Here is a 57,671-nt window from a genome sequence, read left to right as displayed (position 1 = left end):
TGATCGTTGGTAAAAATGATCCTGGTTTTATTCACAATGGCCCATTAGCTGGTTTAGTTGCTGTATGTGCAGGCTCCGATATCATGCATCCTCTTGGCGCATTAATTACAGGAATTGTGGCTGCTGCCATGTTTGTTTGGCTATTTACCTTTATGCAAAACCGAACCAAAATTGATGATGTATTAGGCGTTTGGCCATTACATGGTATCTGTGGTGCATGGGGAGGTATTGCTGCGGGGATCTTTGGTCAAGAAGCTCTTGGTGGTATGGGCGGAGTTAGCTTTATAGTCCAAATTCTAGGTACTTTAACGGGCATAGGAATTGCCGTGATTGGATCGTTTATTGTTTATGGAACTCTTCATAAAATAACAGGTTTACGCTTAACACAAGAGCAAGAGTACAACGGTGCGGATTTATCTATTCATAAAATCAGTTCAACCAATGAAGATTAACCGTATTTAAATAGAAAACTTAGCCCAATCCCATCCAAGTGGGTTAAGTTTATAATTGCTTATAAATGGAGCGACTTTATTTAAATAATTTATCCCCCATTACAAAGCATCTATACCCAAAATAATTAAAACTATAATTTCAAGCAAGGCAGGTTTCAGGGACGACAGTATTGCAATAACGAGACTGTCGACTATCTTTAATAATTAACTCTTTTTCTTTAAACGCAGAAACGCCATCAATTGCGGCCAAATAATCACCCATAACAATAAAAAGAAACAAAGAATTAACAATAGAATATTGAGGTACCAAGTTTTCATCAGTATAATTAATATCTTAACTCTATTTAATCCTTCACTCTAAATCACTTTATCCTTCATTAACTACGAAATATCAACTTTAATGGTGTCATTATGAATACTAAACGGACTTTACTCGCTGCATCAATTTCCTCTCTTTTTTCACTTTCTTTATTGATGTCTACCCAAGCTAACGCCGCTGCAGAAAATGCTGGTGAATTTTACTTAGGTGCAAAAACTGGTTGGGCAAATTATGACTTTGCTTGTACTGGATCAGGCTTAGATACTGATTGTGATAATGACGCTTGGGCCGGCAGTATTTTAGGTGGTTATCAATTTAATAATTGGTTAGCGCTAGAAGCTGGTTATAACTACTTTGGCCATTCCAATGCTGATTATTCAGGTGCTGGCAATAATAAAACTCGCGTTCAAAATGGTGAACTTTCGGTTAAAGGCGATTGGAACCTAACAGACAAATGGAGTTTATTCGGTAAAGTCGGTACCGCGTACAATGGCGTCGATAGTGACTTTTCTGGCGCTTATGATTCTGATGTTTCCGACAATAACTTTTCTGCAATGTTAGGTGCTGGTGTGGAATACCAAATCAACCACAACTTACGTTTCCGTACTGAATATCAGTGGTTTAATAATGTAGGTGAAAAAGATACTACTGGTTCAAGTGATTTGAATTACTTAAGTATTGGTTTGGTGTATTTCTTTGATAGTAACGCAGCGGCGGCCCCAGTAGCGGCGGCAGCAACTAATGACGAACCTATGGCTGAAGAACAACCGGTACAACAAGCACCAGTAGAAAAGCCAGTACAAGATGCCTTACCAGCGATTACTCTTTCAACAGGGGCATTTGCTCATGATTCAACTAAACTGACTCCTGATGCTAAAAAGTCATTAGATCCAGTTGCTGATGCACTTCTGGCTGATGAAAGTATCAGTGTGAAAGTTATTGGTTATACTGATTCTTCTGGTAGCGCCGCATACAACCAAAAACTGTCCGAGAAACGTGCACAAAGTGGTGCGGATTATATCGAGTCAAAAGGCGTCGCTAAAGATCGTGTTACCGTAGAAGGTAAAGGTGAAGACAGCCCAATAGCCGATAATTCAACTTCTGAAGGTCGTGAAAAAAATCGTCGCGTTGAAGTTTTTTACGAAAGATAATAAATAACCGTGATTTAAACACTCAACCGCATCTTCATAAGGTGCGGTTTTTTATTCTCGGTTATTTATATTCAAAATAGTGCTAAAAATGCTTTTGCCGCATGAGAGAGATAACGTTGCGATGACCAGCAAATTCCAAGCTCCCATTTGATCTCTTGTTTTAATTCAATAAAATCATAATGATCAGAATTCAAACGCGCGCAGATCGGCGCAGGTAAAAATGTTACTCCTAGCCCGCTTTTTACCATAGCAGCAAGAAAGTCCCATTGAGTACTCCTGACCCCCACTCTTGGTTGAAAACCATTGTCTTGACATAGCTGTTCAATAACCGCCGTCAATGCAAATTCTTCACGGTAAAGATAAAACGTATGCTGTTGTAGATCTGCAATATCAATAGTTTGATCGACTGAATAACCACTATTTTTTGCCAAAACCACATAGACAGGGTGAGTAACAATAACTTTTGTTTTCAACTGTTCTTGATTTAAAGGCAGCATCGTAATACCAAGATCAATTTCTCCAGCATGAATGGCACTTTCAATTTTACGACTACCAAACTCCACAATAGATACCTCTACTTTTGGATATTTAACCTGAAACCGATGCAAGGTATCAGCGTATAAGTGCCCAACCATGGGCGGAATACCAATCGATAATGTCCCCGACTCCAACTGCTGTAAATCATGTAGTTTTGCCTGCATATCATTGAACTGTTGTAAGATCTCTTCTCCATAACGATAAACGATACTGCCCGCCTCCGTTAACCTAATATCTCGATTATTGCGATGAATCAAAGGCTCACCAACCGATGACTCTAAAGATTTCAAAGCTTTGCTAATAGTAGGTTGTGTGACAAAAAGTTGCTCAGAAGCACGGGTGAAATTTTTAGCTCGAATCAAGGTGACAAAATAATTGAGCTCTTTGTTATTCATAATTCACAACCTTAATATGGGTAGTTACACAGCCAATATCATTCCGATATAGAATACATTCTAGTCATATTATTCATTACTGGAAAGTAATCTGTATCACTTATAATAGCCATATCCTATTAAACCGAATCAGTTAAGACGATGATCCTTTCAAAAATCAAAACCATTTCTCTTATTTTTATCCAAGTAATTAGCCTTTGTATATTGTGGTTTTTCGCAGACCAAACGGTACAGGCATTTCATATTCCAATGCCATCCAATGTATTTGGTTTATTAGTTCTTCTTGGATTGATGTTCACTGGGATTATCAATATTAAGTGGTTAAAAATAGGTTCAATGTGGTTACTCGCAGAAATGCTGTTGTTTTTTATTCCTGCGGTTATCGCCATCATTAATTACCAAGATTTATTCATACACGATGGCATTAAAATTATGGCTGTGATTTTATTGAGTACCTGCTTTGTATTAGGTGTAACCGCATACGTCGTAGAGAAAATCTATCGCTATGAAGTCAAAAAAATGCAGAGGAAATATTGATGGAAATTCAATCTATTCAACACCATGCTGCTATGTTGATGTACTTATCCTTTACAGTTAGTTGCTATTATTTTAGTAAGTGGCTTCACTCACGATTTCCTGTGTTTATTTTCATTCCCCTTGTCTTTGTTCCTGTCGTCATTGTGGCTTTAGTCACCGTTTTACATATTCCATACCAAGACTATATGTGGGATTCTCATTGGTTAGTTTGGATGCTCGGCCCTGCCACATTAGCCTTTGCGGTTCCTGTATATGAATACCGCGCTTTAATTGTCAAACATTGGCTTTCTTTAGCCACTGGCGTTTTTATTGCCGTGAGCGCTGGCATTGGTAGCACCTTATTACTAAGTCGCTGGTTTCATTTATCCGAGATGTTACAACGTAGCCTTGCAATGCGTTCTATTACGACGCCTTTTGCAATGGCTGCAACAGAATCAATTGGTGGAAAACCGGACCTAACTGCTGTTTTTGTCGTGATCACCGGGGTTATTGGGATTGTTGTAGGAGAGTTAGTACTAGGTGGATTAACCATTACATCACACCACGGTAAAGGTGCTGGTTTGGGCGCTTGTGCTCATGGCGCAGGTACAGCAACCGCTTATAAAATAGATAATCAAGCGGGTGTCATAGCCAGCTTAATGATGATGTTATCTGGTGTGGTTACCGTACTTCTTGCACCATGGCTTGGGCATATTTTATGGGCTTAATTGGCTCCAAGCTTATAAATTTACGGCTTATGTACTGTTTACAGCTGAGAAACTCCACCTTGAGTAAGAGCCATCGGATCTAATAACTCTTTAAGTTCTTCTCGGCTTAATGTGGTTTCCTCTTCTGCTACCTCTAAAATAGCCCGCTGTTGCTGATACGCTTTTTTGGCAATTTTTGCGGCGTTTTCATAACCAATAACAGGATTAAGCGCCGTCACCAGGATTGGATTTTTTGCTAACGCTTTATCTAGATTATCTTGTCTAATTGTAAAACCTTGGATGGCTTTATCTGCCAATAAAAGAGAGCTATTTGTTAATAATTCAATGCTTTGTAACAGGTTATACGCAATAACCGGTAGCATCACATTTAATTGAAAGCTTCCAGATTGCCCTGCTACCGTAATCGTTGTGTCATTGCCCATCACTTGTGCAGCCGCCATCGCAACGGCTTCAGGAATAACAGGATTCACTTTACCCGGCATGATCGATGAGCCCGGTTGCAAAGCTGGCAATTCAATTTCACCAATTCCAGCGAGTGGGCCAGAGTTCATCCAACGTAAATCATTGGCTATTTTCATTAAAGCAACCGCATAACTTTTTAACTCACCTGAAAGAGCGACACTGCTGTCTTGGCAACTCAAGTTATAAAATGGATTATCACTAGCATGCAGATTTAGCCCAGTCATTTCACTTAATTGCTCAGCTATGTTGTGCGCAAATTTCTCAGGCGCATTTATACCCGTTCCTACCGCTGTGCCTCCTTGCGCTAAACTTTTCAGCTCAGGCAGTGAATCTTCAATACGTTGTTGCGCTCGTTGAATTTGAGCTTTCCAACCTCGTAATTCCTGCCCAAATGTCACTGGCATGGCATCCATTAAATGCGTCCGGCCAGTTTTTACAATGCTGTCAGTTTGTAAGGCTTTTTTCTCTAACGTATCAATCAGATGGGACATACTCGGAAGCAGTTGGTGATGGATAGCGACTAAACAACTTAATTGAATTGCAGTTGGGATCACATCATTGCTACTTTGACTCATATTAACGTGATCATTGGGATGAACTCGTTGCTTATCATTTAAATCTTCACCCAAATGGTTATTCGCCAAAGTTGCTATGACTTCATTCACATTCATATTGGTGCTGGTGCCGGAGCCCGTTTGGAACACATCAATGGGAAACTGATCAGAGTGTTCACCTTCGATAAGTATGGCACAGGCAACCTCTATCGCTTGAGCTTGCTCTGAGTCTAATAATTTTAGGCCTAGGTTTACGACCGAAGCCGCTTGCTTAATTAATACAATAGATTGAATAAAACGAAAAGGTAGCCTTAAATCACTCATTGGGAAGTTATTGATCGCGCGTTGAGTTTGCGCTTGGAACAAGGCATTTTTAGGGACACTCACCTCACCCATGCTGTCGTGCTCGAGCCGGAAATTAGTGTCAATTGAATTATTTGGAATTGAAGAAGCCATCGTATTTTCCTTTTTGCTATTCTCGCAATAAGAATAAAAATTAAAAGTCGATGGCTTCAGTGTTGAGCTAAATAAGCGGTTATGCAAGTGTCTCAATCATTAAGATTTTTATTTGTATCATTTAACGCTGTTTTTCGAACTGCTGTACATCATCAGGAATGGTGATCCAAGCTTGCTTCTCACTGGTCCAAACATGCATATTCGGCACAATCATACTGGTGTCAGCTAAACTGCTTATTGCTTTAAATTTGATCATTTCAGGCGCGGCAGGGTTAATGTGGTAAATACGATTGCCACATCCTGGGCAAAATTTACCTACATTCAGATTACCACTGGCGGCAACACGTGAGTTTTCGTGTAGATCTCCAGTAATATCAATATCATGCTCATCCACTATCGCCGTGATGCTAAATGCACTTGTTGATAATTTTTGGCAGTCTTTACAATGACATGCAATGATCAACTTTGGGGCGGCATTCAATGAGAACTTAACTTGTCCACACTGACATTGTCCTTTTACTGGGTACACTGATTTTATCAATTCATTCGTCATAATATTTCCTATTCAATTGGAAGCGTATGATCTGCGCCCCACTCACTCCACGATCCATCGTAGACCGCCATATTGGTATAACCAGCGCAATAAGCTGCCAACAACACTATACAAGCAGTTAAACCTGAACCACAGCTAAAGACCAACTTTTCGGCTTGATCAAACTGATATTGCTTCAATAACGCCACAAGTTCTTCATTTGGCAGATATTGATGTCCAGCTAAGACTTTACTGAAAGGTAAATTAATCGACGATGGAATATGTCCTGAACGCATGCCTTCACGTGGTTCTTGCACCGTGCCGTTAAATCGTCCTTCTCCGCGTACATCCACAATCATAGTATTGGGTATATCAATTGCGGCTAAAACATCTTGAGCGCTGTAGACTTTATCCGCTTGATAGCGAGCAACAAAGTTACCTTGAGCATAAAGATCAATACCAAGAGTATCGCTTAACGGATATCCCATCGCTTGCCAAGCTTTAACGCCACCATTAAGAACATACACATGCTCATGGCCCATGCATTTAAACATCCACCATGCTCGAGGTGCAGAATATAAGCCTCGTTCATCGTACATGACAATAATACTGTCATCGTTTATTCCCAAGTTTTTGGCTTCTTGAGAAAACTTATCAGTGCTAGGCATGGTGTTAGGCAGTGACGATGTAAGATCCACAAACACTTTTTCAATATCAAAAGCTTGCGAATTAGGAAGGTAATTACGAGGCCCGTTTAGTTGTTCACCAACAACAGAGTGTTCAACCGTGGCATCTAGAAGAATAAGATTGTCATCAGAAAAGTGATCAAACAACCAAGTGGGAGAAATCATTGGGTAAGTAGAATTCATAGTACCTCTTTCCTTTCTCTACATTAGAAAATGAAAATGATACTCATAATATATTCAACAATTACCCAACTGACTTGAAAGTAGGTATTAAAGTTGGTTAACCATTAATTGAGCATCATCGCCATAGCTATCAGTACAGTCTGACTTTACTGATTTAAAACCATATTTCGCCCAAAAGCTAGCCATACCTTGTACTGCGACTAAAGAAATTCTATTAATATTCAAAGCATCGGCATGCATTAGTAGATTCTCAATTAATGCTTGAGCAATCCCTGCGCCTCGAGCATCAGGATTAATGGCTAAATCATGAATATACAAAGTTGATGCATCTTCTACAGACACTACTTCTTTGCGATCAGAAATATCTTGGTTAATGTGCGGAGGCTCTTCACTTTCCCAAGGATGCGCTAATACATAACCTAATACTTGTTCATCATCATCCATACACACAAAACACGTTTCAGGTGATACATCAGATTTAATTTTAAGAATATCAATATCTTCGGCTAGATCATCTCGATAAGCGACTTCTTGGATTTGTTCGATTTGAGGCCAAACTTCATCGGGGATTTCTAAGATTTGTGTATCGCTAATATTGGTGTTCGATTGAAGAGTCACATTTTGAGTAGTGTTGATACTTTGATTTGATTGCGTCATGTTCATGAGATGGAGACACCTTGTTTTGTGTTCCGTCATCCTTAACTGGAAACCCATTTAGTGGGTATATATGAATGGCACCGAAAGTGGTGTTGATATATTGAGGGGGATTATAACAAAATATCGCTTATGAAGGAATAGTCGATAAAATAGTCAATAACAACAATCTATATTGACTATTTTATTCCTGCACTCATGTTTTGAATATTTATCCTCTTCAGCCTTTGCATTCATGAGACTTGTATTAACGGAAAAAATTAGGGTTCTGGATCCAAATACTTCCGATGCAATTTAGCACGACCATCAACCAAAAAATCACTTGAAAACTAAACTTGCGAGTTTTATGTCGTAATAGTTTTTGTGCGATTAATGCTCCTGGCCAACCGCCCGCTAAAGCTAAAAGTTGCAACGTTTTTTCAGGTGTACGCCATTGATCATTTTTTGCTGCACGCTTATCTTTCCAGTAAAGAACAAAGGTTACAAAGCTCATCACAAAACAATATAACAAACCCATTTTTAAGGTGATCATAATGCTATTTCTTAATCCAATTGTTTAAGGTCTGATAAGATCCACGCACTATCGTGTCTTTCTAAACCAATATGAGGATAATAATCAACTGCTTGAGGTGCAGCTAATAAATTCAATTTACAGCCTGAGTTTAACTGTAAAAATGTCCGCTTAATTAGCTCTTTGCCAATGCCTTTCGCTTGAATATTTTCAGAAACGGCTAAATCCGATAAATAACAACAAAAATAAAAATCCGTTACAGAACGAGATATTCCGACCAGCTCATCGCCTTGCCATGCGGTCACGGTTAAATTGGCATGATCAAGCATAGCCTGAATAGCAACAATATTTTCAATTGGCCTGCGTACACCCAAAGTGGTTTGTTTTAATAAATCAATAAACTCTCTCGCAGTAATAGGGTGATTTACCTTGTATTCAATCGTCATAAGCTCTCCATATTATTTACGTTAAATAAGTCTCGATAAGTCGTGCTGATCAGGCGCATCACAGGCTTGAGCTTTTACTCGTATGGCAAGAGTTGAACTCTCTGGTGGGAAGTACACAATAAAGTCACAGTGTAACCCACTGAGTGACTCATGGCGATAATAAGCAACGAAAGGTTCACCTAAGGATTGGCACTCCTCTTTTAATAAGGCAATGTTAGGTTCTACCATTAAGGCGTCACCTAAATTTTTACGATACCAATTCGCTACCATTCTCCTCTCCTAAATTATCAGTTCATTACCAGACAAAGCATGTTTTGAAAATTCGCTCACGTTATTCAACGTTGTTTCTGCAATATTAGATAACGCTTCTTGGGTTAAGAATGCCTGATGTCCCGTGAACAACACATTATGACAGGCCGATAAACGGCGGAAAATATCATCGGTAATAATGTCATTAGATTTATCTTGGAAGAATAATTCTTTCTCATTGTCATAAACATCTAAACCAAGCGAGCCTATCTTACCGCTCTTCAGCGCTTCAATTGCATCACCAGAATCCAATAAGCCACCACGACTAGTGTTAATAATCATTACATGATCTTTCATTTTACTGAATGACTCTGCGTTCAATAATCGCTGATTGTCTTTCGTTAAAGGACAATGAAGCGTAATCACATCGGACTGGCGATAAATTTCATCTAAGTCCGTATAGGTCGCCCCTAATTCAATCGCGGCATCACTTGGATATGGATCGGAACAAAGAATATTCATGCCCAAACCTTTTAGGATACGCATTGTCGCAAGCCCTATTTTCCCAGAACCAATAACACCAACGGTTTTACCGTGAAAATTAAAACCCGTTAATCCTTCTAATGAGAAATTGGCATCACGAGTTCGTTGGTAGGCTTTATGAAAGCGGCGATTTAAGCACATCATCATACCAACGGCATGCTCAGCGATGGCTTCTGGTGAATAAGAAGGAACGCGAACCACTTGGATCCCAAGCTCTTTTGCTGCATCTAAATCTACTCGGTCAAACCCCGCACATCGCATTGCGATCAACTGAGTACCTTGCGATGCTAATTTCTCCAATACCGACCGGCTTAAATCATCATTCACAAAGGCACAAATTACTTGAGAATCTTCAGCAATAGACGCGGTTTTTACATCCAGCTGAAAATTATAAAAATGGCATTCAAATCCATACTTTTGGTTCACTTTAAGAAACGAGGCTTCATCATAAGATTTGGTACTGAACATTGAGATTTTCATAGTGGTCCCTTTGGGCTTGATTTTAAATCGCACCTAATTTTAAATAGCAATGGTATACATTATTATTATCCTTCAACACATCTCAAGTAATAATTAAATAAATCGCTTATGCGTATGAAAAACATTCAATCTGTTTATCTAAATTAAAAAAGCCTGACTCCGATGAAGTACCGAAATCAGGCTAAAGTCAACGACATAAGAGAGTACAAGATAAAAACATCATCCAGCACCGTTAACGTTGAGCTAATCTATAAATCAACTACGGGTCTTAATCCATATAGAAGGGAAATCTTGGTTAGAATTTAATAATTCAATACTATAGAGTTCATTATTCTCGATATATAGTCTTGCATAAGCTCTAAGCGATTGCATACCACAGTTATCTTCTGTGATATCAAAATCGATAAGATGCTCGACATCATTAGACTGGCTAAATAAACCAAAACTAGTACAGCTAGCTCCTTGGATCTCTACCTTCCCTTCATTAGTAACCATCATCGTGTATAAATTGTTGTTCCATAAAGCTTGATACTGCCCTTGATAATCACTTAATTTTTGTATCTCTAAAGTTTTCTGCTTTAGTAATATTTCCCCTACTGGCGTACCACACTGCAAATTTAAACCACTAGGCGTACATGAATACTGAATAGCAGAAAATTCAATCTCGCCAGAATTTTTCCGATTACCTGCATAAGTCACTTGATGATTTCTATCATCCCAAGACGTCAGCACCGGATTTTGTGTCGCCTCTGAAGTAACTTGAACTTCAATCGGATTACCGTTGTCATCTTTGCTAACCGCCATATAAACGGCGCTATTCACTTTAGTTTGATCTGTCTCATTGGAGCTATTACATCCAATAAGAAGAAATAGCGAACCTAATCCAATCAGGCTAATAATAGAAGAATTCTTCATAATCCCTCCTATTTTAAGCCAACGAGGCGTTGCTCAGTTAAGGCTACTTTCGCTCTTGATGCTTGTATATTCCCATCAATAGTACTGATAGTAATATAACCTTGTTGAACGGCTACACCCTCAGAATTATCATCACTATCCCCTGCATCTCCCATTGAGGCAGAAAGCCCTATTTTTCCATCAAAACCTGCATGAAAAGCCGATTCTGCTTGCTCTTGGGTCATACCCGCAGACACCATTGAACCAATCGCATAACCAGAAAAGAGAGAGTCAGCGCCGAGATCACTTGAAAATGTTAATTCTGTGCCACCACTATTCCAGCCAACATCAGTATATTTATAACCTAAGTTTGTTTTCATATCTTCTGGTGTGTTTACGTTTAAACCAGTATAAGCAGGCAATAAAGGTTGATCTGGTTTTTGCGTATTCACTAACTGGGTAACGATATCAACAACCACTTGAGCCGATAATTTTGATTGTTCATCATCGCTAGCGGTACTCATACCACCACTAACAGCAATGGCAGGCACCCCACGAGAAAGAGAAATCATCGCTGCGCCTAATGTCCCTGAATTATTGTTCATATAACCAAGGTTATTTCCTTCATTTGGCCCTGAAATAACAAGATCCGGCTTCGTACCCCATTTTTTCTGAGCCGCGACATCAATACCATATAGAGCCGCCATGACAGGCGTGCCTTCTACATAATCTTCATATATTTTTGTTGTATCCGTATCACCGACACAAAACTCATCCGTACCTCTTTCGTTCACAGTAACGGCTTTCATCATCACCATTGAACCGCCTTTACCACTTTGAGGGCCGCAAGGTGCAGACATAATCACATCATGTCCTGCAGCTTCTAAGGCTGATTTCATATTTTTAATATTCTGTGTATCCCAGCTGTCATCATTGGTTAATACAATATTTAAGGCTAATGCAGATGGGGCTAGTGTTAAGCCTGATAAAAATATAACAGTAGTAAAGCTCGTCCTTATAAATTTCATCTTTTTCCCTATGTTTAATAGTATTAAATATGGCTTCCATCATGGAAGGTGATGAATACTATGAAGAAAAAATATGAATTTATTGCTACATAAAAATGACAAATTTATTATGACGATCAAAAAAGCCTAACTTATATAAATATAGAAATTAGGCTTTGAGGAGAAAGTGGCTTAAAGCGCAGATTGTTATTCAGAGAAACATGGATCAACGTGCCATGCATTCATTCTTTTCATCGACATAATAGCGAGCAAAATGATTGCCCCACCACCCATGACTGTGATCACGGCAAATGGCGCTGTCAATGAGGTTTGCTGAATTAAACCTGCAAGTAACGAAGCGCCACTCATCTGAATAAATCCAAGCATTGCTGCTGCGGTGCCTGCGCGTTCACCAAATGCAGAAAGCGCCATACTAGTAGCAGGGCCAAGCAATAAAGCAAAACCGATACAAAGTAATGCCATTGGCAACATAAAGCCAACAGCGGCAGCCATTCCCATTTGAGGGCCAATTTCTTGGGCTAAAAATTGCATTGCCGCCGATCCAATTAGCAACGATAAAGCAAGAATAACGGTTGGGCGATTACCTAATTTTTTGATCACCCAAGGTGCGCCAAAACATGCTGCAATATTGATAATGGCGTTAATGCCAAACAAACCACTAAAAGCCAACTCGGACACACCTAATTGACCAATTAACCACACTGGCGCATAAGAAACATAGGTTAAAATCGCGCCCATACCTGTCATGCAACAAACCGCATAAAATAAGAAATGACGCTCTGTTAATACCGGCTTATATCTAGCCCAACGATATAGAGCCCCTTCACTAACTGTATTAGCCGGACGTGTTTCAGGAAATTTCCACAATACAATAACGAGCATGATCAAGCCGTATAACATCATAAAGGCAAAGGTTGAACGCCAACCAAAATGCAATGCCAATACGCCGCCTAAGGTTGGAGCTAAAGCAGGAACCACACAGATCACACCATTCAAATAGCTATAAATTTTTGCGCCATCTTTAACCGAGTAACAATCTCGCACCGCGCTAAAGACCACAATAGAGGTTGAACACGCCGCTAAACCTTGTAGCACTCGCGCCACTTGTAATAATTCAAACTCTTTTGATAGCACCGCCAATAAACTGCTTAAGATATACAAAACCAGACCAAATAAAGCAATCGGGCGACGACCAAATCGATCCGCCAATGGCCCAATAATGATTTGCCCTAATCCCATCGCAAATAAGAACAAAATCAAAGTGGATTGCACTTGGCTATTAGAAACCGAGAAATCTTGCGCCATGGTAGGTAAAGACGGTAAATAGATATCAATTGCCAATGGACTCAGCAGCACCATCGACATCAAAATAAATAACAAATTACGTTGCATATAATTCTCAAAGTGGGAATAAAAAGACAAAAATAAGTGCGATATTTTAACGCTTAGATGATATGAACAGAAATGGTATAATTTCGGAAATCAATTTCCAATAAGGAATATCAGGTGAATTTAGATAAACTGGCTCGCATCGATCTCAATTTGCTGGTGATCTTACAAGTATTGCTCGAAGAACAAAGCGTCACGCGTGCAGCTTATCGCTTAAATCTAAGCCAATCAGCATTAAGTAAGAGCTTAAATCGCTTACGTGAAACACTTGATGACCCGCTGTTTCAACGAACCTCTCATGGTCTAAAGCCTACAGCACATGCAATGGCGTTATCAAAAATACTGCCAAATACACTGCAAGATTTATATCAATTAACTTTACCGCCCATTTTTGATCCTGCGACCAGCAGCCGAAAATTTACCTTTTCAATGGTAGAAAGTGCTTACGAAACTTTGATCCCTTCTTTTATTGGTTCGCTTTTACAACAAGCTCCCAGTATTAAGCTCGATTCTTACTTATGGACGGGGCAATCTTTTCACGATCTTCAGCAAGGACAAATTGACTTTGGAATTGCCGGGCGAGATTTACACCCCCAAACGGGTTTAGATAACAACAAACCACCAGAAGGACTAGTTCAACATACTTTATATGAAGACAAACAAGTGTGCTTAGTGCGAAACGATCACCCTATTTTACAAGCGGTGAAACAAAAAGATTGGACGCTAGAACGTTATTTAAGCATGGCGCACGTACAAGTTCGATGCGAAGGAAAAGAATGGTGGGCACTGGATTATCATTTAGCAGATCGTGGTCATCATCGTAATATCAGCGCCACTGTCCCCGATTTTTATGGCGCGGCGAGCGTATGTGCCCATACCGATTTAATTTTCACCTTGCCATCAAGTTTTGCCAGCCATGCCCTCAATCTTTACCCTTTAACTCAACTCATTTTACCTTTCGAGTTTTTACCAATGGCGTATGTCTTGTTATGGCACGAACGTAATAATCAAGACAAAGGCCATCAATGGATGAGAGAAACTATAAGTTTGAGTGTGAAAAAAGCCATCACTTAAACAAATATTATACGTGCATTTTACCTTCAATGGTCGTCACAGCGCGGCCAATCAATTTAACTCGACCATTAGATACGATTTCACACCCAACATAACCACCTCGAACAGAAGCTTGGTAGCCCTTTAATATCGATTTATTGAGTTTTTCAGCCCAATACACCGCTAATGCACAATGAGCCGATCCTGTAACCGGATCCTCATTCACTCCAACCCAAGGGGCAAAATAACGAGAAATAAAATCAATATCGTCTGAGTTAGACTGCGCAGTAATCAATACACCACGGCCAGATAATTGATTAAGGGCATCAAAGTTAGGAGTAAGAGAATGTAAGATTTCCTCGTTAACCACTTCGATGAAATTTTTAGAATCAAACAAGCCATAAGACAAGACATGCTCAGATTTAAGGCCTAAATATTCCAACAGCACTTCATTTGTAGGTTGATCAAATAAAAGCGTCGGCGATGGAAAATCCAACTCAACCGTAGATTCATTTAACTTTGCTGATAAAGCGCCTGATTTTGTATTGAAGACAATAGAATCGCCAACCATCGCTCTTTTAGTTTGTTTTAAAATATGAGCGACCGCCAATGTTCCATGCCCACACAAAGCCACTTCCACTTTCGGCGTAAACCACCGTAACCGCATATTATTCAAAGATAAGAATGCCGTTTCTGAAACCGCCATTTCTTCAGCAATAGAATACATAAGCGCTTCATCGAGCTCGCTATCACTAATGCAAACCCCCGCTGGATTCCCTGTGAAGGCTTGATCCGTAAAAGAATCCACTTGGTATATTTCTAATTTCATAACAAACCTGCTCTAAGACTTCCTGAATTCAAGTATTAAGTACAATGGGCTAACACTCACTAATCTCTGCTTATCTTAATACAAAAAGAGCTATGCGGATCTATCGGCATAGCTCTTTTGGATACAATACTGAAGCTTCAAAACGAAAGCTGATTTATGGCACGCCGTGGCCTTTAGATGCACACCAAACTCGGAACCATTGCTCACGGGTCAGTTCAATACTCAATGCATCGATTGCCGCTTCTACACGTTCAATCTTGCCTGAACCTATGATCGGTAAAGGTTTTGATGGCAAACGACGCACCCAAGCATAAATGACTTGATCAATACTTTGTGCGCCCACTTCTTTGGCAATGGCTTCTAATTCATCACGAACGCGAACATGCTGATCTTCTAAGCCATTAAAAATATCACCACCAGCAAGGCAAGACCACGCCATTGGTTTCACACGTAATTGCTGCAGCAGATCTAACGTGCCATCATGTGCTACTTCAAAATTTAGTGGATTAATTTCAACTTGATTAGTGACTAATGGCGCATCTAGACGAGATTGCAATAATTCAAACTGACGAGGAGAAAAATTAGACACACCAAAGTGTTTCACTTTACCCGCTTGTTTTAACTCTGAGAATGCTTCTGCTACTTCATCAGCATCCATCAAGGCATCTGGGCGATGGATTAAAAGCACATCCAAATCTTCTACTTGCAAACGTTTAAGCGAATTATTAACCGATTCAACAATGTGAGATTTACTAGTGTTGTAATGGTTAACTTTCCAATCTGGGTTTTTATCACCGCACAATTTTATATCGCATTTACTCACGATCTCAATTTGATCTCGCATGCTCTTATCAATCGCTAAGCCTTCACCAAACAGCTGTTCACATTCGTAATATCCGTAAATATCTGCGTGATCTACGGTTGTAACACCCAGTTCAACATGCTGCTTTAAAAAGGTGAGTCGCTCTTGTCGGCTCATTCCCCAATCACCTAAACGCCAGTAACCTTGAACCAATTCCGAAAATTCAGGCCCTTGCGGTGCAATTTGTACTTTTTTAATTGTCGTCATATTTCATTTCAGTCCAAAGACTGACTCCATAATGAATATTGAAAATCGATTACGTTAATCCTAGGGAGTTTTCTGGCTTGGCACAATCTATAAACCCCGAAAGATTACATTGCAAAAAAGAGGCTCACTAAAAATGGCTCGATATGACTTTATTTTGCAGTGTGGTGAAACCCATGAAAGCCAATATGTATACCGTGTTCCCAACGAGCATATCAAAACAATCGTGATAACAGTGTAAACTCATAACACTTTAATGAAATACCATTTCGATTCATTGCTAAAATAGCCTTCAACATGTTAGGCTAATTGGTATAACAACTTGACGTGGCATCTCCATTTCATCAGAACCTTTATACCCAAAGTAATTGAAGTTTCAGCTTCGAGTAAGACAGGCATACAAACCACTGATACAAGTTGTTATTTCCCTAACATTTCACTTTAAGGCTCATACATGCAGTATTTAATTGATTTACCGTTTGCTCAGTGGCTTGGTTTTCTTAGCTTTGCACTTGGTATTTCAACTTTTTATCAAAAAGACGATCGCAAACTGAAACTCGTTATGCTGATTTTCCAATTCAATAATGTGCTGCACTTTTATCTATTAGGATCGGATATTTCCGCCATCAGCACCCTACTTTCTTTTCTGCGTACCGCAACCGCAATTAAGACCTCTTCAAAGTTAGTCGCTGCCGCCTTTGTTATCGTGAGCATTGCTCTTGGCTTATGGATTGCAGATGGACCTTTAGACCTATTACCCATTCTAGGATCTGTCTTGGGGACGATTGCTGTTTTCCTATTAAAAGGAATTCAAATGCGGATCGCCTTTATTATTGGGGCAATATGCTGGCTGGCGAATAACATTATTGTGGGATCAATTGGCGGTTCATTACTAGAAGCGACATTATTAACCGTGAATTTATTTACTATAATGCGCCTTTATCGTAATAATCAAAAAGTTGGTTTGAAGGCTGAGTAAATAAATCACATATGATCGCTAAACATAAATTGTGCCTTTCATGTAAAGCGAACCAAAACCAGAAACAAGAACGCGGTCATTATCGATATTACAAAATAAAATTCCACCTCGCTTTGAAGCTTGATACGCAACTAAATTCGATTTAGATAATAACTCAGCCCAATATGGAGCAAGTCCTGCATGAATTGAGCCTGTCACTGGATCTTCATCTCCGCCATTTGCGGGCCAAAAGTACCGAGAGATGAAATCATATTGCTCAGATTCAGCGGTCACAACGACATCAAATGGTGCTAATAATTTAAGATGCTCTGATTGGTATGTGATGGTTTTAACTTCATCTTCTGACGACATGACAGCAAAATAAGCTTGTCGATTTTTTAACACTTGTATTGGCTTATACGACAAGCCCTTTAATAGTGATGGCGGAATATTTTCAATCACTTCGGGCCGCTGATTAGGAAAACTCATTTCAATTCTCCCATCATTAAGCTGATTCACGAATAATGAACCTACTTCTAAGGTGGAGAATTCGATCTCACCACTATTATTCAGAGAATTAAATATGACGAAAGATGCTGCTAATGTCGCATGACCACAAAAATCGATTTCGGTTAAAGGCGAAAACCAACGAATCTCATATTTATTGGGCGCTAATTCTTTAATAAAAGCAGTTTCTGAGAGATTATTTTCCATTGCAATACTCTGCATTAATACCGGTTCTAACCAATCATCTAATGGTATAACCGCAGCAGAGTTACCTTCAAACTGATGCTCGGTAAAAGCATCAACAACGAATATATCTAATTCCACTAGGCCAACTCCTTTTAATTTATAACTACGTGATGATTTCCATTTACTCTATCAAATTGATTTTGTTGCTTTTACTTTCTTGCTGTATTGTTTTGGCGTAATTTTAGCAATAGTTTGAAACTCTCGTGTCATATGTGCCTGATCGGTAAATCCATATTGAAACGCTAAATCGACCAGTTCTGCGTCAGGGTTTAATTTTAAGGCTTGTAAGGTTTTATTTACCCTAATGATCCTTTGATAATATTTCGGCGTTATATTCATCCACTTTTGAAAGTGACGTTCAAGCTGCCGCTGACTAAGAGATAGCGTTGTTGGCTTTACTGAATCCTCACTCTTTTGTTTAATGTTTGCTAACGCTTGCTTTAGATCTATGGGCAAAGAGAATGGTTCTCTCACCTCATCATCAAAGAGCAACTGGCTGATCCAGCGATAAAGCAACACCGTTCTGGCGTATTTGCCTTTTATTGTCAATAAATGCTGATAAACCAAAGATAATGAAAGAGTATCGTCGTCTGACGTGGCAATCTGTATAGCTTGATGCTCGGTTTGATGATTATCTCCCAAAAATTGACGACCAATTGCAGGATGAAAACGAACACCAACCAATAAAGATCCAGGTGGAAAATAGACAGGTTGAGCATGTTTGGTAACAGGTAGGAAAATCACACCGCGTTTAAAGGTAATATCACCAATTTGAATCTCTCCACCCAAATTGAATAAAATACCACTACCACCATCACAGTGAAGCCATTGTTTCAACCTTGATGTATTAGTTTGAGGTGTGCAAGCCGACCAAATACCTTGTACATGATCAGCAAGCATCTTTTGAGGTTTAAAAATATAGAAATCAAACTGAGCAGTCACTCTTATTCCTTTTTACTCTCAACTCAAAGTCACTGACGTTGCAGTGAAGCGGTAAGTAAAAGATATACTGAGTTTGACTCCTCGTCATCTTTATACCGCTTTGTAGCTTCCGACTTCAGGCTTAAAGGTTTTAGCAATACGATTCCAACTATTAATCGCATTAACTGCAATCGTTAAATTAACTAAACTTGCATCACCAAAAATACTTAATCCTTGTTGATAATCAAAATCACTGATTGGTTTACCTTCAGTAATCAATTCCGCCCATGCTAGCGCCGCTCGTTCATTGTCGGTATAAAACGGCATATCACGCCAAGCAGTCAGCCCATAAATACGCTCAATGGTTTCACCTTGTTTCAACGCATCTTTACAATGCATATCAATACAAAAAGCGCAGTGATTAATTTGAGACACGCGTAATTTCACCAGTTCCCAAATTGCAATACTTAATGAATCTGATTCACTGAACTGCTGCTGTAAATTTTTCTCTTGTTCAAATAAAAGTGCAATAGCTTTTGGCGCAGCGGCCATATAGTTTAATCGAGTTGTCATCATCTTTCTCCAATAATTCATTGATGTGCCCTTAAGATAAACGGTTACAGCAATCATTTATTGAATATTTTCGACATCAACATAAAAGGTGATAACAATCGCCTAGGATACAAACCATTCGTACTTTTCTTCCAATATTCATTAGCCACTTTGAGTCTTACAAATAAAACAAAAAGGCTATGCCAAGCGACATAACCTTTTGAGTAAAACAACGTACTTTGGGACAAACAATAAACACATAAAGTTTAGCTATTTATGATTCAACAAATCCCATAAACCATTGATGTACATAATGCCAAGGGCGCGGTCATATAAGCCATAACCCGGTCTTGCCCACTTTTCTTCACCCCAAATATGACGACCGTGGTCAGGTCGTACATAGCCTTGGTAATCGTATTTATGCAATGATTTTACGATTTGAACAATATCCACCGAACCATCACAAGCGCGGTGTGAACTTTCAATAAAATCACCATTTTCAAAACGTTTCACATTACGGATGTGCATAAAATGAATACGATCATGGTATGCGTCAATAATTGCTGGAATATCATTATCAATGGAGCCGAGCGAGCCAGTACAAACGGTTAAACCATTATGCGGCCTATCGACTAATTTTAAGAAACGACCAATATTTTCTTTATTGATGATTATCCGTGGCAAGCCAAAGATTGGGAAGGCAGGATCGTCTGGATGGATCGCCATTTTAATGTTGCACTCTTCCGCCACAGGAATAATTTGTTCAAGGAAGTATTGTAAGTTCTTCCATAAATCCTCGGCAGTAAAACCTTCATATTGCTTAAAGGTATTTTTTAAATTAGCAAGGCGTTCAGGCTCCCAACCTGGCATGGTGACATCGGTATTTTTTGAAATGGTTTCAATTAATTCAATCGGATCAATCTCATTGATTTTACTTTTTTCAAAGAACAGCGCGTTCGAGCCGTCTGGGAGCTTTTTATACAAATTAGTTCGTGTCCAATCAAACACTGGCATAAAGTTGTAACACACCACTTTTACACCAAACTTAGCGAGTACACGCAATGTTTGTTTGTAGTTTTCAATGTATTGATCACGAGTATCTAAACCCAATTTAATATCTTCATGCACATTCACACTTTCAACAACATCAATATTAAAACCAAACTCTTTGGCTTGTTTTTCAACTTCAGCAATACGTTCAGGCGACCATAATGCCCCTGCTGGCATATCATGCAATGACCAAACAACCCCTTCTACACCCGGAATTTGTTTGATCTGATCAAGAGTGATCTTATCGTTTCCTTCACCGTACCATCGAAAGGTCATCTTCATTGTTATCTTCCTCTACTGCTTATACAGCTTGAATAAATTGTTGGACGCTTTGCTTAGCACCATGTTGAATAAGACGATTTAGGGCATCTATTAACTGCGCTTTAAAGACACTGTTGTTGGCTAATTTCGCTGAAAATATTGAGTCTAATGCCAAAAACTCTTTAACTAAGCCAGAAATAGACTCACTGTGTTGCTGCCAAATTTGCGTAAATTTTTCACTTAATGGATCTTTTACATCGATAGCATGACCTTGCTCATCGACACCACTGACGTATTTCATCCACGCTGCCACTGCAAGCACCAACCCTGAAATATCAATGTTATGCTCTAAACCATAAGCGATGGTTTGTAAGAATCGTTGCGGCAGTTTTTGTGAGCCGTCCATCGCGATTTGCCATGTACGATGTTGTAGCGCTGTATTTTGATAGCGCTCAATAAGCTGATCTTTATAGGCCTCTAGATCGATTCCTTCCACACTAACTGATGGGCTAATTTCTTTATCCATTAAATAACGAATAAAAGTCTTAAAATTCGGATCGCTCATGGTTTCAGATACCGTTTGATAACCGAATAAATAACCTAAATAAGCAATAGATGAGTGTGTTCCATTGAGTAATCTCAGTTTCATGTTTTCAAATGGGATCACATCATCGGTCAACATAACATTGGCGATAGAAGTGCTCTCCCACGCTGGACGCTCGTTATTAAATTTATCTTCAATCACCCATTGCAAGAAAGGTTCTGTGCTCACGCAGCAATTGTCTTGAACCCCTAATTGAGTGGTGATTTTATCAATATCAGCCGCCGTCGTTTGTGGAACAATACGGTCTACCATGCTGCATGGGAAATAGATATTAGTATCAATCCATTGGCTCAATTCAGGGTCGAGTTGCTCGGCAAAATCCAATACCACGCGTTTTAGCACATGACCATTTTCAGGCAAGTTATCGCATGTTAACGGCGTAAACGGCGCAATACCCTTCTCTTTACGAGTTTTAATCGCAGAGACTAAAAAACCAATCGCACTGTACGGTTGATTAATATTTTTTAAATCATGTTGAATAAGCGGATTATTCAAATCAAGATGCCCAGTTGATGGATGATGACAATAACCTTTTTCAGTAATGGTTAAAGACACCACCTTTACTTGCTCGCTGGTCATATAAGCCAATATTTTTTCAACTTGATTACTAAATAGTACTTCTTCAATCGCGCCAATCACTTCAAGTTCAACGCGATCATCTTGCCCTACGGCCACAGTGTACAAATTATCTTGCGAAGCAAATTCACTTTCGACACCAGTTTCTGACTCAAGTTTTCCCGCCGCGCGCCAGTTATTCACGCCAACAATCTTCCAATTACCACCCAGCTCTTTCATCACGCGATTAGTAATTAACGCTTGGTGGGCACGGTGAAATGCACCAAAACCAAGATGAACAATCCCCACATCTGCGGTATTAATTTGAGTATTAGGCTTAATTTGTGCGTTTGCTTGATCAATTGTTTGTGTCGAAAGTACATTCATTTCTAGACTCTTAAAAAAGGTATACCAATAAAAATAGAGGCACATACAGAAAGTCGTATATGCCTCTGTTCATTTATTATTGTTGTGCTTGTTGGATTTCTTCTAACAAGTCGGCTAAGTCTGGGTTTTCTTTTTTGAATTTTTCGTAAACAGGTTTCACCGCTTCTTGGAACGCTGGGATATCACTGTCGGTGAAAGTTACGTTTTGTTTTTTCAAATCAATTAATGATTTATCTACGTAAGCCTTCCAATTCGTTTTTTGTTGCTCAACAGTCTCTTTTGCAATTTTACGAATCGTTGCTTTTTGCTCGTCCGTAAAGCCATTCCAAGTACTAGTTGAAACCACTAACACATCAGGAACCATAGTGTGCATATCGTATGAGAAGAATTTTTTCACTTCATAATGACGAGATGAATAATATGAAGGGATATTGTTTTCCGCTCCATCAACCACCCCTTGTTGAAGTGCTGAGTACAACTCACCATATGGTAGTGGTACCGCCGTTGCACCTAATGCTTTCATGGTATCAATTGAAATTGGCGAGTTTTGAACGCGAATTTTCATGCCTTTTAGATCAGAGGGCTCTTTAATTGGTTTGTCGGTATAAAAACTACGTGCGCCTGCATCAAGAAATGCAAGACCGATAAATCCTGACTTTTCAGACGATGCTAAAATTTTATCGCCGATTGGTCCTTCTAATACTTTGTCGTAGCTTGCTTTATCTTTAAATAAATAAGGTAAGGAAAGAACGTTGTAGTCTGGCGCAAAGGTACTCAGCGGCGCAGCACTCACTTTTGTGAAAGCAATTGTGCCATTTTGAACCATTTGTAACAGGTTGGTTTCATCACCTAACGTGCCATTTGGGTATACTTTTACGCGGGTTTTGGTTTCTTTTGTTACTTCCTTAGCGAACCAAGTCAGTGATTTATGTACTGGATGTTCCGTTGGTAATGCATGCGCCAACTTCAGTGTAGCTGCGTGCGCCTGAAATGCCATTGCTGACGTCAGTACGACAGAAGCTAATAACGTTTTCATATTTTTCATGTAAATCGTCCTTTTTATTGTTAGTAACTTACAAGTACCTGCAAGTTATTGTTGATAGCCTGCGAGACGAGGCAACCAAAGTGATATCTCAGGGAAAACAGTCACTATGGCAAGCGTAATGACCATGATCCCAAATAACGGTAATAATTTAGGGACAACAGAACCCAGTTTAGTTTTAGAAACACTACAACCAACAAATAATGCGGTGCCGACTGGTGGTGTACAAATTCCGATACATAAGTTAAACACCAAAATAATACCGAAATGAACAGGATCAATGCCTAGTTGAACCGCAATAGGTAAGAAGATAGGCGTAAAGATTAGAACCGCTGGCGTCATGTCCATAAAAGTACCGACGACCAATAAAATGACATTCATTAGCAGCATAACCATGATTGGGTTTTCTGATGCAGCTAATACAAAGTCAGCAATGAAGCCCGGAATATCGGCATTGGCCATCGACCAGGACATCACAGATGAGGTTGCGACCATGAGCAAAACAATCGACGTTGTCACCACACTTTCAATCAGCAATGGCATCATGTCTTTCATTTTTAATTCGCGGTAAACAATCCCAAGAATTAAGCTGTAAACCACCGCAATCGCCGACGCTTCTGTTGCGGTAAACACACCGCCTAAAATGCCGCCCATGATGATGACAACAAGACTTAAACTCGGTAGTGCATCTAACACCACTTTGCGCTTTCTTTCTGTAAATTCGATTCTCTCAGCCGGAATACCATAACGCTTACCGAACAAGAAAATGCCAACCATGATTCCTAGTCCCATCAATAAACCCGGCAGATAACCCGCGATAAATAAATACTGAACCGATGTGGTGCTCACTAAAGCATAAAGAATTAGGATATTTGATGGTGGAATTAATAACCCTGTTGGGCAAGAGGCCACGTTTACGGCGGCGGAAAACTCTGGTGGATAATCATGCTTGTCTTGTAGAGGCTTCATGATCCCACCTACCGCAGCAGCAGATGCCGCAGCCGAACCAGACAGAGAACCAAACATCATATTCGCGATAACATTTACATGAGACAGTGAACCGGGTAGTTTGCCACCAAAAATCATCGCGAAGTTAATCAATCGAGAAGCAAGTCCACCTCGGTTCATTAAGTTACCAGCCACAATAAAAAATGGCAGCGCCAACAAACCAAAGTTATCCAAGCCATTTGCAAATTTTTGCGAGCTTAACACCATCGCTTGATCAAGTGGAAAGTCGAGGAAAATCGTCAATATCGCCGCAATACCAATAGAGAAAGCAATCGGTACACCAATCACTAATAGGACACCTAGCACACCAAATAAAACCGCGACTGGTATAAAATCAAAGAAAAAGTCTGGCGCATTGGCAAGAAAATCGGCTGAAAACAATAAATCTAATAGAGTCATGATTATTAACCTTGCGCTTGATGGTTAGGAGACATAAGCGAAATAGCCGATTCATAAGTATCGAACAGCCCATAATATAAAATCAGTACGCCAGAAATAGGCACAACTAAATAGACATAGCCCATTTTTAAACTATCTCCAAAAAATGTAATTCCTGGCGATATTTGTCCGTGCTGTAATGTTGTGCTTACCATTTCGCCACCACCATAAATCAACACAACCGCAGCAAAAGCACAGATAATAAGATTAATAATGATAGTTAAAATATGCTGCCCTCTAATGCCGAGCTTGGAAGAAAGCATTTCTAATGCAAGATGGCGTTTAACCGAATAGGTATAAGCTCCACCTAAAATACCTATCCACATAAGTAAGTAGCGAGACAATTCATCGGTATAACTTGCAGGGTCTTGAAGCACAAAACGGGTAAATACCTGCCAAACTACAGCGAGAATCATAATCATCATAAAAAACGCTAGCAGGATCTCCAGCGCTTTTTTGAGATAGATATTAAATTGGTTTACAAACATGCTGCCCTCTTTAGATTTTCTTATATTTTTTATATTTAGCTGATATCTATACAATATCGGTAAGTAAAATCGAAAAACCAACTGAACTAATAGCAACCTATCAGACATCTTAGTGATAACACTATGCATTGGTATGACATCTAAAAAAGAGTTAGAGATCAATGAAATTAAAATTGGTCCAATATATGTTAGGTTTTTTGAACTAAGTCACGGAAATACAGGGGTTAGATAGGATGAACCATCAATATCCAAGCGAGTCAAAAGGTAATAATGGCGTAACAATTGACTTTATTCCATTAAACATTGGTATAACACCATTGGCGTATGAACAATTGAAAAGTATGGAATGCAGATAATCGAAGAAATATTAACAATACGAATTAAGCAGAGATATACGTTTATAAAACAACAGGATCGCTCTATAGGGGGAAGTAAGTTAAAGCGACCAGATTAGTCGCCCTTGCATTAAAATGGGAGTGGTTCAGAGGGGGGTGATATACAACACAGATAAACTATGTACGACATTAGCAATCTATATTAGGGCATTAACAATGTTATATCAGACATTATGAAACTATATAATCGACTGATAAACATGTGAATAATTGATAAATCTTATGATTTAAGCAAGGTGCTTTCCGAATACAAGAACCTATCATAGTCTTCAGTACTTGCATCAAACAACATTTGTTTAGTTTGCTCTATATGATGCCAAGCTTGATGTTTAGCATCTTCCGCATCTCCTTTCATCAAAGCTTTTAAAATCGCATCGTGGTCATCACACCAACTCTTGATTTTAACTTCCTCAATATGCTCATGCAGTTTTTTCCAGTAAGGATTATTTTCTCGATGATTACATAACTGCTCAGCAATATGCACAATGGCTGAATTTTGAGTACAACGGGCAAGCTGAACATGAAACTCACGATCCCAATGAGAATCACGTGAGTGGTCATCGCTGCGGGCTTGATCTTGAATTTTCATTAATGCAACAAGATCTTGTTTTGTTGCTTGAGTCGCGGCGAATTCAGCAATACTACTTTCAAATAATTGACGAGCTTGAAGCAGCTCAAATGGTCCCCAACTGTCCATTGGTGATTCTTCTTTTGGCAGCGAGACTAAAGGTTCAGCACTAACAACCCGAATGCCCGAGCCTTTACGAACTTCAACATAACCTTCCACTTCAAGCATGATCATCGCTTCTCGAACAACAGTCCGACTTACTTCCAATTTTTCAGAAATAACCCTTTCAGGTGGCAACATCGCCCCTACAGGATATTGGTTATTTTTAATGTCACGTTTAAATTGAGCAGCAATTTTTTGATACAGTTTTGTATTGATTTCCATGACCTATAGCCTATAGCTTTTCATTTGTTATACCAATAAATAGTAACATAGCGACATAATGATGTGTTAGATGAGAATTATATGAAAACGGGATTCGAACCATCATCGGTAATATAAATAAGGTTCTAAAATTAGAAGATACCCATCTCACCTGCGCAATTACACTATTATACTTGAAGCCTTTAGATTACACGATTTTTTACTTTTCGCTTGTTTAAAAAACAGAAAATTTGGTTAACACCCGCAAAACAAGTCACTCCAATATTCAAAAGTGTGATCGAACATGTTGTTATACCAATTAACCGCTCGTATTATACCAGCACTTAATGATGCAATTAGAGGCTACCATGTCAAAATTTCTCACTGAAGATTTCTTATTATCCACTGAAATAGCCAAAGAGCTTTATCATTCCGTGGCGGTTCACCAACCTATCATTGACTATCATTGCCATTTACCACCAACTCAAGTATCAGAAGATTATCGCTTTAAAAATTTAACCGATATCTGGTTACGAGGTGATCACTACAAATGGCGAGGAATGCGTACTAACGGTGTCGATGAGCGTTTTTGTACTGGTGATGCATCGGATAAAGAAAAATTCATGGCGTGGGCAAAAACCGTTCCTCAAACTATTGGTAACCCTCTTTTTCATTGGACGCATCTAGAACTACGTCGCCCTTTTGGTATTACCGACACCATTTTGAATGAATCGACTGCGGAAGGAATTTGGCATCAGTGTAATGAAATGCTCGCCACTCCTGAATTTTCAGCCCGTAATATTATGAAAACCATGAATGTTCGTATGGTTGGAACAACCGACGACCCAATCGATGATCTTGCGCCACATAAAACAGTGATGGAGGATGCGAATTTTGATGTGCAAATGCGCCCAAGCTGGCGACCAGATAAAGCCTTTAACGCCAACGCAGCCGATTATCCTGAATACCTAACCAAACTGGGTGCTCTAACCAATATAAATATCACTCGCTTCCATCAACTTTGTGATGCCTTAAACATTCGCTTAGATCATTTTGAAGCACACGGCTGCTGCATTTCTGATCATGCTTTAGATACCGTGGTATTTGAAACCGCAACGGAACAAGAATTAGATTCTATTTTAACCAAACGCTTATCAGGACAATCGTTATCAGAGCTTGAAGCCGCGCAAATAAAAACGGCGACCTTGATTTATTTAGGTAAGCAATATGCACAACGTGGTTGGGTTCAGCAGTATCACATTGGTGCACTGCGTAATAACAACCAACGCATGTTTAATATTATTGGTGCCGATGTGGGATTTGATTCCATTAATGATGCTTTAGTCGCCGCGCCATTATCCAAATTACTCAATGCTCTCGATGTCGAAGATGCCCTACCAAAAACCATTTTGTATTGCTTAAACCCACGCGATAACGAAGTGATTGCCACCATGTGCGGTAACTTCCAAGGCGGTGGCATTGCAGGCAAAATTCAATTTGGATCAGGTTGGTGGTTTAACGATCAAAAAGACGGCATGGTTCGCCAGTTAGAACAGCTTTCTCAGCTTGGTTTACTTAGCCGTTTTGTTGGCATGCTGACCGACAGCCGTAGCTTTTTATCCTACACCCGCCATGAATATTTCCGCCGTTTGCTTTGTCGCTTAATTGGACAATGGGTAGTGGATGGTGAAGCGCCGCACGATATGCCTCTGCTCTCTAAAATGGTGGAAGATATCTGCTTTAACAACGCCAACCAATATTTCAACTTAGCGATTACTAAATAGCTAAGTGACGGCTTGGCTACATAGTTAAATCACTAAATAGACAAACCGCTAAATAATTCAATATTCGCCAGTAAGCGGCCTAATGAAAGACGGTAAGCACTGCCGTCTTGATACTCGATTCGATTGCCGATCTTCATTATGAGTTAACACTATGAAGATCTTTGGAGAAACAATGAAAACATGGATCCAAATTCATCCCAAAGATAATGTCATTATTGCCTTAATCGATTTGCCATCGGGAACCTCAATTACGCTTGAAAATGGTCATGCTTTCTCTCTTCAAGACAATATAACCAAAGGTCACAAGGTATCGACGCAAGATTTAAAAACCAATGACCTTTTATGGAAATACGGTGAATCGTTTGGCCATGCGACTGCCGACATTAAGATGGGTTCATGGATACACAGTCATAACAGTAAAACTAACTTGAATGACAAATTAGAGTACCAATATCATCCAGTTGACATTCCCCATACCGCTTCATCAGTAAAAGATATTGACGTTAATATTTACCGCCGTAGTAATGGTGAAATTGGCATACGCAATGAATTATGGGTGATCCCTACGGTCGGTTGTGTAAACGGTATTGCTCAAACCATGGTTAATCAATTTTTGGCAGACAACCCAGAACTCGATATCGATGGCGTATATGTATTTCCTCATCAATTTGGTTGTTCACAACTGGGTGATGACCACATCACAACGCGTAACTTATTACAAAGCATGGCAAAGCATCCAAATGCAGGTGGCGTACTGATCTTAGGGCTTGGGTGTGAAAACAATCAAGTGCCTGTTTTTATGCAAGGCTTAGGCGACATTGACACCAATAGAATCAAATGTTTAATTTCTCAAAGAGTTGATGATGAGATTGAGGCAGGAAAAGCCATTATTCAAGAAATCTATAGCACTATTCGCCATGATAAACGCTCCATAGGCAAACTTTCTGAAATCAATTTTGGCCTTGAATGTGGCGGCAGTGATGGATTATCTGGTATTACCGCTAACCCATTGTTAGGACAACTTTCTGATTATGTGATTGCTCAAGGCGGAACGACGGTTTTAACAGAAGTGCCTGAAATGTTTGGCGCAGAAACACTGTTAATGAAACGTGCAAAAGATGAGCTAGTTTTCGATAAAATCGTCGCCATGATTAACGACTTCAAAGACTATTACAAACAACACAATCAACCTATTTACGAAAATCCATCCCCAGGCAATAAAGATGGTGGTATTACCACACTTGAAGATAAATCCCTCGGATGCACCCAAAAATCAGGCACGAGCGCTGTGGTGGATGTACTCAATTACACTCAAAAACTGTCGGTCTCAGGTTTGAATCTACTGAATGCCCCCGGAAATGATGCCATTGCCACCAGCGCCCTTGCCGCATCGGGTTGTCATATGGTGTTGTTTTCTACTGGTCGCGGAACACCTTATGGTGGATTTGTCCCAACCGTAAAAATTGCCACCAATACCGAATTAGCCGAGAAGAAAAAGCATTGGATTGATTTTAATGCCGGGCAATTAGTATCCGATGATGTACCAATGGAATCATTATTGACCCAATTTGTTCAAACCTTAGTGGGTATCATTAATGGCGAAAAAGCAAAAAATGAAGTCAATGGAATACGAGAACTCGCGATCTGGAAAAGTGGCGTAACCTTATAAATCCATAGTCTTATAAATCTCTGATCTTATAAATCTATGCTCTTATAAATTAAAAGTCAGCCACCTCGATATACCAAGCTAAAAGCCACTAGAAATGAACACATCATCATTTTAGTGGCTTTCTTATTTATCGCATTTGATTACAGGTTTCATTATCACCTTGAATATAGCTGCCTAAATGCGTGCTATAACGTTGTTCTATGGCTAATTTTGTCAATGCAGTTAAATCGGTAGGAAAGGTTCGTCTATGATTAAGTTCAGAAAGAGAAACCCATTCAACCCCCTTAATAAAGGCCTCATCATTTAAGCCCGTTAAGTTATTGATATGAGGTTCACCTTGATAATGCTTAATATGGTAGAAAAACTCCGAGTGATAAATATTGCGCGTTGTTTCAAGAAACTCACGGACACAAATCAGCTCACCGATATCCACTTGAACACCTGCTTCTTCTAAATATTCACGCTGTAAACAGGCTTTGGTATGACTATCGTCATCTTCTAACCCACCACCCGGCGGGATCCAATATTCACCACTGCTATCATTTACTCTAAGCAATAACACCTTATCGTTTTGAATTAAAATTCCGGCTGCTCGTATTCTATGTTTCATCGATATCCTTACCCTTCTTATCCAGAAATGAATTTAACTGAGAATTCATTCAATTTATTACATTAAAATGCGAATAACTTCTCATTAGCAAACGTTTGCTTTAGAATCCTCGTCATTCAACACCTTACATACGGATGTAAGTTTTACTCTTTTTTTAAGGAAAACTCGTGAAGATTTATTCTAAAATTCAAACCATCACTTTGCTTTGTGCTTTACCTTTTATGTCTAATTTTGCACAAGCCAATGAATTTCCAAGTGTAACGGTAACTAATGCTACTTCCTCTATGGATAATAGTGCATTTGCTAAAGACGCACCGATCATCATCCAAGGACCAATGCCGATAGAAGCTCAGCATTTAGCGTCCATGCTGAAAAATGTGACTACCGAAAAAACCGGCACTTTTGTTTTTTATAAAGGCACATTAAATAACTACCCTGTGATTGTGGCACAAACAGGCAAAGGATTAGAAAATACGGCCGCAGCGTTAGCCATCGCGATTGAGCGTTACCACCCTCGCCTTATCATTAACCAAGGCACTTCTGGCGGTCATGATCCTGCGTTAAAGGTAGGCGATATTGTATTGGGCGAACGTACAGTCAATACCGGAAACTTAAAAACCCCAGTCAAACAAAAAGGCGAAGGTGTAGATGCATTAAGTTGGATCCCAATGGACTTATTTGCTTCTGCAGGCAGCGCAAGCAGTGATGATGCCAATAAAATCCGTTACTACCAAGGCGATAGCCAATTAATTGCTCTAGCAAAAACGGTCACCTATAAAGGCCAAGTCGTTGAAGGCACGATTGCTTCCGCTAATTTTTGGGATAATGAAATGGATCGCATCCAATGGCTACACGACAAATTTGGTACCAGCACTGAAGAAATGGAAGCTTCATCCGGGGCGCAAATTTCAGCGGCTTACCATGTGCCATTTTTAGCCATTCGCGTGCTATCAAACAATTTAACCAATGGTGGTCATTACAACCCAAATACTGCCAAATTATGCCAACAATATGTGCATGATGTGTTAGTGAAATACATCGCGAAAATTCAAGCATAATGCTAAAAAACGAATCTCATTCGTTCTAATAAAAAAGACCGCCGTCAGTCGATGATTGCGGTCTTTTCAATTTATGCCCGTTTCACTCACTAGCTTTGGACATAAGATTTATTATTTCCAAGCATCCCGATTTAAATCAAACTTTTGGATCCAAGCATCATCGCCTCTGGCAGCAAGGTATAATTGCAACCCATTATAAAATTGGAAGGCTTGTACCCCACCTAAATACGCAAAGGCATCAAAAAAATCATCTTCCGCAAGATTGATTTGACCTAACGTTCTAATATCATTTTCAAGCGCCCATTCAATGGCTTGAGTCTCAGCAATCGCCTCTCCCATATCAATCGCTTCTAATTTATAGTGATTATCGTGCGCACTTTTATCGGCTTGTATTTCTTGTGAATCCAGCTCTTGTTGCTCGATTTCATCAATAATTCTGACCACTTCAAAATGGCGGGCTTTGCGATTAATCTGACTAATTTTAAGTGCATAACTAAAGCGCGAATAACCAACGATATTAAGCACCGCTTCAAATAACGTGGTATTTAATCCTTGCGCGGCGCAATAATAATTCATACACGCTTCTTGACTGGCAAAGCGCACACCATCGTATTCAAAACCAGCGCTATCATCGTAGCCAATCTCAGAACCTGCAATCATCAAATCCCAGCCGACATAGCGAACACGCTCATTGGCAATCTCATACATCATCCACGCACTGCGGCTAAAGCCTTCAAAAATTCGCCCTTCAAAGTCCGCATCCGCCAATTCTTGTTTGGTCCAATTAAGTCCGATGCCTAAATGCTTAGCGTACACTTTCATTAACCGCTGTTTGACATAATCTTTATGCTGCCAAATAGAAGAACAATTTGGCAGCACAGGAAAAGATTGGCATTCTGCACAAATTGGCACAGAAATAGGTTCATGATTAAAAATTTTGGTATTGGTCGCCCTAACTGGAATATCCAGCATTTTGGCAGATGGCTCACCACAAAACCAACACGTATGTCGATGATTAAACGGAATGTCGATGGGTTCGTAGTTCATAAGCGCTCTGGTTTTTATATAGAGAAAGGTGAAAAATAGATGAATAGAGAAATGGCTAAACCATCGCGGTTACGATGGAACCAATCACGCCACAATACCTTATCTCTTTCCTAGTTAATACTTACTCTTTGAAATTTTATTGACTCACGCTATGACGACCACTTCTGTCGATGACATTAGCTTTTTATCACCATAAAAAACTCGATTATGACTATCAAACCAAGCATAAAAAACGCTCAATGATCAGTTTATTCCCATCATCAATGCTGAGATTAAATTAACAGTAACTTTATATACGGTAAAATTTCGTGATTAAGATCACCCACCCCAATCATCATCGAAACGTTTCGATGATCTATTTCACATTATTTTTAAGCCGAGAATGCAATTTAAATTAGAGTCACTACACTCTATCGAAACGTTTCGATGACTTCGGATTATTCTTTCTGATTAGGTTGTACTGATATGAAAAAAAGCCCTTTATTGCACTCTGAACTTTCGCATTTAATTTCAACTCTTGGTCATACCGATGAAGTGACCATCTGTGATGCAGGGTTGCCGATCCCTTCAATGAGTAAACGTATTGATCTAGCCTTAACTCATGGCGTTCCAAGCTTTGCGCAAACGGTGGATATCTTCTTAAAAGAATCTCAAATAGAAGCTGTTATCCTCGCCGAAGAGTTTCAACAAATAAGCCCACAACACCACCAAGCCTTACTTGAAAGAATTCAACAAGAAGAAATTATTTCAGGCAAAAAAATCAATATCACTTACATCACTCATGAAGCACTTAAATCTCGAACTATTAACAGCAAAGGCATCGTAAGAACCGGTGAATGTACACCCTATGCCAATGTCATCTTTCAATCTGGCGTGACTTTTTAAAGCGAGGAATAGTGATGACTCAAGCCATCTTAGAACTCAATCAAATTGAAAAAGCCTTTCCTGGTGTTAAAGCATTGGATAAAGCCAGCTTAAATGTTTATCCCGGCCGAGTAATGGCACTAATGGGAGAAAACGGTGCAGGAAAGTCCACATTAATGAAAGTACTCACGGGGATTTATTCGCTCGATGCTGGCGAAATAAAATATCAAAATCAGCCGGTTGCCTTCAAAGGCCCTCGTGATTCCCAACTCGCTGGCATTAGTATTATCCACCAAGAATTAAACCTTATTCCTGAGCTAAGTATCGCCGAGAACATATTCTTAGGTCGTGAAATCACCAATAAATTTGGTCGTATTTTGTGGCATGAAATGGTCGCCAAAGCGGATGCATTACTGGCTCGTTTAAACGTAAAGCGCAGTGCCAAAACCTTATTGGGCGAGCTAAGTCTTGGTCAGCAACAAATGGTCGAAATTGCCAAAGCACTCTCGTTTGAATCTAAAGTCATCATTATGGATGAGCCAACGGACGCGCTGACGGATAAAGAAACCGAATTCTTATTTAAAGTGATCAATGAATTGCGCGATCAAGGTTGTGGCATTGTTTATATCTCACACCGCTTGAAAGAAATCTTTGAAATTTGCGATGACATTACGGTGCTGCGCGATGGCAAGTTCATTAACGAATGCACAGTAAAAAGTACCGATGAAGATGCACTCATTGAAATGATGGTCGGTCGTAAATTAGAAGAACAATACCCTCGCATTGCCGTTCAATCTAGTGATACACGTTTAGATGTCAAAAACTTGAATGGTAAAGGTATTCACGATGTTAGCTTTCATCTTAAACGCGGAGAGATCTTGGGGATTTCAGGTTTAATGGGCGCTGGTCGTACTGAATTAATGAAGATGATTTATGGCGCACTACCCTATCAATCTGGTGACGTCTTTCTTGAAGGCAAACCGATCCACTCAAAATCACCGCAAGAAGGCCTAGCCAATGGCATTGCGTATATTTCAGAAGACCGTAAAGGCGATGGTTTAGTACTCGCACTCTCGGTTAAAGACAACATGACATTGTCTGCCCTGAAACATTTTAGCAAAAGCGCACAAATTCAACATAAAAGTGAAGTGATGGCGGTAGATGACTTTATTGACCTTTTCAATATCAAGACGCCAAGCCGTGAACAAATCATTGGCAATTTATCTGGTGGAAACCAACAGAAAGTCGCCATTGCAAAAGGCTTGATGACGCGCCCGAATGTATTGATTTTAGATGAGCCAACTCGCGGTGTAGATGTAGGCGCGAAAAAGGAAATCTATCAACTGATCAATAAATTTAAAGCCGAAGGCATGAGTATTATTTTAGTGTCATCTGAAATGCCAGAAGTGCTCGGAATGAGTGACCGAATTTTAGTCATGCATGAAGGCAAGATCAGCGGCGAATTTGATGCCAAACAAGCAAATCAAGAATTACTACTGGCTTGTGCAGTCGGTAAAAATATCAGTAAGGACGTCGCATGAGCAGTAATACGGTAAACAAGCCAGAAAACCAGTCTCCTGAAAATAAGAAAAAACCATTGATCAGTAAAGAATGGCTAATTGAGCAAAAATCCCTGATCGCATTAATATTTTTAATCGTGGTGGTGTCGTTTCTCAATCCCAACTTTTTTACGATCGATAATATCTTAAATATTCTACGACAAACCTCGGTGAGCGCAATTATTGCCGTGGGTATGACGCTAGTCATTTTAACCGCCGGTATTGATTTAAGCGTTGGTTCGGTGCTGGCGTTATGTGGCGCTTTTGCCGCCAGTTTAATTGCGATGGAAGTACCGGTATTAATTGCTGTCCCAACTGCCCTCGTTGCGGGTGCGATTTTAGGCGGTATTAGCGGGCTCATTATTGCTAAAGGTAAAGTGCAGGCGTTTATCGCCACTTTAGTCACCATGACATTACTGCGTGGCGTCACAATGGTTTATACCGATGGTCGCCCTATTTCGACTGGCTTTACTGACGTTGCCGATAGCTTTGCATGGTTTGGTACTGGCTACACACTTGGTATCCCTGTTCCTGTTTGGATCATGGTGTTTGTGTTTGCAGCAGCTTGGTACTTACTCAATCACACTCGTTTTGGTCGTTATGTTTACGCGCTCGGCGGTAATGAATCGGCCACTCGTTTATCTGGCATTAACGTCGACCGCGTCAAAATTGGTGTTTATGCCATTTGCGGTGTGTTATCTGCATTAGCCGGCATCATCGTGACCTCTCGCTTATCTTCTGCCCAACCAACCGCAGGCATGGGATATGAACTTGATGCTATCGCGGCAGTTGTCGTGGGCGGTACCAGCTTGATGGGTGGACGTGGACGCATTATGGGAACGCTGATCGGCGCACTGATCATTGGATTCTTAAATAACGCACTGAACTTACTTGATGTTTCTTCTTATTACCAAATGATCGCCAAAGCCGTTGTGATTTTGCTGGCAGTGATGGTCGATAATAAAAACAAATAATTCAATAACAGCGCTATGAATAAATAGACAACCAAAAGAGCCAATTGATAGGCTCGCCCTACATAAAGGATGAACAATATGAAAATGAATAAACTGACAACTTTACTTTCTGCTGCCGTGTTAACAAGCGCAATGTCTGTTACCGCACACGCGCAAGATACCATTGCGATTGTGGTATCAACCCTCAACAACCCTTTCTTTGTTAGCATGAAAGATGGTGCAGAAGCAAAAGCCAAAGAATTAGGCTACGACTTGATCGTGCTTGATTCACAAAATGATCCGAGCAAAGAGCTTTCTAATGTGGAGGATCTCTCTGTCCGTGGCGTAAAAGCTATCCTTATCAACCCAACCGATTCTGATGCCGTTTCCAATGCAATTCGTATTGCTAACCGAGCCAACATCCCTGTATTAACGCTAGATCGCGGTGCAAGTCATGGTGATGTAGTCAGCCACATTGCTTCTGATAACGTCGCTGGCGGTGAAATGGCAGGTAAATACATCATGGAAAAAGTCGGTGAGAAAGCGAAAGTTATCCAACTTGAAGGGATTGCTGGTACTTCAGCAGCTCGTGAACGTGGTGAAGGCTTTATGAACGCAGTAAAAGCTTCACACATGGATCTTCTTGCTAGCCAACCGGCTGATTTTGACCGCACCAAAGGGCTAAACGTAATGGAGAACTTACTTGCCGCCAATGGTGATGTTCAAGCCGTGTTTGCTCAAAATGATGAAATGGCATTAGGTGCTCTACGCGCAGTGCAAGCTTCTGGTAAAAAAATCCTAATCGTTGGTTTTGATGGCACAGATGATGGTATTGCAGCGGTAAAACGTGGCATGTTAGGCGCAACGATTGCACAACAACCAGCATTAATTGGTGAGCTAGGGGTTGAAACGGCAGACAAAGTATTGAAAGGTCAAACCGTTGAGAAAAACATCCCGGTTCCGCTAAAAGTCATTACAAAATAATATGATACAAAACGAGGGCTAGTTTATGGCCCTCGCTTTAATCACGTAAATGCATATTGTTATTACGAAGTTTGATCATGATGGCAGCTGATCACCAGACAAACTCAGTCATACCAATTTGTATTTTCAATTGTTCTCATCATAAAGGATGACACATGAATAAATTAATCGTTTTAGGCAGCGTAAATGCTGACCACGTTCTGCAAGTCCCTTCTTTTCCTCGTCCGGGTGAAACGTTAACTGGGCGAAATTATCAAGTTATTGCTGGCGGTAAAGGCGCAAATCAAGCGGTTGCCGCAGCTCGTTTAGGGGCAGACATTGGTTTTATTGCTAGCGTGGGTTCTGATGACTTTGGCCGTAATATTATTCAACAATTCAACCAAGATGGCATCAACACAGCTTACATCCAAATAGCCGATTCAAAGCCAACTGGAATTGCCATGATCCAAGTTTCTGATGAAGGTGAAAACTGTATCTGTCTCTCACCAGAAGCCAATGATCTACTGACATCGGACGTTGTTAATCTATATACGCTGCCACTCCAATCTTGTGATTACTTATTAGTGCAACTCGAAACACCGCTTGAAGGAATTCAATCCGCTATTAATTGTGCAAAATCCTCACCAGATAAAAAAGTTAATATCATTTTAAACCCAGCGCCTGCGAGAACCTTACCCAATGATCTATTAGCACAAATCGATGTCATTACCCCAAATGAAACCGAAGCTGAAGTATTAACAGGTATTAAAGTCTATGATGATGGATCTGCACAACAAGCAGCTAATGTTTTGCATGATAAAGGAATCCATACGGTGATGATCACATTGGGCTCAAAAGGTGTATGGCTGAGTGAGAACGCTAAAGGAGAATTGATTCAGGGCTTTAAAGTAAAAGCAATTGACACCACCGCCGCAGGCGATACCTTTAATGGCGCATTTGTAACGGGTCTATTAGAAGGCATGCAAACCAAACAAGCGATTACATTTGCTCATGCTGCTGCGGCACTTTCTGTTACTCGTTTTGGCGCACAAACCTCCATTCCAACAAGACAAGAAACCAACGAATTTTTAGTTCAGCAAAATAACCAAACCAAAAAGTAGTTAAATAAAAAAATAGTTAAATAAAAAGGAAAAATAACATGGCCACCATGAAAGATGTCGCACGACTTGCTCAAGTATCAACGTCAACGGTCAGCCATGTTTTTAACCAATCTCGCTTTGTTAGTGAAGATATTGAAAAACGCATCAAACAAGCGGCGAAAGAACTTAACTATGCCCCTTCGGCTTTAGCTCGTAGCTTAAAAATGAAATGCACCAAAACGCTCGGCATGTTAGTAACCACATCAACCAATCCGTTTTTTGGTGAAGTGCTAAAAGGTGTCGAACGCCGTTGTTACGAAAAAGGCTACAACCTGATCTTATGCAATACAGAAGGTGACAGCGAGCGCATGAAAGCCTCGATTGATACACTTTTGCAAAAACGCGTTGATGGTTTAATGCTGATGTGCTCGACATTGGAAGGTGAAACGATTGAGATATTTGAACGCTATCCAGAATTGCCTGTTGTTGTCATGGACTGGGGCCCAATGGCGTACGCGAGTGACAAAATTCAAGATAATTCTTACAAAGGTGGATATATCGCCACTCAACATTTAATCGACAATGGGCATAAAAACATTGGCTGTATCACTGGCCCCTTACATCGCAGCCAAGCTTCCTTACGTTTTGATGGTTTTAAGCAAGCTCTACAAGATGCAAAAATCACGCTTAATCAAGATTGGATGGTAGAAAGTAACTTTGAATGTGATGGCGGATATGATGCTTATTACACTCTTAAAAAACGCACTCAAGAAAACCCAGCATTGGCATTCCCAACGGCTCTATTTGTGTGTAACGACATGATGGCAATGGGTTTAATTAATGCGGCGACCGAAGATGGCTTAAAGATGCCAAATGATCTGTCTATTATTGGCTACGATGATATACATTTGGCGAAATACATCACGCCGTCACTCACCACGATTCATCAGCCAAAACATCAACTTGGTAAAACCGCGGTAGATACTCTATTGGCGCGGCTTGAAAACCCAACGCAACCTCAACAAGTAGTACAGCTAGAGCCTACTTTGGTTGGTCGCAGTAGTGTGAGTTCTCTTAAATAAATGACGACTTCTTATCTACCAGTAATAATTCATGGAAATGAGTCCCACTAACCACTCTTCCCTCAACTCTAAGCTCTAAGCTCTAAGCTCTAAGCCCAATCCTAAAACGAAAAAAAACCAGCTCGTATTGAACTGGTTTTTCTAAATTTGGTTTTTAACGCAAGATCAGATAAGAGACTTATTCTTCATTCGCTTCTTGAATAATACGTTTACGTTCTTGCGCTTCATCAAATGCGGCTTGAATTTCATCTAAGACCACATTTACATCAGCATTCACCAAGATTTCATCAAACTCACCGGTCAGTGGTGTCTCCGGTTTAAGTTCGCCGACTTCATATAAAGCCCACATTTCTTTGGCGTACTGAGTTTGCAACAATTGTGGCGCATATTGCCCATAATATTGAGTCATATTGGTAATATCGCGCTCTAGCATCCACTGTGCATTATTATTGGCAGCAGCGTCGACGGCTTGAGGGAGATCGATGATCACAGGCCCTTCGCTATCAACGAGTACATTAAACTCAGATAAATCCCCGTGCACAATACCGGCGCACAGCATGCGTTTAACGTAGTCCATAACGGTAACGTGATGACGTATGGCCTCTTCTTCAGACATGCTGACATCGTTTAAACGTGGCGCAGTATGACCTGTCGCATCCGTCACAAGTTCCATGATCAACACACCATCAAAACAACCAAAGGGTTGAGGAACTCGCACTCCAGCGTCCGCTAAACGGTATAAAGCATCGACTTCTGCGGTTTGCCATACTTGTTCTTGCTGTTCACGTCCGAACTTAGAGCCTTTGCTCATCGCGCGCGATCGGCGACTGTTACGAACTTTGCGACCTTCCTGATATTGCACTGCTTTTTTAAAACTGCGCTTATCCGCTTCTTTATACACTTTGGCACAGCGGATCTCATCGCCGCATCGAATAACGTATACGGTCGCTTCTTTTCCACTCATCAATTGAGCGATCACATCATCGATTAAACCTTCATCAATGAGTGGTTGGATTCTATTGGGTATTTTCATAGCGCCCTTATACCCTAGTTACGGTTCAGATGGAATGGGAAAAGCTTTCTGCAGGCGAAATCATTGGCCATATTCATCATTGAATTCATCTTAATTATTATTTTTCCATTACAAATAAAAAACATCAATAACGCTACTCACTTTCTAAAAGATAAAACTATCATTAGTGCAATGATCGCTTTGTTATGCCTAATAACATCTGTTTATTTACATTATTATGAATAAAACCTATATTCTTGAAAGAAATTAAATAAGGGAATTATCCATGAACCATTTTTTCACCAAATCTTTAGCCACTATTGTACTCTCACTTTCTTTCATTGCTGGAGCATCTGCTGAAATAAAAGAAGTCAAAGTTGGAATGTCTGGCAAGTACTACCCATTTTCCTTCCAAAAAATGGATAAGCTACAAGGTTTTGAAGTAGACCTATGGGATGAAATTGCAGCACGTAACAATCTTAAAGTCTCTTATACTACTGCAAATTTTTCAGGTCTATTTGGCTTATTAGAAACAGGTCGAATTGATACTATTTCAAACCAAATCACTATCACAAAAGAGCGTCAAGCGAAGTACTTATTCTCTGAACCTTATGTCGTTGATGGCGTGCAAATTACCGTGAAGAAAGGTAACGACAGTATTAAGTCTGTCGAAGATTTAGCGGGTAAAACCGTTGCAGTTAACTTAGGTTCAAACTTTGAGCAAGTACTACGCAGCTATGATAAAGATGGCAAAATCAACATTAAAACGTACGATACCGCTATTGAACAAGATGTTGCTTTAGGCCGCTCTGACGCGTTTGTTATGGATCGTCTTTCAGCTTTAGCACTGATCAAAGATTCACCATTACCACTGCAATTAGCGGGCAAACCATTTGAAGTGATTGAAAATGCGTGGCCGTTCGTGAATAATGCAAGAGGTAAAGAGCTACAACAGTTATCCAATAAAACATTAGATGCTATGCGTGCTGACGGAACTTTAGCTAAGATTTCAACTAAATGGTTTGGCGCAGACATTACTAAAAAATAAACCTGTTTTACCAACTATTTACAATAAAACCCGCTATCATTGATTTGGTATAACCAGAGTCTAATTGATAGTGGGTTTTTGCTTTTTTAAGAATATTTATGAATTTTGATTTTCAATACATGATCGACTTGATGCCAATATTATTCCGATACCTTGGCATTACACTTGAAATGGCACTTTGGGGCAGTATTTTTGCGCTAACCTTGGCCGTTATTATCGCGATTATTCGTGTTTTTCGCGTGCCAGTCTTAAACCAATTATGCCAACTGTATATTAGTTTCTTCCGTGGTACGCCATTATTGGTCCAACTGTTTTTATTGTATTACGGCTTACCTCAAATTTTCCCGGTCATGGTTGGTCTGGATGCATTTAGCGCTTCTGTGATTGGTCTAACTCTGCATTTTGCTTCTTATATGGCAGAAAGTATTCGAGCCGCCATTATTGGTATCGACCGAAGCCAAATGGAAGCGAGCATGTCGGTCGGCATGACTACCAGCCAATCTATGCGCCGTATTATTTTGCCTCAAGCAACACGCGTCGCTTTACCTTCGTTGATGAACTACTTCATTGATATGATCAAATCCACCTCATTGGCTTTTACTTTAGGCGTGTCTGAAATCATGGCAAAAGCCCAAATGGAAGCGTCATCAAGTTTCCGATTCTTTGAAGCATTTTTGGCAGTAGCATTAATTTATTGGTTCGTGGTTATCATCATGACTCGAGTTCAAATTTGGGCTGAAGTGAAATTAAATAAGGCCTATGCACGATGATTAAAATTGAAAACTTACATAAATCCTTTGGTGACACTTTAGTCTTGTCCGGTATTGATATCGAAGTAAAGAAAGGTGAAATCATTGTTATTATCGGCTCAAGCGGTACGGGTAAATCAACATTATTACGTTGTGTAAACTTTTTAGAGCAAGCGGATAAAGGCATTATTACGATTGGTGATGCTACTGTTAATGCTGAAAAGCACACCAAATCGGATATGATTGCTCTGCGCCGTAAAACTGGATTTGTTTTTCAAAATTATGCTCTATTTTCGCACCTCACCGCTCGCCAAAATATTGCAGAAGGATTGATCACGGTTCGTGGCTGGAAAAAAGCCGAGGCACTAAAAGAGGCACAACAGATATTAGATGAGATTGGATTGAGTGATAAAGGTGATAGCTACCCTGCTGCACTTTCTGGTGGTCAACAACAACGAGTTGGTATTGGTCGCGCAATGGCCTTCAAACCTGAGCTATTATTATTTGATGAACCAACTTCAGCACTTGATCCTGAATGGGTTGGTGAAGTATTAGCCTTAATGAAAAAACTCGCCATTGCTCATCAAACGATGCTGGTCGTTACACATGAAATGCAATTTGCCAAAGAAGTCGCCGATCGCGTCATTTATATGGCCAATGGAGAAATTGTAGAGCAAGGGACACCAAATGAACTATTTAATAATCCTCAATCACCACAATTGAAAAAATTCTTAAATCAAATCCAACAGTGAGCCTTTAGATAGTCTGACAGACCATTAATACCCTGCAAAAAATCCCCAGATTAAGCGCAGGGCAATAAATGTAAGCGCAACTTTGAGTATGTGTGAAAGTACTGGTTCGAGGCTTTCATCTAATATTTTATTTCCAATATAAGCCCCTACAAAGCTTCACGCTCAAAGCGACTCGGTATATAAATTAAAAGGCTTACGTTCATGTAAGCCTTTTTAATCTTAAAACAGTTCTTACCCTACCGATTTTTATGCATTAATTTTTGATGAATAAGCCCTGCCATCAATCCCCATAACGTCGAACCAATACCAAACAAAGTAATGCCAGATAACGTCACCAAAAACGTATAGAGGGAAGACTCCCGATATTCAGCATCGCCAAACGCCGTTTGCATACACATTAACAAGGTTCCAAGTAGAGCCAAACCTGCAAGAATTTGTGAAACCTCTTTTGGTAAGGCCAAGAATATCGCCACTACTGCGGTGGCCCATAAACCTGCAATAATGAAAATACCTCCGGCCCACATTGATGCTTTGTAACGTTGGTTTCTATCGGAATCCACATCTTCATTCATGCAAATAGCCGCTGAGATTGCCGCTAAATTTAAACTAAACCCACCAAAAGGCGCAGTCAGCATATTGAGAAACCCCGTACCAATAAATAAAGGTTTCGCTGGTAATTCATATTGATAACTTCTCATCATGGCAAAGCCGGGCAAGTTCTGAGAAAGCATCGTAATGATATAAAGCGGAAGGCTTAAATTCACCATCGCCATCCAATCAAACTCTGGCGTTACCCATACCGGTTCAGCAATATTCAGCACTATTACTTGCCCTGAAAACGCCCCAGTAAAAATCGCAATAGCAATACCAACAACCAGTAAAAGCATCATCGCATAACGTGGTAAATAGCGTTTTGCAATAAAGAATGTGGCCATCATCGCGCCAAAAACCATAGGGCTTGTAGTAACAGGCGTAAACGCTTTCAAACAAAAAGGGATCAAGATCGCGCCAAGCATTGACGTCGCAAGCTGTGAGGGAATATTTTCAAGTAAACGGCTAAGCGGTGTAATTAGACCTGTTAATAACAGCAAAAAGCCAGAGATCACAAAAGCGCCAATAACCTGCGGTAAAGTATATTGAGCGACTGCCGCAATCAACATCGCCGCCCCCGGTGTTGACCAAGACATCAAAACGGGCATTTTGTAATACCAAGAATAAGCAATAGAGCTTACGCCCACAGTGACGCCCAAAACCAATAACCAACTGGCAATTTGCAGCGCTGAAGCTCCGGCGGAAGTGGCGGCTTGAATAATAATAACAACCGAACTAGTGTAACCAATCAGAACCGCGGTAAAGCCTGCAGATATATGGCTAAGATTAAACCAAGATGAGGGACGAGTGGATTCTGAATTAATACGATCATTCATGGTATGCGACGCTTCCTTGTCGTTATTTTTATCATCGTTCCATCATATAGAAAGAGAAGTCTGTTTACAGTTGCTCAATTGAATAACGTATAGCTTCATCTCATTTTATCCACTCAACCTATCTATAAAAACGATAGTAAGAGTGTTACCAATACCATGAACTAAATTGCCTATAATTTAATGACCTGCAAAAAATCCCCAGATTAAGCGTAGGGCAATAAACGTTAGTGCAACTTTGAGTATGGTGTGAAAGTGCTGATTCGAGACTTTATCTAATATGTGCTTTCCAATATAAGTCCCCACAAAACCCACAGCAATCATTAAAACAATCACACCAATCCAATCGGTATAGGCAAAACCAAGTAAACCAAAGATAACGGCTTTAATGACATGCTGTATCGACATGAAACAAGCCATTGTCGCGCTTAATTGACGGCGATCAGGCAATAAATTTTTTACCGTAGCAATCAAAAATGGCCCTGTTGCGCCAACAAACATGGTAAGAAAAGCCGTAAACATTCCCACACCGATCAAGCCTTTTTTACCTTTAAAGCTCATATTAATTGGCACCCAACTGCTAATTAATATGAATACAGCCAGGATTAATTCTAGATACCGAGTCGGTAAATTAAGCGCAATATTGCCGCCAATCAATGCCCCGACTACACTCCCGACAAAAAACCATCCTAAGTATTGTTTTTGAATATGTTTTCGCATTAAGACGGCGCGACCTGCGTTCGATCCTAACTGTACAACCGCATGCACAGGAATAACTGCAGAGGCTGGGATCATGGTAATCATAAATGCAATAAGCGTTGCCCCGCCCCCAACACCAATAATCGTGTTGAGCATCGATGTCATGCCACTCAGCAAGATAAGAAAATAGAATTGAGAATCGCTAAGAACATGAGGTTTCAAGTGAAGAATAAAATCAAGCATTGAAGAGTCACTTCAGAGAAAAATGCGATTATAACGCCTCAATTGAAAAAATGTGCTTGAATCCATAATTTTGAGTGAAAAAGTGCAAAAAAGAGCTGCACAAATCAATATCTGCACAGCTTTTGTTAATGCTCTAGAAATGAATATTCATAGTGTAAATATTAATCCTTATTTGAAGCCTCAGAAGTAATTATCTGGCAGTTTTCACACGCTAACTCACGCTGGCATTGCTGCGCAGTTTCCAATCCACATTCACTATTTTCACATCGCCCACGTTGGTTCAAATAATTGGTAAAATACTGGCTGACTTGATCTGCATAACGATGAAATGTTTGAATACTCATTCAACTCTCCTAGACTCTTACAGTAAAGCAGGCAGCTCTCTTAACATTGGAAAAGCATTTTTCATGTGATTTTGCGTAACCACAAACCCCACTAATGCATCATCAACATTAAAGGCTTTGGCAGTAATGCCCTCGCCGTCTAATTCAACCGACCAACGATAAACACTTTCACCAGTATGACCACTCAATTGGATTGGCAGATCGGGCGTTTTCACTTTCACTAGCATAGACGCTAATTTAAGATCCGCATTTTCTACATGACCATTTAATAAGGCTTTAGCGAGAACATTAGCGCTCAATAGCGTTGGCTGTAAGAAAGACAACACCTTATTTTCAATTTGAGCGCAATCACCAATCGCGTAAATATTAGGTTGTGAGGCTTGTAATTGTCGATTAACTACAATGCCTTTACCTACTTCTAAACCCGCTTGTTTTGCAAGGTGCACATTGGGTTTTAAACCTGCTGCTGAAATCACACTATCAACCAAAAATTGCTCGCCAGAATCTAACATAACTTCAATGCCAAACTCAGTTTTATCTAAACTTTGTACGATATTATTTAAATGCAGTTTGACGCCACGTTTGCGCAATTGTTTTTGCAGTGGTGCAGAAACAGCATCAGGCAATAAAGTCGCCATCACGCTATCGCACGGATCGACTAACGACACCGTTTTGCCTGAAGATGCTAAATCCATCGCCAGTTCAGTACCAATTAAGCCCGCGCCGATGATCAACACATGCTCCGATTGGCTTAATTGTTGATGCGCCGCTTGAAATTCAACTCGGCTATTTAAAGTCACTATTCTCTCTACCGCTGAACCTGTCATTGGTGGAACAAACACCGAAGCACCAGTGGCCAAAACAAGTTTTGCATACGCCATCACTTCGCCATTTTCGCAAGCGACTGTTTGCGCTTGGCTATCAATACTCGCAATACGGGTGTGAGTTAGGATCGTCACGCTATTTTCTTGTGCGAAAACTTCGGCAGTTTGGCGAATAAGCGCGTCCGCATCTTGATTCTTGCTAAACACGTGACTGAGATCTGGCTTGTTGTAATCATGCCCATCATCGGCGGTGATCACCATAATAGGCGTATCACTGTCAGTTCGGCGCAGCGTTTTAACTAATTGATAGGCAGCAAATCCGCTGCCTATGATCATAATAGGAGTATTCATTAAGCCACCTGTGATCCGTTACCTTTACCGAGTTTACTGGCACAAGGTTCAAACACTTCTTTACCAATGCCGCAATCTGGGCATAAGAAATATTCAGGCACTTCAGCCCAAGCTGTACCGGGTTCGACGCCTTGATTTGGCTCGCCTAATTCTGGTTCATAAACCCACTGGCACACTGTACACAACATGGCTTGTGCATCTGAACCATTGGTTGGTTGAGCCGTTGTCTTTGGCACTTCAATCTCAACAGTCGATGTTGTAACCGATGCTTCAACTTTTGGTACTGCTTTTGATACTGGTACTGCTTTTGATACTGGTACACCTGTTGTTTGTTTAACGATTGACGAGATAGTGTCTGATAACTCATACAACGCCCATTCACGCGCAATTTGACGGCCATATTCACGACATTCTTGCATCGCCTTACCATCTGGACGCCATTTGGTTTTCTTGCTGATCGCCGTTTCAAATCCACAATCCATCAAACGAGTATGAATACGGTCTACCGCGCCACCATTCCAACCATAACTTCCGAATGCCGCAGCTTTTTTATTTTTAAAACGCATACCGGTAATTTCTTCTAACATGCCAGCCACTTTTGGCATCATCACGTTATTCATTGTAGACGAGCCGACTAAGATACCTTTTGAGCGAAATACGCTTGATAAGATCTCATTCTTGTCATGTAGCGACACGTTAAATACTTTTACCGCCACATTAGGGTCAATATCGTGAATACCTTGCGCGATACCATCGGCCATCATACGAGTATTGTTTGACATTGAATCGTAGAATAACGTGATGCGATCTTCTTGGTAATTATCCGCCCACTCAAGATATTGATGAATAATTTGAGTTGGGTTATCACGCCATACGATACCGTGTGCGGTAGCAATCATATCCACGGGTAATTCAAGGCTTAGCACTTCTTTGATTTTCGCTGTCACCAACGCGCTAAATGGCGTTAAGATATTCGCGTAGTAGCGCAAGCATTGCTCATATAATTCCACTTGATCAACTTCATCGTTAAACAAATGTTCATCACAATAATGCTGACCGAATGCATCGTTGCTGAACAATACTGCGTCGCCTGTCATGTAAGTCATCATGCTGTCTGGCCAATGCAACATTGGAGATTCAACAAACACCAATGCTTTGCCGTTGCCTAAATCAATACTGTCGCCGGTTCTGACCACATTGAAATTCCAATCCGGTTGATGGTGGTGACCGATAATCGAATCAATGGCATTTTCAGTACAATAAATTGGCGTGTTCGGAATTTTAGCGAGCAATGCACCTAAAGCTCCGGCGTGATCTTCTTCTGCATGGTTGATAACAATGTAATCGATCTCATTTAGATCAATTTCCATTTCTAAGTTTTGGATAAACTGTTGGCTAAAGCGATGATCAACGGTATCAATCAATACTGTCTTTTCTTCACGGATGAGATAGCTGTTGTAGCTGGTACCACGAGTGATTTTATATTCTGTACCGTGGAAGTTTTGTACTTCCCAATCACGTTGACCAACCCAATGAATATTATTTTTAACATGGATAGACATAAACGACTCCTAAATAAAAACTAAAATTAAATGATTCTCTTAGCCTGTATACAGCAGTAAGCGTGCCAACTATTAATATCATTATTAATCAATTAGTTATGATTTTTACTCGTTAGTAGTATGTCTTTTTGACAAAGCCGGAGTAGTATCAATTAGACACTCAAGAGTCAATTTGACACTTATTTGAATCTTATAATCGATTATTTTTCTAGTTGAGATATTGAATGCAAAAATTTCACACTCAAATCACTCAATTAGCGTTGGATCTTACCTTGGGGATTTCTAATCAAGATAGATTTGATCGCTTATTAGAAGTGCTGAGAAATTTACTCAATTGTGATGCAGCTGCGTTACTCGCCTACCATGACCAACAGTTTGTACCATTGGCGATTGACGGCTTATATGAAGAAGTGATGGGACGTCGTTTTAATATTAATGAGCATCCTCGCCTTGAAGCGATAGCCCGCGCGGGTGATGTAGTCCGCTTTCCTGCCAACAGTGATATTGCCGATCCTTATGATGGACTTATTCCAAATAAAGGTGACAAATTACATGTGCATGCCTGTGTGGGTTTGCCTTTAATTGCGCACGGAAATTTAATCGGTGCGCTTACCATCGATGGTTTCGATGCCAATCAATTTGACCAATTCACCGATAGAGATCTAAGGACCATTAGCGCCTTAGCTGCCGCCAGTTTGCACACTTCATTGTTAATGAAACAATTAGAAGCGCAGGCCGTTCATGTTGGCGCGCACTCTTTGCAAGTGACTAAATATATCAAGCTTGGAGAAGAAATGATTGGGCAATCTGGCGCGATGATGGATCTCCGCATGCAAATTCAATCGGTTGCTAATACCGACCTTTCGGTGCTGATAACGGGTGAAACTGGCGTGGGCAAAGAATTAGTTGCCGCGGCTATTCATGCACAATCAAACCGCACCAAACAAACCTTAGTATATTTAAACTGCGCTGCGCTGCCAGAATCGGTCGCTGAAAGTGAATTATTTGGCCATGTAAAAGGCTCATTTACTGGCGCGATCAGTCATCGAAAAGGTAAATTTGAACTCGCAGATAACGGTACTCTATTTTTAGATGAAGTCGGTGAATTACCGTTAAGTTTACAATCTAAACTGCTGCGAGTCCTGCAATATGGCGATTTACAACGTGTGGGCGATGACAGTGTACTCAAAGTAAATACTCGTATTGTGGCGGCAACTAACCGAAATTTACATCAAGATGTGGTCAACGGACAATTTCGCGCCGATTTATATCACAGGCTCAGTGTATTCCCTATTCATGTCCCACCACTACGAGAACGCGAAGGTGATACAACATTGCTGAGTGGTTTTTTTATTGAGAAATGCAAAAATAAACTCAACCTTAAACACTTGAGTATTTCACCAGCCGCATTGAATTTACTACGCCAATACTCTTGGCCGGGCAATGTGCGTCAATTAGAACATGCCATCCATCGCGCGGCGGTATTGGCTCGCACCGAAGCTTTGTCAGGTAACGATAACAAACCATCAAGCCCCGTCATTTTGCAGCCACACCATTTTGAATTAACTCAAAGTGCTTCACCTCTGCATCAAGTAGCAGCCAATGAATCAACGTTATTACATTCACCAAAACTTGCTCAAAAATCTGAAACTCTAGTCGGCTTAAAACAAGCCACTGAAGGTTTTCAAACTCAAATAATTACTACATCACTAGATAATAACCAACAAAACTGGGCAGCAACGGCTCGAGATCTCCAAATAGACAGTGGGAACTTGCACCGTTTAGCAAAACGCCTAGGTTTAAAAGATTAAATAGAAGAGGATATTATTATGAGTCACCTAGTCATCCCAAGCCATTGGAAAATAAGACGCTCAACTCACTTTTTCACTAAAGATAATGTACCCAAAGCATTACTGACTCACCATAATACCGCTGAAGGCGTATTTGGTCAGATCTGCGTTATGCAAGGCACCGTTACTTTTTACGGTTTTGCCAATGAAGAAGCGACCGAGCCAGAACAAACTGTGGTGATTCAAGCTGGTACATTTGCCACTAGCCCACCGCAATATTGGCATCGCGTTGAAATGAGTGATGATGCGCAATTCAATATTAACTTCTGGGCAGAAGAAGAGACGGGCAATAAAGCCATGTTTAAAAGCTCACGGATCCACAGCAAACCAATTGATGGATTGCTCGACGGCCAAGACAGCAAGTAAACTTAAAAATGATCCCCCTTCAGTAGTGATTAAGATTCGTCTCTGAAGGGGATTTTATTATCTTAATTTTCAATTATAAATATCTTTCCGGCTTCGCCACTCACCACATTGAACGTTTTAGACTAGCCAATTCTAACAACCGAGTTGAGATTTCCTCCACCGATAATGTGGTGGTATTTAAGTAAGGGATCGCTTCACGGCGAAACAAACTTTCGACTTTATTCAGCTCTTTTTCGCACTGATTTTCACTCGAATATTCGCTATTAGCGTAACGTTCATGTCGAATTGCCATTAATCGTTCTGTATCGATCGTGAGGCCAAATGTTTTAAAACGGTAGGGTTCTATCTCTTTTGGCAACTTCAACCTTGCCATATCATCTTCAATAAATGGGTAATTAACCGCCTTAATACCAAACTGCATCGCAAGGTATAAACTGGTCGGTGTTTTACCACAACGAGACACACCCAATAAGATAATATCCGCTTGTTCAAGGTTGTTTAAAGACACTCCATCATCATGCGCCAATGTATATTCAATTGCCGCAATTCGCCTTTGATAACTGTCCGCATCTTTACTAATACTATGTGAACGATGCAATTTCGGAGCAGGTTCTAGCTGTAGATCTCTTTTTAGTGGTTCAACCAACACATTCAGCACATCATAAAAATGAGCGTCCGCTTGCACAATAATGGCTTTAATCTCAGGTAAAACGATCGAAAAAAACACCAATGGCTTTTCGCCTGTTTCAATAAGCCTTTGATTAATCTGACTTTTAACGTACTCAGCACGGTCAATTGTTTCAACAAATGGCAGCGTAACTTGCTTAATTTCTAATGGAAACTGCCCTAAAACGGCGTGGCCTAATGTTTCTGATGTAATCGCTGTTCCATCAGAAACGTAAAATACATCACGAAAATTTGTTTTGCTCTGCATAAGAAGTTGAATCCTCGTTAAGTCCCTGTCAGGTTATCAGTGTGAAATAAATGTAAAAAAAGACAACCAAAATTTTACACGTTTTTTTTTACAACATTTCTCAAGATCCGATGTGAAAATACACGCCCAAGCTTTTACGTGCACAAGCTATTACGTGCCCAAGCTATTACGCGCACAAGCGAAAAGTCACCAACAATAGAGTGACAATAAAATTGGGCTAATATTTAAGTAGATTCACCATAAACGGATTAACCGTAAAACAATGTGAATAAGCCCACATTGATGAGTTCAAACTTGCAAAACTAATTAACCTGAACTCTAGATAATTTAACCAATAATCAGTTACAACCAATAACCAGTCAAAAATTAGGAGCGTTGCCGTGGATAAAAATGTGGTTTGGTATGATTCTTTATCAATGAATGATGTTGATAAAGTCGGGGGAAAGAATGCATCTTTAGGCGAGATGGTGGCAAATCTTTCAAATGCTGGCGTAAAAGTACCCAATGGATACGCAACAACCGCTTTTGCCTTTAACCAATTTTTAGAAGCTAACCAACTCAATGACCGAATTTATCAACTGCTCGACGAGTTAGATGTAGATGATGTTAACGCGCTCAAAAAAGCCGGATCAACGATCCGCCAATGGGTATTGGATGCCCCTTTCCCAACCGAACTAGAAGATGGTATCCGCGCGTTTTATAAAGAACTTGGCAACGGTGACGACATGTTATCAGTGGCGGTTCGCTCCTCAGCCACAGCAGAAGATCTACCCGATGCATCCTTTGCAGGTCAACAAGAAACCTTCTTAAACGTGCGTGGTATTGATGCGGTGATCGAAGCTGCCAAACACGTTTTTGCTTCCCTCTTTAATGATCGCGCAATCTCCTATCGCGTTCACCAAGGCTTTGATCATAAGGGCGTTGCATTGTCGGCTGGTATTCAGCGAATGGTACGTTCAGACAAAGCTTCTTCTGGCGTTATGTTTACCCTTGATACTGAGTCAGGCTTTGATCAAGTCGTCTTCATCACCTCTTCTTGGGGCTTAGGTGAAATGGTGGTGCAAGGTGCGGTAAACCCTGATGAATTCTACGTGCATAAACCAACGCTACAAGCCGGAAACCCAGCCGTCGTACGCCGTACTTTTGGTTCTAAACAAATCAAAATGATCTACGCCGATGGCAAAGAGATCGGCACACAAGTCGAAGTTATCGACACCACAGATGAAGAACGTCGCCAATATTCTTTAACTGATGATGAAATCCAAGGACTAGCAAAACAAGCGTTAATCATTGAAAAGCACTACGGCCGCCCAATGGATATTGAGTGGGCAAAAGATGGCATTACAGGTGAATTACTGATTGTTCAAGCTCGCCCTGAAACCGTTCGTTCACGCGATGACCAAAAAGTAATGGAACGCTTCCAACTCAATGCACAAAGCAAAAGCCTAATTGAAGGTCGCGCCATTGGTCAACGCATTGGCGCTGGCGTAGTTCGCGTGGTGAAAAGCCTTGATGAAATGGATCAAGTCCAAGCAGGCGATGTACTGGTTGCTGATATGACAGACCCAGATTGGGAACCGGTAATGAAAAAAGCGGCGGCGATTGTGACGAATCGTGGTGGACGTACTTGCCACGCCGCCATTATTGCCCGTGAACTTGGCATTCCAGCGGTAGTCGGTTGTGGTGATGCCACTAGCCAATTAAAAGATGGACAATCTGTTACCGTTTCGTGCGCACAAGGTGAAACTGGGTTTGTTTATGAAGGCGAACTCGACTTTGAAATCAAGCGATCTTCTGTCACCGACCTGCCCGATTTACCATTAAAAGTCATGATGAACGTGGGCAACCCTGATCGCGCTTTCGACTTTGCATGTATTCCCAATGAAGGTGTTGGGCTTGCTCGTTTAGAGTTCATCATTAACAAAATGATCGGCATTCACCCTAAAGCACTATTAAATTACGATGAGCAATCGGCGGAACTTAAAGCAGAAATCGACCAACGTATTGTCGGCTATGCGAACCCTGTTGAGTTCTACATTGAAAAACTCACCGAAGGCATTTCAACACTGGCAGCAGCTTTCTGGCCAAAACGTGTGATTGTGCGCATGTCAGATTTTAAATCCAATGAATACCGCAACCTTGTCGGCGGCATCAATTACGAGCCAACCGAAGAAAACCCAATGCTGGGATTCCGCGGCGCATCTCGTTATGTGTCACCGAAATTCCAAGATTGTTTTGCTTTGGAATGTGAGGCGATTAAACGAGTCCGCAATAAAATGGGGCTTCGTAATGTCGAAATCATGATCCCATTTGTTCGCACCACTAACGAAGCGGCAGGCGTGATTGATTTGCTGGCAAAATTTGACTTACGCCGCGGAGAAAATGGCCTGAAAGTCATTATGATGTGCGAGCTGCCATCCAATGCCATTTTGGCGGATGACTTTCTCAAATACTTTGATGGTTTCTCAATTGGATCAAACGACATGACGCAATTAACCTTGGGACTCGACCGAGATTCCGGCGACATTGCCCACATGTTTGATGAACGAAACCCTGCGGTGAAAGCCATGTTATCAATGGCAATTAAAGCCGCCAATAAAGCAGGAAAGTACGTGGGAATTTGTGGCCAAGGCCCATCGGATCACGACGACCTAGCTCAATGGCTAATGGAGCAAGGGATTGATTCCGTATCACTAAACCCTGATACGGTATTAGAAACTTGGCTACATTTGGGGACGAAAGTGCAGCAATAAAATTAGCACTTTTACTAAATGGTTATAACTAAAAAATGAGCTCAATTGGGCTCATTTTTGTTTAACTTTAATGATATGTTGAACACTAGCTTAACGTGTTTTGGGTAGAAACGATTAGGAAAAGTATCTTAAAACCTTAAACGTTTGCTATGGTGCTTACTTTACCTACTGCCGATTTAACAAAAACTTACGTAAGTCACGCTCTTCACGCATAACGTAGAGAATATAGACTTTATCAAGATCTTGTTTGTAGAAAATACGACATGGGCTAGCTACAACTTCACGATAATTCAAATGGTCTAGTTCTGGAGGAATACGGCCAGATTCTGGGAACAACTCTAGCCTTTCGACTTTATCGAAAATAGATTGAACTAGAAATTTTGCGGCGACCATGTTTTCTAAAGCAATGTACTCTACAATGTCATTTAAGTCAGAGAGTGCAGGGTCAGTCCAGATTAATTCAGCCATTTTGACATCTTATTCTTAGCTTCAGAATGAGATGTAACCTTACCATCTGTAATTGCACGCTCGCCTCTAGCGATCCCCTCAAGAATAGCTAAACGATTTTGCATGAACTCATAGTCATCGACATCAACTAGGTATGCAGATGGCTTACCATGCTCAGTAATTAATACTGGTTCTTTACTATCATGAAGATCCGCTAAGATCTTTGTGGCTTGGCGTTTAAGTGAAGTAACTAGTTCAACTTTCATCGTTGGTGCTCCAAAAGAATACTAAAGTGATACTATTCTATCACTTTGTGTTTCGCAAGCTCTGTGACAGCTAGACATAATGACTCCCATGAAGGTGCTATGAAGCGTTTGTTAGTTTTATTCCACGTCCATTCAGGAGCTATAAGACCACACAATAAGCCTAATTGCAGCATGTCCTTCCGAAAGGGTTACAACGCGTGAGGGGTTATGGTTTTTTACGAGGCAATGCTCGAACATTACGACGGAAAATTCAGCTATTGTTCATACCTCATTTAGCGCTATCGCTAGCTGAACCTAGTATTTTACGGAGCAAAGCCTTTCGTCTTTGCCCTTGCTGCCAGCATGAAATGTCATGCGTTAGGATTAGTCGAACGAGTTAACCGAAAGGCTAAAATATAAGGATAATGGCGACCACTATAAAATGGAGGGTTAACCAAAGAAAGAAACAAAATTAAAATTAACCAATTGATAATATTAATTTTATCAGGGTTAAACTCGCTTCAAGAAAAGCAGAATCCAATACCTACCGAAAACTAATATCGACCAATTTACAATAATAAGCAGCTTCGGGCTTGTTCAACACCCAGATAAGGTGCCGGCTGCGCGACACCTATCCTTATTTGTTATATTTTTTATGCCGCTGCAAAGTTTACAGCGTGGACATTGGTTAAATTTACTTGTTGTTTCGCGTGCCAAAGATCGTAATTATCTTGCATTGCTAACCAACTTTCGGGAGTTCTACCTATTGCTTTTGACAAGCGAAGTGCCATTTCTGGTGATATAGCACTTTGCCCTTTAAGAACTCGGTTTAAAGTAGATGATGCAACATCTAATTGTTTAGCTAAATAACGACAGCTAAAACCTGCAGGCTCTAGATATACGTCGTAGATGAACTCGCCTGGGTGCGGTGGGTTATGCATAGTCATTAGTGATAGTCCTCATAATTGAGAATGTATGCATTACCATCGATGAACTCAAAAGTAATGCGCCAGTTACCATTTACAGTAATAGACCAAATCCCGTCACGATCCCCTTTAAGAGGGTGCAATTTAAAACCGGGTAAATTGATATCTTCAATTTCTTGTGCGGTATCTATTGCAGTAAGTTGCATGCGCAGTTTGCGTTGATGCTTAACCTGAATTCCAGCAACACTTCCTGTTTGGAAGTATTTTTTAAGGCCTTTATGTTTGAAAGATTTAATCATGACCAAAGTATAGCGCGATGCGCATCACTCGTCGATGGAAATATAGACATAATGACTCCCACGAAGGTGCTAGCCTCCAGTTTCGTGGATTAGCGAAGCCAGAGCCATAATTAGTTTGCTAAAGAACTAAATTAGGAGGCTAGCATGAATAACGACACCACTCTTTTTATTGGGTTAGAGACCCATAAATCCTTCACTCAAGTCGCACTTTTAAAAGATAATCGGGGTGAAGCACCGATTTCTTATGGCCGTATTGATACTTCAAAATCCGCGCTGATTAAACTGGCGATAGAGTCAAAACCGATAAACGTGATGCGGCAAAGTTGGCAAAATTATTTAGAGCCGATGAGCTAAGTACGATTTATGTGCCTGAAGCCGAGGATGAAGCTATTCGCGATTTATCGCGTGCCCGTGAAACCGCAATGAAAGATTTAAAAGATGCCAAACTCCAACTTAAAGGCTTCTTTCTTCGCAACAACATCAATACTGTCGTGAAAGATAATTGGTCTAAAAAGCATTTACGTTGGCTCACCGAACTTGTCCTTCCGCATCATAGCCAACAAATTGTGCTGCAAGAGATGATTCAAATCATCTCTGAACGAATGCAGCGCCTACAACGACTGGATAATGAGCTTATCCACCAAGTAAAAAATTGGCGTTATTATCCGGTGGTCAAAGCGATCCAAGCCATGCGAGGCATTCGCTTACTGGTGGCCTTAGGAACAGTTGCCGAACTTGGAGATCTACGACGGTTTGACCATCCAAAAAAACTGATGTCGTATCTTGGATTAGTCCCTTCTGAAAACTCAAGTGGACAAAGGCGGCGACAAGGTAGTATCACGAAGTGTGGTAACTCTCGCGCAAGGCGATTATTGATTGAAGGGGCGCACTCTTATAAACATAAAGCCAACATCTCATCAGAATTACAAATTCGGCAAGAAGGTCTTTCGAAAGAAATTATCGACATTGCTTGGCAAGCACAACTCAGGTTGTGCCGACGTTATCAACGGATGATGTTTTTAGGCAAGCATCGTAGTGTGGTGGTCACGGCAATTGCAAGAGAAATGGTGGCCTTCATTTGGGCAATCACACGAGAAGTTGGGATCCCACCAATCGATCCTCGTCAACGTATTGCAAAGTTACCTGCATGAATTAGTGTTAACGCAACGCATCAAGCATCGGGTGTGGCATAAACTCCGACGGCGTTAGGATGGCAATAGCCTAACGGCTATTGAACCACGAGCATAGACTGCAGACAGGTGCCACGACGGAATAAGTACGGTCAGCTCTGCTCACTTTAGGATGAGTAATCTACGAATACCAGCATGATAACCGACGAAAGTGCTTGCTTGAGCAATGCGTTAACACTATCTCTTTTTAAAGACAAAATGCCCAAAATAAATGGGTAGAATTTTTGCGCTCTACTTGACAGTGGGAGCCATACAAGGGTAATTCTCGCTATCTTTATAATGAATTTGCGCTCGCTAAAGTATGGCGAGCTCGGATAATTGAAGCCATTAAGCGTCATCCGAACCTAAGTTTACCAGCAGATCTACCATCCAAATGGGTGGTTGATTGTCGGCACATTGGGTATGTGTCAACACCAGTTGAAATCTGATCCACTTTTTTAAAAATTCACCGTTTTAATATTGATCCACTTATTTGCTCAGCTATTGCTAATTTCTAATATTCCAGCTT

The 57,671-nt window shown here is 40.4% G+C and carries 57 protein-coding genes and 3 pseudogenes (1 of these 60 running past the window's edge); 24 read left to right on the top strand and 36 right to left on the bottom strand.

From position 1 onward, the window contains the following. A protein-coding gene (locus HC725_RS09485; RefSeq protein WP_190331582.1) for an ammonium transporter crosses the window boundary here: on the top strand, nt 1-452 show its 3' portion. 769 nt of this gene lie to the left of the window's left edge; the window shows 452 of its 1,221 coding nt (coding positions 770-1,221); its start codon lies beyond the left edge, outside the window; the stop codon is at nt 450-452. Nucleotides 453-863: 411 nt separating this feature from the next. Then, complete coding sequence (locus HC725_RS09480) at nt 864-1,922, top strand: OmpA family protein (protein WP_190331581.1); 1,059 nt, start codon at nt 864-866, stop codon at nt 1,920-1,922. A gap of 71 nt (nt 1,923-1,993) precedes the next feature. Here HC725_RS09480 and HC725_RS09475 read toward each other — a convergent pair whose 3' ends face one another. Then, nucleotides 1,994-2,854 carry a LysR family transcriptional regulator gene (locus tag HC725_RS09475; protein WP_190331580.1) on the bottom strand — a complete coding sequence of 287 codons (861 nt, stop codon included), beginning with the start codon at nt 2,852-2,854 and terminating at the stop codon, nt 1,994-1,996. 141 nt (nt 2,855-2,995) lie between these two features. Here HC725_RS09475 and HC725_RS09470 point away from each other — a divergent pair, with 141 nt between their 5' ends. Further along, nucleotides 2,996-3,391 (top strand): CidA/LrgA family protein, encoded by a 396-nt coding sequence (locus HC725_RS09470; RefSeq protein ID WP_190331579.1) that lies wholly within the window; start codon nt 2,996-2,998, stop codon nt 3,389-3,391. Continuing rightward, entirely contained in the window at nt 3,391-4,098 is a 708-nt protein-coding gene (locus tag HC725_RS09465) for an LrgB family protein (protein WP_238928473.1), read from the top strand. The genes HC725_RS09470 and HC725_RS09465 overlap by 1 nt, the downstream gene beginning before the upstream one ends. Nucleotides 4,099-4,136: 38 nt before the next feature. Here HC725_RS09465 and HC725_RS09460 read toward each other — a convergent pair whose 3' ends face one another. The 11 genes from HC725_RS09460 to HC725_RS09410 form a co-directional block, all read right to left on the bottom strand. Further along, nucleotides 4,137-5,543 carry an aspartate ammonia-lyase gene (locus HC725_RS09460; RefSeq protein WP_190331651.1) on the bottom strand — a complete coding sequence of 469 codons (1,407 nt, stop codon included), beginning with the start codon at nt 5,541-5,543 and terminating at the stop codon, nt 4,137-4,139. 148 nt (nt 5,544-5,691) lie between these two features. Next, a complete protein-coding gene (locus tag HC725_RS09455) occupies nt 5,692-6,123 on the bottom strand; it encodes a GFA family protein (RefSeq protein ID WP_203219073.1) in 432 nt (143 codons plus the stop codon). An 8-nt stretch (nt 6,124-6,131) separates the two neighbouring features. Next, on the bottom strand, nt 6,132-6,971 hold the full coding sequence (locus tag HC725_RS09450; RefSeq protein WP_190331578.1) for a sulfurtransferase: 840 nt from the start codon (nt 6,969-6,971) through the stop codon (nt 6,132-6,134). A gap of 87 nt (nt 6,972-7,058) precedes the next feature. Further along, nucleotides 7,059-7,634 (bottom strand): GNAT family N-acetyltransferase, encoded by a 576-nt coding sequence (locus HC725_RS09445; RefSeq protein ID WP_190331577.1) that lies wholly within the window; start codon nt 7,632-7,634, stop codon nt 7,059-7,061. A gap of 238 nt (nt 7,635-7,872) precedes the next feature. Continuing rightward, a complete protein-coding gene (locus HC725_RS09440; protein ID WP_190331576.1) occupies nt 7,873-8,157 on the bottom strand; it encodes a DUF1294 domain-containing protein in 285 nt (94 codons plus the stop codon). An 11-nt stretch (nt 8,158-8,168) separates the two neighbouring features. Beyond that, on the bottom strand, nt 8,169-8,582 hold the full coding sequence (locus HC725_RS09435) for a GNAT family N-acetyltransferase (RefSeq protein WP_190331575.1): 414 nt from the start codon (nt 8,580-8,582) through the stop codon (nt 8,169-8,171). Nucleotides 8,583-8,603: 21 nt separating this feature from the next. Further along, nucleotides 8,604-8,852, bottom strand: a complete 249-nt coding sequence (locus HC725_RS09430) for a hypothetical protein (protein WP_190331574.1) — start codon at nt 8,850-8,852, stop codon at nt 8,604-8,606. Nucleotides 8,853-8,861: 9 nt separating this feature from the next. Next, nucleotides 8,862-9,854, bottom strand: a complete 993-nt coding sequence (locus HC725_RS09425; RefSeq protein WP_190331573.1) for a 2-hydroxyacid dehydrogenase — start codon at nt 9,852-9,854, stop codon at nt 8,862-8,864. 255 nt (nt 9,855-10,109) lie between these two features. After that, nucleotides 10,110-10,769, bottom strand: a complete 660-nt coding sequence (locus HC725_RS09420; protein WP_190331572.1) for a hypothetical protein — start codon at nt 10,767-10,769, stop codon at nt 10,110-10,112. An 8-nt stretch (nt 10,770-10,777) separates the two neighbouring features. Further along, nucleotides 10,778-11,776: a 5'/3'-nucleotidase SurE gene (locus tag HC725_RS09415; protein ID WP_190331571.1), complete on the bottom strand. Its 999-nt coding sequence runs from the start codon at nt 11,774-11,776 to the stop codon at nt 10,778-10,780. A 186-nt stretch (nt 11,777-11,962) separates the two neighbouring features. Next, the gene (locus HC725_RS09410; protein WP_190331570.1) at nt 11,963-13,168 is read right to left on the bottom strand and encodes a multidrug effflux MFS transporter; all 1,206 of its coding nucleotides are present in this window, start codon (nt 13,166-13,168) and stop codon (nt 11,963-11,965) included. 114 nt (nt 13,169-13,282) lie between these two features. Between HC725_RS09410 and HC725_RS09405 the strand changes: the two genes are divergently transcribed. Further along, complete coding sequence (locus HC725_RS09405) at nt 13,283-14,239, top strand: LysR substrate-binding domain-containing protein (protein WP_190331569.1); 957 nt, start codon at nt 13,283-13,285, stop codon at nt 14,237-14,239. Between the two features lie 7 nt (nt 14,240-14,246). On the opposite strand, the gene HC725_RS09400 is transcribed toward HC725_RS09405, so the two are convergent. After that, complete coding sequence (locus HC725_RS09400) at nt 14,247-15,047, bottom strand: PhzF family phenazine biosynthesis protein (RefSeq protein WP_190331568.1); 801 nt, start codon at nt 15,045-15,047, stop codon at nt 14,247-14,249. Nucleotides 15,048-15,201: 154 nt separating this feature from the next. Then, the gene (locus tag HC725_RS09395) at nt 15,202-16,116 is read right to left on the bottom strand and encodes an aldo/keto reductase (protein ID WP_190331567.1); all 915 of its coding nucleotides are present in this window, start codon (nt 16,114-16,116) and stop codon (nt 15,202-15,204) included. Between the two features lie 451 nt (nt 16,117-16,567). On the opposite strand from HC725_RS09395, the gene HC725_RS09390 reads away from it, so the two are divergent. Next, nucleotides 16,568-17,092: a YgjV family protein gene (locus HC725_RS09390; protein ID WP_190331566.1), complete on the top strand. Its 525-nt coding sequence runs from the start codon at nt 16,568-16,570 to the stop codon at nt 17,090-17,092. Between the two features lie 18 nt (nt 17,093-17,110). On the opposite strand, the gene HC725_RS09385 is transcribed toward HC725_RS09390, so the two are convergent. The 9 genes from HC725_RS09385 to HC725_RS09345 all read right to left on the bottom strand — a co-directional run bounded on the left by HC725_RS09385 (nt 17,111) and on the right by HC725_RS09345 (nt 26,477). Next, entirely contained in the window at nt 17,111-17,902 is a 792-nt protein-coding gene (locus HC725_RS09385; RefSeq protein ID WP_190331565.1) for a PhzF family phenazine biosynthesis isomerase, read from the bottom strand. Between the two features lie 51 nt (nt 17,903-17,953). Continuing rightward, on the bottom strand, nt 17,954-18,766 hold the full coding sequence (locus HC725_RS16810; RefSeq protein ID WP_190331564.1) for a helix-turn-helix domain-containing protein: 813 nt from the start codon (nt 18,764-18,766) through the stop codon (nt 17,954-17,956). Nucleotides 18,767-18,856: 90 nt separating this feature from the next. Continuing rightward, the gene (locus tag HC725_RS09375) at nt 18,857-19,318 is read right to left on the bottom strand and encodes a carboxymuconolactone decarboxylase family protein (RefSeq protein ID WP_190331649.1); all 462 of its coding nucleotides are present in this window, start codon (nt 19,316-19,318) and stop codon (nt 18,857-18,859) included. Nucleotides 19,319-19,567: 249 nt separating this feature from the next. Then, complete coding sequence (gene uxuA / locus HC725_RS09370) at nt 19,568-20,629, bottom strand: mannonate dehydratase (protein WP_190331563.1); 1,062 nt, start codon at nt 20,627-20,629, stop codon at nt 19,568-19,570. A gap of 19 nt (nt 20,630-20,648) precedes the next feature. Beyond that, nucleotides 20,649-22,154, bottom strand: a complete 1,506-nt coding sequence (locus HC725_RS09365) for a mannitol dehydrogenase family protein (protein WP_190331562.1) — start codon at nt 22,152-22,154, stop codon at nt 20,649-20,651. Nucleotides 22,155-22,230: 76 nt separating this feature from the next. Beyond that, nucleotides 22,231-23,199, bottom strand: a complete 969-nt coding sequence (locus HC725_RS09360) for a TRAP transporter substrate-binding protein (RefSeq protein ID WP_190331561.1) — start codon at nt 23,197-23,199, stop codon at nt 22,231-22,233. A gap of 45 nt (nt 23,200-23,244) precedes the next feature. Then, nucleotides 23,245-24,603 (bottom strand): TRAP transporter large permease, encoded by a 1,359-nt coding sequence (locus HC725_RS09355; RefSeq protein ID WP_190331560.1) that lies wholly within the window; start codon nt 24,601-24,603, stop codon nt 23,245-23,247. A 5-nt stretch (nt 24,604-24,608) separates the two neighbouring features. Then, complete coding sequence (locus HC725_RS09350; protein ID WP_238928472.1) at nt 24,609-25,130, bottom strand: TRAP transporter small permease; 522 nt, start codon at nt 25,128-25,130, stop codon at nt 24,609-24,611. Nucleotides 25,131-25,745: 615 nt separating this feature from the next. Beyond that, the gene (locus HC725_RS09345; RefSeq protein ID WP_190331559.1) at nt 25,746-26,477 is read right to left on the bottom strand and encodes a GntR family transcriptional regulator; all 732 of its coding nucleotides are present in this window, start codon (nt 26,475-26,477) and stop codon (nt 25,746-25,748) included. Between the two features lie 347 nt (nt 26,478-26,824). Here HC725_RS09345 and uxaC point away from each other — a divergent pair, with 347 nt between their 5' ends. After that, a complete protein-coding gene (gene uxaC, locus HC725_RS09340; RefSeq protein WP_190331558.1) occupies nt 26,825-28,240 on the top strand; it encodes a glucuronate isomerase in 1,416 nt (471 codons plus the stop codon). 172 nt (nt 28,241-28,412) lie between these two features. Further along, nucleotides 28,413-29,909, top strand: a complete 1,497-nt coding sequence (locus tag HC725_RS09335; protein ID WP_190331557.1) for a UxaA family hydrolase — start codon at nt 28,413-28,415, stop codon at nt 29,907-29,909. 127 nt (nt 29,910-30,036) lie between these two features. On the opposite strand, the gene HC725_RS09330 is transcribed toward HC725_RS09335, so the two are convergent. After that, nucleotides 30,037-30,519, bottom strand: coding sequence for an NUDIX domain-containing protein (locus HC725_RS09330; RefSeq protein ID WP_190331556.1), 483 nt, complete (start codon nt 30,517-30,519; stop codon nt 30,037-30,039). A gap of 167 nt (nt 30,520-30,686) precedes the next feature. Between HC725_RS09330 and HC725_RS09325 the strand changes: the two genes are divergently transcribed. Beyond that, complete coding sequence (locus HC725_RS09325) at nt 30,687-31,577, top strand: 5'-methylthioadenosine/S-adenosylhomocysteine nucleosidase (RefSeq protein WP_342365937.1); 891 nt, start codon at nt 30,687-30,689, stop codon at nt 31,575-31,577. A 111-nt stretch (nt 31,578-31,688) separates the two neighbouring features. On the opposite strand, the gene HC725_RS09320 is transcribed toward HC725_RS09325, so the two are convergent. Next, nucleotides 31,689-32,624 (bottom strand): hypothetical protein, encoded by a 936-nt coding sequence (locus HC725_RS09320; RefSeq protein ID WP_190331555.1) that lies wholly within the window; start codon nt 32,622-32,624, stop codon nt 31,689-31,691. 465 nt (nt 32,625-33,089) lie between these two features. On the opposite strand from HC725_RS09320, the gene rbsD reads away from it, so the two are divergent. The 6 genes from rbsD to HC725_RS09290 all read left to right on the top strand — a co-directional run bounded on the left by rbsD (nt 33,090) and on the right by HC725_RS09290 (nt 39,145). Beyond that, nucleotides 33,090-33,509 (top strand): D-ribose pyranase, encoded by a 420-nt coding sequence (gene rbsD, locus HC725_RS09315; RefSeq protein ID WP_190331554.1) that lies wholly within the window; start codon nt 33,090-33,092, stop codon nt 33,507-33,509. 14 nt (nt 33,510-33,523) lie between these two features. Continuing rightward, entirely contained in the window at nt 33,524-35,029 is a 1,506-nt protein-coding gene (gene rbsA / locus HC725_RS09310) for a ribose ABC transporter ATP-binding protein RbsA (RefSeq protein WP_190331553.1), read from the top strand. Beyond that, on the top strand, nt 35,026-36,021 hold the full coding sequence (rbsC, locus tag HC725_RS09305) for a ribose ABC transporter permease (protein WP_190331552.1): 996 nt from the start codon (nt 35,026-35,028) through the stop codon (nt 36,019-36,021). The genes rbsA and rbsC overlap by 4 nt, the downstream gene beginning before the upstream one ends. An 84-nt stretch (nt 36,022-36,105) precedes the next feature. Further along, complete coding sequence (gene rbsB / locus HC725_RS09300) at nt 36,106-36,984, top strand: ribose ABC transporter substrate-binding protein RbsB (RefSeq protein WP_190331646.1); 879 nt, start codon at nt 36,106-36,108, stop codon at nt 36,982-36,984. A 155-nt stretch (nt 36,985-37,139) separates the two neighbouring features. Then, nucleotides 37,140-38,084 carry a ribokinase gene (gene rbsK / locus HC725_RS09295; protein ID WP_190331551.1) on the top strand — a complete coding sequence of 315 codons (945 nt, stop codon included), beginning with the start codon at nt 37,140-37,142 and terminating at the stop codon, nt 38,082-38,084. 38 nt (nt 38,085-38,122) lie between these two features. Beyond that, the gene (locus tag HC725_RS09290) at nt 38,123-39,145 is read left to right on the top strand and encodes a substrate-binding domain-containing protein (RefSeq protein ID WP_190331550.1); all 1,023 of its coding nucleotides are present in this window, start codon (nt 38,123-38,125) and stop codon (nt 39,143-39,145) included. 178 nt (nt 39,146-39,323) lie between these two features. Here HC725_RS09290 and HC725_RS09285 read toward each other — a convergent pair whose 3' ends face one another. Further along, nucleotides 39,324-40,178 (bottom strand): PA4780 family RIO1-like protein kinase, encoded by an 855-nt coding sequence (locus HC725_RS09285; protein ID WP_190331549.1) that lies wholly within the window; start codon nt 40,176-40,178, stop codon nt 39,324-39,326. A gap of 265 nt (nt 40,179-40,443) precedes the next feature. Between HC725_RS09285 and HC725_RS09280 the strand changes: the two genes are divergently transcribed. The 3 genes from HC725_RS09280 (at nt 40,444) to HC725_RS09270 (ending at nt 42,706) form a co-directional block, all read left to right on the top strand. Then, complete coding sequence (locus tag HC725_RS09280; RefSeq protein ID WP_190331548.1) at nt 40,444-41,205, top strand: amino acid ABC transporter substrate-binding protein; 762 nt, start codon at nt 40,444-40,446, stop codon at nt 41,203-41,205. Between the two features lie 98 nt (nt 41,206-41,303). Continuing rightward, complete coding sequence (locus HC725_RS09275) at nt 41,304-41,975, top strand: amino acid ABC transporter permease (RefSeq protein ID WP_190331547.1); 672 nt, start codon at nt 41,304-41,306, stop codon at nt 41,973-41,975. Next, a complete protein-coding gene (locus HC725_RS09270) occupies nt 41,972-42,706 on the top strand; it encodes an amino acid ABC transporter ATP-binding protein (RefSeq protein WP_190331546.1) in 735 nt (244 codons plus the stop codon). Before HC725_RS09275 ends, HC725_RS09270 begins: the two co-directional genes overlap by 4 nt. Nucleotides 42,707-42,942: 236 nt before the next feature. Here HC725_RS09270 and HC725_RS09265 read toward each other — a convergent pair whose 3' ends face one another. The 5 genes from HC725_RS09265 to norV form a co-directional block, all read right to left on the bottom strand. Then, the gene (locus HC725_RS09265; protein ID WP_190331545.1) at nt 42,943-44,133 is read right to left on the bottom strand and encodes a benzoate/H(+) symporter BenE family transporter; all 1,191 of its coding nucleotides are present in this window, start codon (nt 44,131-44,133) and stop codon (nt 42,943-42,945) included. Between the two features lie 177 nt (nt 44,134-44,310). Next, a complete protein-coding gene (locus HC725_RS09260; RefSeq protein WP_190331544.1) occupies nt 44,311-45,072 on the bottom strand; it encodes a sulfite exporter TauE/SafE family protein in 762 nt (253 codons plus the stop codon). Nucleotides 45,073-45,233: 161 nt separating this feature from the next. Further along, on the bottom strand, nt 45,234-45,416 hold the full coding sequence (locus HC725_RS09255; RefSeq protein ID WP_190331543.1) for a hypothetical protein: 183 nt from the start codon (nt 45,414-45,416) through the stop codon (nt 45,234-45,236). Between the two features lie 17 nt (nt 45,417-45,433). Next, a complete protein-coding gene (norW, locus tag HC725_RS09250) occupies nt 45,434-46,591 on the bottom strand; it encodes an NADH:flavorubredoxin reductase NorW (protein WP_190331542.1) in 1,158 nt (385 codons plus the stop codon). Next, a complete protein-coding gene (gene norV, locus HC725_RS09245; protein WP_190331541.1) occupies nt 46,591-48,153 on the bottom strand; it encodes an anaerobic nitric oxide reductase flavorubredoxin in 1,563 nt (520 codons plus the stop codon). Before norV ends, norW begins: the two co-directional genes overlap by 1 nt. 224 nt (nt 48,154-48,377) lie before the next feature. Here norV and norR point away from each other — a divergent pair, with 224 nt between their 5' ends. Together norR and HC725_RS09235 are read left to right on the top strand one after the other, a co-directional pair. Next, nucleotides 48,378-49,964: a nitric oxide reductase transcriptional regulator NorR gene (gene norR, locus HC725_RS09240; protein WP_190331540.1), complete on the top strand. Its 1,587-nt coding sequence runs from the start codon at nt 48,378-48,380 to the stop codon at nt 49,962-49,964. Nucleotides 49,965-49,982: 18 nt separating this feature from the next. Then, on the top strand, nt 49,983-50,369 hold the full coding sequence (locus tag HC725_RS09235; RefSeq protein ID WP_190331539.1) for a DUF1971 domain-containing protein: 387 nt from the start codon (nt 49,983-49,985) through the stop codon (nt 50,367-50,369). Nucleotides 50,370-50,469: 100 nt separating this feature from the next. Here HC725_RS09235 and ppsR read toward each other — a convergent pair whose 3' ends face one another. Further along, nucleotides 50,470-51,303, bottom strand: coding sequence for a posphoenolpyruvate synthetase regulatory kinase/phosphorylase PpsR (ppsR, locus tag HC725_RS09230; protein ID WP_190331538.1), 834 nt, complete (start codon nt 51,301-51,303; stop codon nt 50,470-50,472). 380 nt (nt 51,304-51,683) lie between these two features. Between ppsR and ppsA the strand changes: the two genes are divergently transcribed. Then, the gene (gene ppsA, locus HC725_RS09225) at nt 51,684-54,056 is read left to right on the top strand and encodes a phosphoenolpyruvate synthase (protein WP_190331537.1); all 2,373 of its coding nucleotides are present in this window, start codon (nt 51,684-51,686) and stop codon (nt 54,054-54,056) included. Nucleotides 54,057-54,221: 165 nt separating this feature from the next. On the opposite strand, the gene HC725_RS09220 is transcribed toward ppsA, so the two are convergent. Further along, nucleotides 54,222-54,524: a type II toxin-antitoxin system RelE/ParE family toxin gene (locus tag HC725_RS09220; RefSeq protein ID WP_190331536.1), complete on the bottom strand. Its 303-nt coding sequence runs from the start codon at nt 54,522-54,524 to the stop codon at nt 54,222-54,224. Next, the gene (locus HC725_RS09215) at nt 54,512-54,769 is read right to left on the bottom strand and encodes a type II toxin-antitoxin system Phd/YefM family antitoxin (protein WP_190331535.1); all 258 of its coding nucleotides are present in this window, start codon (nt 54,767-54,769) and stop codon (nt 54,512-54,514) included. Before HC725_RS09215 ends, HC725_RS09220 begins: the two co-directional genes overlap by 13 nt. 164 nt (nt 54,770-54,933) lie before the next feature. On the opposite strand from HC725_RS09215, the pseudogene HC725_RS16915 reads away from it, so the two are divergent. Further along, nucleotides 54,934-55,149: pseudogene (locus HC725_RS16915) on the top strand (IS91 family transposase); the annotation flags it as partial. 252 nt (nt 55,150-55,401) lie between these two features. Here the strand turns inward: HC725_RS16915 and HC725_RS09210 are convergent. Next, nucleotides 55,402-55,695, bottom strand: coding sequence for a HigA family addiction module antitoxin (locus tag HC725_RS09210; RefSeq protein ID WP_190331534.1), 294 nt, complete (start codon nt 55,693-55,695; stop codon nt 55,402-55,404). Continuing rightward, on the bottom strand, nt 55,695-55,973 hold the full coding sequence (locus HC725_RS09205) for a type II toxin-antitoxin system RelE/ParE family toxin (protein WP_068698267.1): 279 nt from the start codon (nt 55,971-55,973) through the stop codon (nt 55,695-55,697). The genes HC725_RS09210 and HC725_RS09205 overlap by 1 nt, the downstream gene beginning before the upstream one ends. Nucleotides 55,974-56,117: 144 nt before the next feature. On the opposite strand from HC725_RS09205, the pseudogene HC725_RS09200 reads away from it, so the two are divergent. Together HC725_RS09200 and HC725_RS16910 are read left to right on the top strand one after the other, a co-directional pair. Continuing rightward, nucleotides 56,118-57,124 (top strand): annotated as a pseudogene (locus HC725_RS09200) (IS110 family transposase). 290 nt (nt 57,125-57,414) lie between these two features. Beyond that, a pseudogene (locus HC725_RS16910) lies at nt 57,415-57,567 on the top strand (IS91 family transposase); the annotation flags it as partial. Nucleotides 57,568-57,671 lie beyond the last annotated feature (104 nt).

Source organism: Vibrio sp. S17_S38, from assembly GCF_014694375.1.
Taxonomy (GTDB): Bacteria; Pseudomonadota; Gammaproteobacteria; order Enterobacterales; family Vibrionaceae; genus Vibrio.
The sequence above is the reverse complement of the archived record's forward strand: the minus strand, read 5'-3'. Positions and strand labels throughout refer to the sequence as shown.

What these genes read in the sequence shown, in the direction of transcription:
- HC725_RS09480 (WP_190331581.1), top strand. Translation starts at nt 864, where the DNA reads ATGAATACTAAACGGACTTTACTCGCTGCATCAATTTCCTCTCTTTTT.
- HC725_RS09475 (WP_190331580.1), bottom strand. Translation starts at nt 2,854, where the DNA reads ATGAATAACAAAGAGCTCAATTATTTTGTCACCTTGATTCGAGCTAAA.
- HC725_RS09470 (WP_190331579.1), top strand. Translation starts at nt 2,996, where the DNA reads ATGATCCTTTCAAAAATCAAAACCATTTCTCTTATTTTTATCCAAGTA.
- HC725_RS09465 (WP_238928473.1), top strand. Translation starts at nt 3,391, where the DNA reads ATGGAAATTCAATCTATTCAACACCATGCTGCTATGTTGATGTACTTA.
- HC725_RS09455 (WP_203219073.1), bottom strand. Translation starts at nt 6,123, where the DNA reads ATGACGAATGAATTGATAAAATCAGTGTACCCAGTAAAAGGACAATGT.
- HC725_RS09450 (WP_190331578.1), bottom strand. Translation starts at nt 6,971, where the DNA reads ATGAATTCTACTTACCCAATGATTTCTCCCACTTGGTTGTTTGATCAC.
- HC725_RS09445 (WP_190331577.1), bottom strand. Translation starts at nt 7,634, where the DNA reads ATGAACATGACGCAATCAAATCAAAGTATCAACACTACTCAAAATGTG.
- HC725_RS09440 (WP_190331576.1), bottom strand. Translation starts at nt 8,157, where the DNA reads ATGATCACCTTAAAAATGGGTTTGTTATATTGTTTTGTGATGAGCTTT.
- HC725_RS09435 (WP_190331575.1), bottom strand. Translation starts at nt 8,582, where the DNA reads ATGACGATTGAATACAAGGTAAATCACCCTATTACTGCGAGAGAGTTT.
- HC725_RS09430 (WP_190331574.1), bottom strand. Translation starts at nt 8,852, where the DNA reads ATGGTAGCGAATTGGTATCGTAAAAATTTAGGTGACGCCTTAATGGTA.
- HC725_RS09425 (WP_190331573.1), bottom strand. Translation starts at nt 9,854, where the DNA reads ATGAAAATCTCAATGTTCAGTACCAAATCTTATGATGAAGCCTCGTTT.
- HC725_RS09420 (WP_190331572.1), bottom strand. Translation starts at nt 10,769, where the DNA reads ATGAAGAATTCTTCTATTATTAGCCTGATTGGATTAGGTTCGCTATTT.
- HC725_RS09415 (WP_190331571.1), bottom strand. Translation starts at nt 11,776, where the DNA reads ATGAAATTTATAAGGACGAGCTTTACTACTGTTATATTTTTATCAGGC.
- HC725_RS09410 (WP_190331570.1), bottom strand. Translation starts at nt 13,168, where the DNA reads ATGCAACGTAATTTGTTATTTATTTTGATGTCGATGGTGCTGCTGAGT.
- HC725_RS09400 (WP_190331568.1), bottom strand. Translation starts at nt 15,047, where the DNA reads ATGAAATTAGAAATATACCAAGTGGATTCTTTTACGGATCAAGCCTTC.
- HC725_RS09395 (WP_190331567.1), bottom strand. Translation starts at nt 16,116, where the DNA reads ATGACGACAATTAAAAAAGTACAAATTGCACCGCAAGGGCCTGAATTT.
- HC725_RS09390 (WP_190331566.1), top strand. Translation starts at nt 16,568, where the DNA reads ATGCAGTATTTAATTGATTTACCGTTTGCTCAGTGGCTTGGTTTTCTT.
- HC725_RS09375 (WP_190331649.1), bottom strand. Translation starts at nt 19,318, where the DNA reads ATGACAACTCGATTAAACTATATGGCCGCTGCGCCAAAAGCTATTGCA.
- uxuA (WP_190331563.1), bottom strand. Translation starts at nt 20,629, where the DNA reads ATGAAGATGACCTTTCGATGGTACGGTGAAGGAAACGATAAGATCACT.
- HC725_RS09365 (WP_190331562.1), bottom strand. Translation starts at nt 22,154, where the DNA reads ATGAATGTACTTTCGACACAAACAATTGATCAAGCAAACGCACAAATT.
- HC725_RS09360 (WP_190331561.1), bottom strand. Translation starts at nt 23,199, where the DNA reads ATGAAAAATATGAAAACGTTATTAGCTTCTGTCGTACTGACGTCAGCA.
- HC725_RS09355 (WP_190331560.1), bottom strand. Translation starts at nt 24,603, where the DNA reads ATGACTCTATTAGATTTATTGTTTTCAGCCGATTTTCTTGCCAATGCG.
- HC725_RS09350 (WP_238928472.1), bottom strand. Translation starts at nt 25,130, where the DNA reads ATGTTTGTAAACCAATTTAATATCTATCTCAAAAAAGCGCTGGAGATC.
- HC725_RS09345 (WP_190331559.1), bottom strand. Translation starts at nt 26,477, where the DNA reads ATGGAAATCAATACAAAACTGTATCAAAAAATTGCTGCTCAATTTAAA.
- uxaC (WP_190331558.1), top strand. Translation starts at nt 26,825, where the DNA reads ATGTCAAAATTTCTCACTGAAGATTTCTTATTATCCACTGAAATAGCC.
- HC725_RS09335 (WP_190331557.1), top strand. Translation starts at nt 28,413, where the DNA reads ATGAAAACATGGATCCAAATTCATCCCAAAGATAATGTCATTATTGCC.
- HC725_RS09330 (WP_190331556.1), bottom strand. Translation starts at nt 30,519, where the DNA reads ATGAAACATAGAATACGAGCAGCCGGAATTTTAATTCAAAACGATAAG.
- HC725_RS09320 (WP_190331555.1), bottom strand. Translation starts at nt 32,624, where the DNA reads ATGAACTACGAACCCATCGACATTCCGTTTAATCATCGACATACGTGT.
- rbsD (WP_190331554.1), top strand. Translation starts at nt 33,090, where the DNA reads ATGAAAAAAAGCCCTTTATTGCACTCTGAACTTTCGCATTTAATTTCA.
- rbsA (WP_190331553.1), top strand. Translation starts at nt 33,524, where the DNA reads ATGACTCAAGCCATCTTAGAACTCAATCAAATTGAAAAAGCCTTTCCT.
- rbsC (WP_190331552.1), top strand. Translation starts at nt 35,026, where the DNA reads ATGAGCAGTAATACGGTAAACAAGCCAGAAAACCAGTCTCCTGAAAAT.
- rbsB (WP_190331646.1), top strand. Translation starts at nt 36,106, where the DNA reads ATGAATAAACTGACAACTTTACTTTCTGCTGCCGTGTTAACAAGCGCA.
- rbsK (WP_190331551.1), top strand. Translation starts at nt 37,140, where the DNA reads ATGAATAAATTAATCGTTTTAGGCAGCGTAAATGCTGACCACGTTCTG.
- HC725_RS09290 (WP_190331550.1), top strand. Translation starts at nt 38,123, where the DNA reads ATGGCCACCATGAAAGATGTCGCACGACTTGCTCAAGTATCAACGTCA.
- HC725_RS09285 (WP_190331549.1), bottom strand. Translation starts at nt 40,178, where the DNA reads ATGAAAATACCCAATAGAATCCAACCACTCATTGATGAAGGTTTAATC.
- HC725_RS09280 (WP_190331548.1), top strand. Translation starts at nt 40,444, where the DNA reads ATGAACCATTTTTTCACCAAATCTTTAGCCACTATTGTACTCTCACTT.
- HC725_RS09275 (WP_190331547.1), top strand. Translation starts at nt 41,304, where the DNA reads ATGAATTTTGATTTTCAATACATGATCGACTTGATGCCAATATTATTC.
- HC725_RS09270 (WP_190331546.1), top strand. Translation starts at nt 41,972, where the DNA reads ATGATTAAAATTGAAAACTTACATAAATCCTTTGGTGACACTTTAGTC.
- HC725_RS09265 (WP_190331545.1), bottom strand. Translation starts at nt 44,133, where the DNA reads ATGAATGATCGTATTAATTCAGAATCCACTCGTCCCTCATCTTGGTTT.
- HC725_RS09260 (WP_190331544.1), bottom strand. Translation starts at nt 45,072, where the DNA reads ATGCTTGATTTTATTCTTCACTTGAAACCTCATGTTCTTAGCGATTCT.
- HC725_RS09255 (WP_190331543.1), bottom strand. Translation starts at nt 45,416, where the DNA reads ATGAGTATTCAAACATTTCATCGTTATGCAGATCAAGTCAGCCAGTAT.
- norW (WP_190331542.1), bottom strand. Translation starts at nt 46,591, where the DNA reads ATGAATACTCCTATTATGATCATAGGCAGCGGATTTGCTGCCTATCAA.
- norV (WP_190331541.1), bottom strand. Translation starts at nt 48,153, where the DNA reads ATGTCTATCCATGTTAAAAATAATATTCATTGGGTTGGTCAACGTGAT.
- norR (WP_190331540.1), top strand. Translation starts at nt 48,378, where the DNA reads ATGCAAAAATTTCACACTCAAATCACTCAATTAGCGTTGGATCTTACC.
- HC725_RS09235 (WP_190331539.1), top strand. Translation starts at nt 49,983, where the DNA reads ATGAGTCACCTAGTCATCCCAAGCCATTGGAAAATAAGACGCTCAACT.
- ppsR (WP_190331538.1), bottom strand. Translation starts at nt 51,303, where the DNA reads ATGCAGAGCAAAACAAATTTTCGTGATGTATTTTACGTTTCTGATGGA.
- HC725_RS09220 (WP_190331536.1), bottom strand. Translation starts at nt 54,524, where the DNA reads ATGGCTGAATTAATCTGGACTGACCCTGCACTCTCTGACTTAAATGAC.
- HC725_RS09215 (WP_190331535.1), bottom strand. Translation starts at nt 54,769, where the DNA reads ATGAAAGTTGAACTAGTTACTTCACTTAAACGCCAAGCCACAAAGATC.
- HC725_RS09210 (WP_190331534.1), bottom strand. Translation starts at nt 55,695, where the DNA reads ATGACTATGCATAACCCACCGCACCCAGGCGAGTTCATCTACGACGTA.
- HC725_RS09205 (WP_068698267.1), bottom strand. Translation starts at nt 55,973, where the DNA reads ATGATTAAATCTTTCAAACATAAAGGCCTTAAAAAATACTTCCAAACA.